We start from the raw sequence: 57200 nt of genomic DNA on the forward strand, positions 1-57200 counted from the left end.
TGCAGCGCGCTGCGTTGTCTTTATGTGCAGGAGGACATCGCGCAGACCGTGACCGAAATGCTCTTCGGCGCGATGGAGGAGCTGAGCCTTGGCGATCCCTGGGCCTTGGCGACCGACATCGGCCCGGTGATCGATGCCGAGGCGCAGGCTGGCATCCGCGCCTATGTTGATGCCGCCCGCGCCGAGGGTCGGGTCCTGAAAGAGCTGCAGGCGCCGGGGCAGGGGACCTTCGTCGCCCCCACGGTCCTGTCCGTCAGGGGCATTCAGGACATGCCGCGGGAAATCTTCGGGCCGGTCCTGCACATCGCGACCTTCAAGGCGACCGAGATCGACCGGGTGATCGCGGCGATCAACGCCACGGGTTACGGGCTGACCTTCGGGCTGCACAGCCGGATCGACGACCGGGTGCAGCACATCGTCGAGGGCATCCGCGTCGGCAACACCTATGTCAACCGCAACCAGATCGGCGCGGTCGTAGGCTCGCAGCCCTTCGGCGGCGAGGGGCTGTCGGGCACCGGACCCAAGGCGGGCGGGCCGCATTACCTGGCGCGTTTCACCAGGGCCCCGACGCCGGACGCCGTGCCGGACGCCACAACCGTCTCGGCCTCACAGGTGCGTCAGGCCCTTTCCGCCCCCTGGCCCGCCACCGCGCCGCTGACCATGGACATGCCCGGTCCCACGGGCGAATCGAACCGCCTGACGCTTGCCCCCCGTGCGCCGCTATTGTGCCTCGGCCCCGGCCGGGCGGCGGCGCTGGCCGAGGCCGAGGCCGTCCGCAAGCTGGGCGGCCATGCGGTCGAGGCCCCGGGCCTTGCCCCGGAGGCCCTTGCCCGATTGCAAGGATTCTCCGGGGCAATCTGGTGGGGCGAGGCCGAGGCGGGCCGCCCCTTTGCCCAGGCACTGGCCGCGCGACCGGGCCCGATCCTGCCGCTGATCGCCGCACCCGATGCCGCCCATGTGCTTGTGGAACGGCATCTGTGCATCGACACCACGGCCTCGGGCGGCAACGCCCAGCTTCTGGCTGCGGTGGCCGACTCTTGACCAATGACGGCGGATCGGGAAGGGTCAGGCCATGTTTCCGATCCGCGACCACAACCCCTCTGGGCGGACGCCCTATGTCACCTACGCGCTGATCGTGATCAACGTGCTGGTTTTCCTCAGCTATGTCTCGATGTCCGACTGGGATTTGCAGCGGTTCTTCATGACCTGGGGTCTGGTCCCGGCGCGGTTTTCCACCGGCGCGGGGCTGGAGACGCTGTTCACCTCGATGTTCCTGCACGGCGGCTGCATGCATCTGGCGGGCAACATGCTGTTTCTCTGGATCTACGGCGACAACCTTGAAGAAGAGATGGGCCATCTGGGCTATCTGGTCTTCTACCTTGCCTGCGGCGCGGCGGCAGGCCTGGCCCAGGCGCTGCCCGATCCGGGCTCGCCGATCCCCATGGTCGGTGCCTCGGGCGCGATTGCGGGGGTGATGGGGGGCTATCTTCTGCTGTTCCCCAAGGCCAAGGTGGATGTGCTGTTCATCTTCATCATCTTCTTCCGCATCTTCGCCATCCCCGCATGGATCGTGCTGGGCCTGTGGTTGGGCATCCAGATCTTCTCGGGCGTCTCGACCCCTTCGGATGCAGGCGGGGTGGCCTATTGGGCCCATGTCGGCGGCTTTGTCGCGGGGCTGGTCCTGACCCTTCCGGTCTGGCTTCGGCGCGGCGGGCAGGACTACTGGCGCAAGACCCAGGGCCATCCGCCCCATCCCGAGACCCGGTTCGAGGCCGCGCGGTCGAACGTCCCCCTGATCCGCCGCCGGCGCTGATCTTCCGGACCAGACCGCGAAACCGGCCGGCCACAGGCGCCGACTGCCGAAGCCCATGGACCCAAAGCCGCCACAATCCCGCGATTCCGGACCGGATTTTTGCCGATTTTTCATTGACTGATGTGCAGGAGCGGGAATGCTGCCCGTGATTGGTGAAGGTATTCGGAGGTTTCCATGCGCCGCCATTTTGCCGCGCTTGCCCTGGTTCTGGCGCTCGTGCCGGGACAAGCCCTTGCAGAGCGGGTTCTTGCCCGTGTCTCGATTTCTTCGCAGACCATGAAAGTCTACCACGAGGGGCGGCACTTGTTCACCTGGCCGGTCTCGACGGCGAAGCCGGGCAAGATCACCCCCACCGGCACCTATGCGCCCGAATTCCTGTCGAAGAACCACCGCTCGCGGCGCTACAACAACGCGCCGATGCCCTTTGCGATCTTCTATGACGGCCATTACGCGATCCACGGCACCGATCAGATCAGGCATCTGGGCGCGCCGGCCAGCCGCGGCTGCGTCCGGCTGCATCCAGACAACGCGAAAATCCTGTTCAACATGGTGAAGGCCGAGGGGATGGAAAACATGCGCGTGGTGATCGTCCCGTAACGGCTCGCCCCCTTCCTTTCCCGCCCCCGACCCGCTATAGCGCCGGGCCTGGAACGACGTGGAGCGGACGCATGCAGGGCTCGGCCAACCTCAACCTGATGATCAAGGCCGCGCGCAAGGCGGGGCGCAGCCTCGTCAAGGATTTCCGCGAGGTGGAAAACCTCCAGGTCTCGACCAAGGGGCCGGGAGATTTCGTGTCCAGGGCCGACCGCGAGGCGGAGCGGCTGATCAAGGAAGAGCTTCTGGGTGGGCGGCCGACCTATGGCTGGCTGGGCGAGGAAACCGGGGGCGCGGCAGGGGCCGACCCGACCCGGCGCTGGATCGTCGATCCGCTGGACGGGACGACGAACTTCCTGCACGGGATGCCGCACTGGGCGGTGTCGATCGCGCTGGAGCACAAGGGCGAGATCGTGTCCGCCGTGGTCTATGACCCCGCGAAGGACGAGATGTTCTGGGCCGAGAAGGGCGCGGGATGCTGGCTGAACGACAACCGCCGGCTGCGCGTCTCGGCCCGCCGCGCAATGCATGAGGCGGTGTTCGCGACCGGCGTGCCCTTCGGGGCCAAGTCCACGCTGCCGGCGATGCTGAAGGATCTTGGCCGGCTGATGCCTGCCTGTGCCGGGGTGCGGCGCTGGGGTGCGGCGGCGCTGGACCTGGCCTATGTCGCGGCAGGCCGGTTCGACGGTTACTGGGAGCGGGAACTGTCCGCCTGGGACGTGGCCGCCGGGGTGCTGCTGGTCAGGGAGGCCGGCGGCCTGGTCGAGGGCCTGCGCGCCGGCACCGACCCTCTGGATGGTGCCCTGATCGCGGCGAATGACGCGCTGTTCAAGCCGCTGGCGGACACGCTGCGCGCCTGACGCCTCCTCGTGCGACTGCGTCTTCTCGTCGGCACGCCCCGGCGACGGGCGGCGGTGCATCATCGGATCCAGAGCCCCTCGCGCTTGAGCCGGTTGCGGATCATCTGTTCGCGGCGCGGCAGGTCGGCGCGGTCGAACAGGGCCCGCGCCCGGGCTCCTTCGCCCTGGATCACCATGCGCTTGAACGCGCCCCAGTGGCGCAGGACAGGGCGAAGCTCGGGGTCCGAACCCAGCCGTTCCAGCACCTGCACCACCCGGTCGTCTTCGCGGGCGTAGAGAAGCGGCAGGGTCCGGTAGTGGCAGGTGGCCGCGCCGTCCAGCGCCGCAAGCTCCGGCCCCGGCCGGCCGCCGCCGAAGGAGTGGATCACCAGCGGCAGGGCGATCTGGTCGAGCCAGGGGTAGAGTTCCTGGCAGACCAGTTCCTCGGGCGGGGCATCGCGGATTTCCCGGGCGAAGTCGAGGAAACGGTTGCCGAAGGCGCGCGGGCTTTCATGGAAGAACCAGCCCGCGTTGAAGTAGAGAAAGCGCTGCCAGTAGTCCTCGGGCTGGGTGGTGTCCCAGGAGCTTGCGAAATCCAGCCCGAAGCGGTCGTAAAGCGCCTGCCAGGTCTGGGTGGCGGTGGGGCCGTAGAGTTCGACCTTCGGCCAGGTGTTCTCGCGCCGCATCGAGGCGGAGGGGCGGGAGAAATCGAACGGGATGGCGCTGAGCGGCCCGGTGACCAGGGTGTCGGTATCGAGGAAGAGGAAGGGCGCCTCGGGCAGGGCGGCCAGCGCCTCGATCTTGTTGCCGTGCGGGTAGTCCGAGCCGAAGGCGCGGGTCTCGAAGGGCAGGATCTGCGCGCCAAGCCCGGTCAGCACCTTGCGCGTCCGGTCCGAGATGCGCGGATCGCCCTGCCATTTCGGGCCGGGCTGGGGTTCGGCAAGGAAGAGCGTGCCCGGGAAGCCCGGGTCCGACAGGCGCAGCGAGGCAGCCAGCAGGATGGCCTCGTGTTCCAACCGACCGGCCTGGACGACGGCGATGAGATTGAAGCTCATGACGGCGAAAGGCGCAGCGACAGGCAGGACATGCCGCCGTCAAGTTTCGCGCATTCGGAATTGCCGATTTCCTGCACCGTGATACCGGTGGCGAGGATGGCATCGCGGGTGCGGGGAAAGCCCGCGGGCACAAGCACCAGATCGTTGAAGCGGATCGTGTTGGCGGCGGCCTCCTCGCCTTCGGGGACGTCGATCACCCGGTAGCCGGCAAGGCAGCCCGAGGCCGACAGACGCCTTGTCGACAGCACCGTGTCGGCGTCGAGAAGCGAGCAGTCGGTCTTGAAGTGCAGGACACCGGTGGGTGTCTGCACCTCGCGGACGGAGTGGCCCCAGGGCGCGACAAGGCGGGTCAGTTCGGCGATCCCGGCCGCGTTGCTGCGGGCCGAGCGGCCGACCAGGATCTCGCGGCCGGTCACCAGGATATCGCCCCCTTCGATGAAGCTGTCAGGCTGGGTGATGGCGACGACCTCGGAATAGAGCGCGCGCAGATGCGGGGCCATTTCGTCCGCCTCGCCCAGGCGCGAGGGGGTTCCGGGCCGCATCACGACCGCGCCTTGCGGCAGGCAAAGCGCGGTGTCCTCGACAAACACGCTGTCGGGATAGGTTTCCAGCGGCGACAGTTCCACGACGGTCGCCCCGGTGCCTTTCAGCGCCGCAACATAGGCGTCGTGGTGGGACTGCATCCGCGCGAGGTCCGGGTTGCCGGTATCCACCGCGCGCAGGCCGCAGACGATCGAGCCCGAGGGGCGGCGGGTGATGGCATGGGTGAAATGGGTGGCGAAGGACATGGTGACCCCGGTCTTGGCAAAGGATGTCGCATCCCGCGGGGGCCTTCGCAAGGGGGATGGGACAGGCGGCGCTGATGGGCGCGCGCAACGCACAACGGCCGGGCGGTGCCTGCGTGCAGTCAAGCTGTAGCGACGGATGGTCCCGCGCAGGTGGTGGCGGTGCTTGCCTGGCCGATCCCGGCTGCGGGCCGGCCCCGGACAGTTGCGTTTCACCATTTCCCGGGAATGGTGGGCGACCCTGGAATCGAACCAGGCATGGGTCTCCCCGGGGGAGTTACAGTCCCCTGCCGCACCTTGCAGCTCGTCGCCCGCCGGGGGTCCGTCTACTCAAGGGGGCAGGGGGCGTCAAGGGAGAAGGGACAAGATTTCGGCTTGCATAAGGGGTCGGCGGCGCGCAATGGTCCGGGCTGGTTTGCGATGGGTTCGGACATGGCGGCAGGCAGCAGGAAACCGGCCTGGGTGGTGGAAAAGGAGCGGGGAGAGCGGCGCGAGGCGCGCGAGACCGTCTGGCTGTTCGGCCTGCATGCTGTGCGCGACGCGCTGATGAACCCCCGGCGCGAAAAGCTGCGGCTGGTCGTCACCAAGAATGCGCTGGACAAGCTGGAGGCGGCGGTTGCGGCCTCGGGGATGGTGCCGGAGGTTGTGGAGCCGCGGCGGTTCCGGGTGCCGATCGACGAAGGCTCGGTTCACCAGGGGGCGGCGATCGAAGTGCGGCCCCTGAACTGGGGAAGGTTCGGCGATATCTGCGCGGCGGGCGAGGGGCTGCCGCTGGTCGTCCTGCTGGACCGGGTGACCGACCCGCACAATGTGGGCGCCATCCTGCGCTCGGCCGAGGTCTTCGGGGCGCGGGCGGTCATCGCGCCCAGGCATCATTCGGCGCCCGAGACCGGGGCCCTGGCCAAGACGGCCAGCGGTGCGTTGGAGCGGCAGCCCTATCTGCGGGTGACGAACCTGGCCGAGGCGATGACGGCGCTGAAAGACATGGGGTTCATCCTGATCGGGCTGGACGGGGCGGCAGAACTCACGCTGGCCGAGGCGGTGGCCGGGGCGAACGGTCGGCCCGTCGGGCTGGTCCTGGGGGCAGAGGGTCCGGGCCTGCGCGAAAAGACACGCGAGACCTGCGACCACCTTGCGCGCATCCCCTTTGCGGGGTCGTTCGGCAGCCTGAATGTGTCGAATGCGGCGGCTGTGGCGCTCTATGCGGCGACGCGCGGATGATCACGTCTTTGAGACAGGCCTACAAACCCGGACGCCGGTTCCTACATCCTATAACAGAGGCACGGGACCGGAACCCCGTACTTCTCTTCACTGTCCCTCGTTCCGCGACTTGGCGCCCGGGGTTCTCCTTGGGCGCCATTTTCTTGCCGCAGCAGGTCGTTTTCATGCCGTCAAGGAGATCTCATGCCCAGCGACGCCGATATCCGTGACATCCTGACATCCGTGAAGACCATCGCGGTGGTAGGCTGGTCGCCCAAGCCGGACCGGCCAAGCCACCGTGTCGCCGCCTATCTGAAGGGCAAGGGCTATCGGGTGATCCCGGTCAACCCGGGCCATGCCGGCCAGAAGGCGCTGGGCGAGACGGTGGTGGCGACGCTGGCCGAGGCGGGGCCGGTGGATATGGTGGACATCTTCCGCCGCAGCGAGGAAGCGGGCGCTGTGGCGGACGAGGCGGTGCGGATCGGAGCGAAGGTCGTCTGGATGCAGATCGGCGTGGTGGACGAAGCGGCGGCGTCGCGCGCGCGCAATGCGGGGCTGCGGGTGGTGATGAACCGCTGCCCGGCGATCGAGATCCCGCATCTGGGTTTGTAAGCCGCGACAAAATCCTTCGAAGGATTTTGCAAATCTTTTCGAAAAGATTTGCCCCCGGCGGCTAGCGTTGCGCCTTCTCGTCCAGGCCGGATGTGCCCTCACGTCGGTCAAGCTCGGCCAGCACGTCGTCGAGCGACACGTCGCGCGCGGCAAGCATGACGAGCAGGTGGTAGAGCACATCCGCCGCTTCCGAGGCCAGCCTTGCGCGGTCGCCCTTCACCGCCTCGATGATGGCCTCGACCGCCTCTTCCCCGAACTTCTCGGCGCATTTCTCCGGTCCCTTGGACAGGAGCTTGGCGGTCCAGGAGGTTTCGGGGTCCGCGCCCTTGCGGGCGGCGATGGTGGCGGCGAGGCGTTCGAGGGTCATGTGAGCCTCACGGGGATGCCGGCGGCGGCCATGTGGGCCTTGGCCTGACCGATGGTGAAGGTGCCGAAGTGGAAGATCGAGGCGGCGAGGACGGCGCTGGCGTGGCCTTCCGTGATGCCCTCGACGAGGTGGTCGAGCGTGCCGACGCCGCCGGAGGCGATGACGGGGATGTCCACGGCATCGGCGATGGCACGGGTGAGGGGCAGGTTGAAGCCCTGCCGGGTGCCGTCGCGGTCCATCGAGGTCAGAAGGATCTCTCCCGCGCCCTTCGCTGCGACGGTGCGGGCGAAGTCCACCGCATCGATGCCGGTCGCGCGGCGGCCGCCGTGGGTGAAGATCTCCCATTTGCCGGGGCTTGTGGTCTTGGCGTCGATGGCGACGACGATGCACTGGCTGCCGAAGCGGTCGGCGGCCCGGGCCACCACATCCGGGTCGGCGACGGCGGCGGAGTTGAAGCTGACCTTGTCGGCGCCTGCGAGGAGCAGCTTGCGCACGTCCTCGGCTGTGCGCACCCCGCCACCCACCGTGAGCGGCATGAAGCACTGTTCCGCCGTCCGGGTCACGAGATCATACATCGTGGCCCGGTTGTCCTCGGTCGCCATGATGTCGAGAAAGCAGAGTTCGTCCGCGCCTGCGGCGTCATAGGCTTTCGCAGCCTCGACCGGGTCGCCGGCATCCACCAGATCGACGAAGTTCACGCCCTTGACCACGCGGCCGTCGGCCACGTCGAGGCAGGGAATGATGCGGGTCTTGAGCATGGCGGAGGAATGGCCCGGACGGGGGCGAAAGGCAAGGGGGCCCCGTGGAGGGCCGACGGAGCATTTCCGCTTGCGGGATCGCAGCCATTTGCGTTTCTGATGCAATGACGAAGTTGGTTCTCCTGCACCGGGCGGATTCGATCTACCAGGACGAGCCGGACCGCGTTTACGACTTTCCGGTCCAGTACCTGAGAGCCGTGAGCGAAGCGGTTGGCGACCGGGTGATCTATTACGAGCCGGTCAAGGCGGGACCGCGCGGGTATTTCGCGGTGGCGAAGATCGCGCAGGTGATCCCGAAACCGGGCGCAGAGGGCCGGTATCTGGCCCTGATCGAGCCGGGCAGCTATCTGCCGTTCGACCGCGACGTGCCGAGGCTACACCAGGGCCGCCCCTGGGAGGCATCGCTTGCCGATTCGGAGGGACGCCCCCTGACCGGTGGCCTGGCCCAGTCCGCCGTCCGGCGGCTGACCGAGGCAGAGTTCGCCGCGATCGTGCGCGAGGGCCTGCCGGTCGATCTGCCTGAGATCGAGGCCCGGCGCTATGATCCGACGCCGCATGCCGCCGAGCCTCCGCCGCCCTTCGAACGTCCTGTGATCGAGCGGCTGATCAGCCGCCCCTACCGCGATGTCGCCTTCCGTCGCAAGGTGCGGGAGGCCTACGACTACCGATGCGCCATGTCCGGCCTGCGTCTTCGCAACGGCGGGGGCCGGCCTGAGGTGAACGCCGCCCACATCCGTCCGGTCGCCCATCAGGGCAGCGACGCGGTCAGGAACGGGCTGGCGCTGTCGGGCACGCTGCACTGGATGTTCGATCGGGGGCTGGTATCGGTCGCGGATGACGGCACGATTCTCGTGTCGCGCAACAAGGTGCCGCGCGAGGTCGAGGATCGTCTGCTGGTCGCCGACCGCCGGCTGTGTCTGCCGAAGGATGCGCGCGATCATCCCCATCCCGCCAACCTGAGATGGCACCGCGAGAACGTGTTCGGTCAGGTGCCGCTGGAAGGTGGCCAGCCCTGGGGCTGACGCGGTTTCCTTCCCCGACCGGGCCGTCCGGCATACGCCTCAGGAGCCGAGCGCCCTCAGCGCCGCCGCGAGGTCGATCGCCCCGTCATAGAGCGCGCGGCCCGAGATCGCGCCCGCTATGACGCCGGTGTCGCGGAGCGCGATCAGGTCCTCCATCCGGGAGACGCCGCCGCTGGCGATGACCGGGATCGTGACGGCGCGGGCCAGAGCCTCGGTCGCCTCGATGTTGGGGCCGCCCATCGCGCCGTCGCGGTCGATGTCGGTGTAGATGAGCGCGGCGACGCCGGCATCCTCGAAGGACCGGGCGAGGTCGGTGGCCATGACGTCGGTCTCTTCGGCCCAGCCCCGGGTGGCGACGCGGCCCCTGCGGGCGTCGATGCCGACGGCGATCCGGCCGGGGAAGGCGCGGGCGGCCTCGCGCACCAACGCGGGGTTTTCCACGGCGACCGTGCCGAGGATGACGCGGGCGAGGCCCTTTTCCAGCCACATCGCGATGGTGGCCATGTCGCGGATGCCGCCGCCGAGCTGGGCGGGGACCTGCACGGCCGCAAGGATCGCCTCGACCGCAGCAGCGTTCACCGGCTGGCCGGCGAAGGCGCCGTTCAGATCGACGAGGTGGAGCCACTCGCAGCCGGCGGCCTGGAAGGTCAGCGCCTGGGCGGCGGGGTCGTCGCCGAAGACGGTGGCGGCCTCCATCTCGCCGCGCAGGAGGCGGACGCACTTGCCGTCCTTCAGGTCGATGGCAGGGAAAAGGATCATGGCGCACCCCCGGGTCCGGTCGCGGCGGTCTTTGGCACGGGGTGGCGGAAATGAAAAGACCGGTGACGCGACCCGACGTCACGCTTGATCGGTCGGGCGGCTGGCGCAAAGCATCGGGTATCTCTGGGAGGAGGAGGACAGAAATGAAGACGATGCTGATGGCAGCCGCGTTGGCGATCTTCGGGACGGGGGCGTTCGCGGACCCGGTGGCGGGCGTGTGGCAGACCAGGAAGGACGACAACGGCAACTATGGCCATGTCGAGATCAAGCCCTGCGGCAAGGCCTTCTGCGGCGTGCTGATCAAGGCCTTCGACAAGGACGGGAAGCCTCGGCCAAGCGACAATATCGGGCGCAGGATCGTCTGGGACATGGTGCCCTATCCCAACGGGCTTTATGACGACGGCAAGATCTATTCGCCCGACCGCGACAAGACCTACAACGGCGACATGCAGCTTTCGGGCGACAGTCTGAAGGTGCGCGGCTGCGTGCTGGGCATCTGCCGCGACGGCGGCACCTGGAAGCGGGTGAAATAGGCTGCGGCAATCAGGTCGTCCCTGCCCGGCGGATCGGGCAGGACTGCACCATGCGCCCGATCGACTGGATTCTGTTTTGGACCCTCTCCCATCTGCGGGGAGGGTCTTCTGCGTTCAACGAGTCTGCGTTCAACGGGCCGGTGCGGAGCCGTCAGGGCGTCCAGCGCAGGAAGTTGCCGATCAGGCGCAGACCTGCGGCCTGGGATTTTTCCGGGTGGAACTGGGTGCCGAGGATGTTGTCGCGGCCGACGATGGCGGTGATCGGGCCGCCGTAGTCGCAGAAGGCCAGCCGATGCGCGGGATCGGCGACGCGGAAGTGGTAGGAGTGGACGAAATAGGCGTGATCCCCGGTGGCAATGCCGTCGAGGACGGGGTGGGGGCGGTCCAGGATCAGGTCGTTCCAGCCCATGTGCGGGACTTTCAGCGCGCGGTCTGCGGGTTCGATCCTGACCACGTCGCCGGGGATCCAGCCGAAGCCGGGGGTTTCCCGGTATTCGTGACCGCGCGAGGCAAGCATCTGCATCCCCACGCAGATGCCGAGGAAGGGGCGGGCGCGGGCGATGACGGCCTCTTCGATGGCCTCGAAGAGCCCGCCGTAGCTGCCGAGGGCCTCGCGGCAGGCCGGGAAGGCGCCGTCGCCGGGCAGAACGATCCGGTCGGCGCTGGCCACGTCCTCGGGTCGGGAGGTGACGAGGATGTCACCGCCGCCGACCTCCAATGCCATGCGCTGGAAGGCTTTCTCGGCGGAGTGGAGGTTGCCGGAATCGTAGTCGACGAGGACGGTCAGGGGCATCGGTCGGATCTCTGGGGCGGGCAAGAGTTTTCGAAAACTCTTGCAAATCTTTTCGAAAAGATTTGCGGCGCCCTGCGGTTACAGGGCGCCCTTGGTCGAAGGGAGTGCGTCGCCGAGGCGGGGGTCCTGTTCCACCGCCTGCCGCAAGGCGCGGGCGACGGATTTGAACGTGGCCTCGGCGATGTGGTGGCTGTTGAAGCCGTGCAGCTTGTCCACATGCAGGGTGATCCCGCCATGGGTGGACAGCGCCTGGAAGAATTCGCGCACCAGCTCGGTATCGAAGCTGCCGATCTTGGGGGTGGGGAAATCGACGGTCCAGATGAGGTAGGACCGCGCGGAGAGGTCCAGCGCGGTGGCGATCTGCGCGTCGTCCATCGCCAGCCGGAAGTGGCCGTAGCGGCGGATGCCGCGCTTGTCGCCGAGCGCCTTCGTCAGGGCCTGGCCAAGCGCGATGCCCACATCCTCGACCGTGTGGTGGTCGTCGATGTGCAGATCGCCCTTGGCGCGGACGGTGAGGTCGATCAGGCTGTGGCGGGCCAGCTGGTCCAGCATGTGGTCGAAGAAGCCGACGCCGGTCTGGCAGTCGCTTTTCCCGGTGCCGTCGAGGGCGACGGTGACCGAAATCTCGGTCTCGGCGGTGGTACGGGTGACGGTGGCTTCGCGCATCGGCGGCTCTCCTGACAACGGGGGGGTTATAGGGCGCGGGGCGCGCGAGGGGAAGGCGGTTCCGGGGGGCGGGTGCAGCAGCGGCGTGGTGGCTGGGCGAGCGTGGCCTGGCGGAGAGGCTGTCAGGGCCTTGCCGTATCGGGCGGAGTGCGCCGGGGCGTGTCCAACTTGGGGGCGAAGCGACATCTGCCACTTCGCGTCTTGATCGCAATCCGCGCGCGGTTGGGGCAGACTGGTTGCGTTCCGGGTGCGAATGCGATCCCTTTGGCCCGATTCTGGGCTTAATATGGCCCAGACTTGCAGCAAGACATTCACCACGGTTTCGGGACGAGACCGGACGTCAGTTTGGAGTTGGTTCAGGTCATGCCTGAGATTTTTCCGGTTCTTCTTTGTGGCGGGTCGGGGACCCGTCTTTGGCCCGTGTCGCGCAAGAGCTTTCCCAAGCAGTTCGTGCCGCTCGCCGGGCAGGGCACGCTGTTCCAGGCGGCAGCGGGGCGGATGCAGGGGGCGGAGGGGGTCAAGTGCCCCCTGGTGCTGACCAATTCCGACTTCCGCTTCATCGTGGCCGAACAGCTGGCGGCGGAGGGCATCCGACCCTCGGCGATCCTGATCGAGCCTGCGGCGAAGAATACCGGCCCGGCGATCCTGGCGGCGGCGCTGCAACTGGTTGCAGAGCATCCCGAGGCACTGATGCTGGTGATGCCGACGGATCACAGCATTCCCGACGCCGAGGCGTTTCGCGCGACGGTGGCGGCTGGCGTGCCGCGGGCCGAGGCGGGGCAGATCGTGACCTTCGGCATCCGGCCCGACCGGCCCGAGACCGGCTATGGCTGGATCGAACTGGGCGCCGCCCCGGTGGACGGCCAGGCGCAGAAGGTGGCGCGGTTTGTCGAGAAACCGGCGCTGGAGGCGGCGCAGGCGATGCTGGCCGAGGGGCGCTATCTGTGGAACGCGGGCATCTTCCTGATGCAGGCCAAGGCGCTGATCGCGGCCTTCGAGGCGCATGCGGCGGATCTGGTGGCCCCGGTCGCGCAGGCGGTCGGCGAGGCGCGGAAGGATCTGGACTTCCTTCGGCTGGCCGAAGCCCCGTGGGAGGGCGTGCGCGACATCTCGGTCGACTATGCGGTGATGGAGAAGGCCGCGAATATCGAGGTGGTGCCGCTGGGCGCGGCCTGGTCGGACCTGGGCGACTGGAATGCGGTCTGGCGCGAGAATGGCGGGGCGGCTGGGGGTGCGGTCACGCAAGGGCCGGTGACGGCGATCGATTGCGAGGGGACGCTTCTGCGCTCCGAGGTCGAGGGGCAGCATGTGGTGGGGATCGGGTTGACCGACCTGGTCGTGGTGGCGATGCCGGATGCGGTGCTGGTGGCGGACCGGTCGCGGAGCCAGGACGTGAAGACGGCGGTGGCGCAGTTGAAGGCGCGGTCGGTGCGGCAGGCGGAGGTCTTTCCACGCGACCACCGGCCCTGGGGCTGGTTCGAGACGCTGGCCCTGGCGGACCGTTTCCAGGTCAAGCGGATCGTGGTGAAACCGGGTGCGGCGCTGTCCCTGCAAAGCCATGTCCACCGCGCCGAGCATTGGATCGTGGTCAGCGGGACGGCCCAGGTCACGGTGGGCGAGGAGGTGCGGCTGCTGAGCGAAAACCAGTCGGTTTATGTGCCCCTGGGCGCGATCCACCGGCTGGCGAACCCGGGCAAGGTGCCGGTGGTGCTGATCGAGGTGCAGACCGGCGCCTATCTGGGAGAGGATGACATCATCCGTTATGAGGACATCTACGCCCGGGGCGACGAGAAAGGCCCGGCGCGGTGAGTTCGGCCGGGGCGGACATTCTGGACCGGCTGGCCATTGTGATGGCGCATCCGGATGACGAGGTGCTGTGGGCCTGTTCGGCACTGCGCGCGGCCGAAAGGATCGTGCTCGTCTATGGTGAATGGCCGGGCGCGCCGAGGATCACCGAAGGGCGCCGTGTGGCGATGGCGGAGTTCCCGCTGCCGACGCTCGACTGGCTGGCGATGCCGGAAAGCGGCGTCTTCGACAGCGCCTCCTGGCCTGCGGTGCGCGAGACCGAGTATGGGCTCTATCCGCATCCGGCGCTGCGGCTGTTGCAAAACTTCAACCCCCAGCAATACCGCGCCCAGTTCGGCAAGCTGCGTGCGATTCTGCGCCCGCGGCTGGAGGGGTTCCGGAACGTGATCGCGCACGGGCCCTGGGGTGAATATGGCCACGAGGAACATGTGCAGCTGTTCCGCGTCGTGGCCAGCCTTGCGGCGGAGATGGGGTTCCAGCTTTGGGTGCCGGCCTATGTCGCGCCGAAGTCCGAGGCGCTGATGCGACGCAACCTGCGCTTCTTCGGCATGCCGACGCCACCGATGCCGATCGACGCGGCCTTTGCGGACGAGATTGCCCAGATCTACAAGCGGACGCAGACTTGGACCTGGCCAGACAGCTATGTCTGGCCGGAGACCGAGCGATTCCTGCCGTGGGTGGCCGAGGGTCTTGCAGACGGACAATGGGCCACGCCCGCCGATGTGCAGCGCATCGTCTTTCCTGCGGATTATGATGCTTGGCGCAGGCATCTTCCCTGGCGGCGCGAAATTGCGCGCAAGGTTCTGAGCTGGATGAACGGGCGGAAGGTCGGCTAGCGCATGACGCGGATCGGGGCGGTCTCATGTCGACTACCCTGACCTGCGCCTTTGCGCAGTGGAGGCCGGGTCTGGGCGACAACACCCCGATGGGTTGGGTGACCGTCCTTGTCTATCTGCTTGCGGCCCTTGCGGCAGGGGACCTCGCCCGGCAGCTGACGGGGCCGGATCAGCTGGTGCGGCGCGAGCGGCGATTCTGGATCGTCGTGACCGGGCTGATGCTGGCGCTTGCGCTGAACAAGCAGCTGGATCTCCAGTCCCTGCTGACCATGATCGCTCGGTGCCATGCCCAGCTGTCCGGCTGGTACGACAAACGGCGCCTGGTGCAGGAAGGCTTCATCGTCGGCGTGGCGCTGGGGGGGCTGGTGGCGCTGGGAGGCCTGACCTTTCTGTTGCGCGGCATCCTCGGGCGGGTGTGGGTGGCGCTGGCGGGCCTGTGCTTCGTCTGTGTCTTCGTCGTGGTGCGCGCGGCCAGCTTTCACCATGTGGACGTCCTTCTGGGTGTCGCGGTCGGTGGCATCAGGCTGAACTGGTTGTTCGAACTGCCGGGACCGATCCTGGTCGGCCTGATCGCCCTGCGCCGCCGGGTCAGCCAGGGCGGCTGATGGGACTGACGCTCGAATCAAATCCCATTGGAACCCGCCCCTGATTGCCCATTTCGCAGGCACTCCGACACCTGGTAGTGGTTGCCGGATCACTTTAACGGAAAATTCACCGTTTCGGAAAACCGCATAATGGCTGGGGTGGAATGCCCGTCATGACCCGACATGTGGCGTCAGTCCGAAAGGGGCGGAAGCCGACAGGTTCATGCTGTCACAAAAGCCTTAATTAAAAGGCGAGCGAAAACATGGCGGTGGTGTGGCAGCCAGCACGGAAACTTGCCCCGATAGTCCTGATGACGGTCCGAGAGGCTGTTTCGAACCTCATCGCACAGTACACGCGAGATACAACCTTAGCGTGTAACTTTATGAGATCAAACCACTTTTCGGGCAGAGGGGTCAGGATGACCGCATTGCGGCAACGGGTTCCGAGTGGTAAAACGTGACCCGTGAGTGGATCGGAGTATCGAGTGCGAGAGTTCATTTTGGGTCCGCGGGACACCCCCCGGACTTCGGAAATTGGCTTAGCGATTGGCACCCTTGCGGAGGCGTTGCAGATGGACGTTCGTTCGGGACTGGCAGGGCAGGATTTCGAACGGCCCGCACCCACCGTCGCGGACGGTTGGGTAAAGGCGCGGCGCGAGCCGCTGTATCGCCGGACGCTCAAGCGTTGGATGGACGTGGCCTTTGTCATCATGGCCGCGCCGGTGGTTCTTCCGGTCATCCTCGTGCTGGCCGCGATCCTGAAGCTTGGCGGAGGCCCGTCCTTCTTCACGCAGGAGCGGGTGGGTCTGGGTGGCAGAACGTTCAAGCTCTGGAAACTGCGGACCATGGTTCCGGACGCGGAAGAGCGACTTCAGGCCTATCTGGCGAAGGATGAAGCCGCGCGGCGCGAATGGGACGCCTACCAGAAACTGTCGCGGGATCCTCGCATCACCGAGTTCGGCCAGTTCCTGCGCAAGAGCTCGCTGGATGAACTTCCGCAGCTCTGGAACGTGCTGATCGGCGACATGAGCCTTGTCGGCCCGCGTCCGATGATGCTGGACCAGCAGGAACTGTATCCCGGCAAGGCTTATTATGCGCTGCGCCCCGGCCTGACCGGCACCTGGCAGATCTCGGAGCGCAACCAGTCCACCTTCGCCCAACGCGCCGAATTCGACGCCGAGTACGAGCGCAACCTGTCCTTTATCAGGGATTTGAAGATCCTGCTGGCGACTGTGGGTGTGGTCCTGCGGGCGACTGGGAAGTAAGCGACCGGGCATCCGGCCGGTGTTGCCGGATCCAGCCCACAAGCGCGACCCCCGGCAACAACATGGCAAATCCCGCAGCGGGATAGGCAAGCAGGACGATCCACAGCGGAAAATCGTAGGCGAACAGGATCACAGACACGCTGGCTGCGCCGAACATTGCGATGAGAAGCAGCCCCAGAACCATCCCCGTCTCCTTGACCGGAGAAGCATGAACGCCGTAAACGCCCAGCCAGAATCACAGATTAGGCTTATCCGGGCACATGTCGAGATAGCAAAAGTGATTCAATTTTACCGATATGCCAATTCGCCACGGACTTGGCGAGACTTGGCCGACATCGTGCCGGGTCCCGTCGGCAATTCCGCCGATGACCGCAGGAGATCACCGAACCAGCGTCGGGCAGGCCGGTCAGCCCTGCGTCGCCTGGCTTTGCAGTCCGTCCGGTCGGTCCGCGAAGTCTGCACGCCCGCCCCGCACCGCAGCGCAGAGCAGAAGGGCAAGGCCACCGATCACGGGATAGGACAGAAGGGCGATCCAGGTCGGCAAGGCCAGGGCGAAGGTCGCACCCATCGCGATGATCCCTACTGCGGTCGACAAGAGCACGATCCCTGCAAGCATGTCCTGCAACTCCTACGCGAAGCTTACAGGAAGGATGCTCGCCATGCGTGGCAGGAATATGGCCAAGCCTTGGTCAAACTGCGTCGCTGGATCTGAGCATTGGCGCTGAACCCTGCGATCCGACAATGCAGTATTCCACATCATCAGCATGTTCGGGGACGGCGCGACGGAGTGGTATGGCCAGGTCTGGAAGGCCGGCCGGGGCCCGTTTGTCCGGGCAAGGCATCGTATTGAAAAGCACGACGAACATGGCTTTCCGCGTCACCCGGCGCCAGCAGGAGGTGCGCCAGGGGGCCCGGAAAGGCCGCTTGCCGCGCCGTGTCAGGATCTGCGCGGCGGTTCCGGATGCCGAATTGCGGCAGGGATCCGGGACCTGCTTCACGATTGCCTTTCTTTTGTCACGCGCCCGCAGCAAGGTGTCGCGGTCGCAGGCCCAGGGGACTTGAATTGATCGCCACCTTTCGCAAGCTGTTCTTGCTGTTCGATCGCACCGAGCGGCGCCGGTTCTGGATTTTGACCGGGGTGATGCTCCTGGTCGCCGCGGCCGAGATCGCCGGCATCTCGGCGGTTCTGATGCTGTTGAATGTGCTGGCCAATCCAGAGAGCCTCCAGTCGAACCGGCTCCTCGCCGAACTGTCCCGGCTGTCGGGACTTGAATCAGCCTTCAGCTTGCAGATCGGGCTTTCGGTCCTGGTCCTTTGCGTGGTCATGGCGGGCCTGGCGGTCAAGGCGCTGGGCACCTATGCCACGATCCGGTTCTCGACGATGCGGGGCTACACGATTTCGTCGCGCCTTCTGGCGGCCTATCTCAGCCAGCCCTATCCCTGGTTCCTGCGGCGCAACAGCGCCGAGCTGGAGAAGAATGTCCTGAACGAGGTCGACGGGCTGGTGAACCGGGTGATCCTGCCCTGTCTTCGCCTGGTGTCGAACGGACTTCTGGTGCTGGCGATCCTGGGCTTTCTGCTGATGGTGGATCCGGTGGTGACGCTGTTCTCCGGCGGTGTGCTGAGCCTGGGTTACGGGTTGATCTACCTGCGGTTCCGCGGGCGGCTGCACCGTCTGGGCCAGATCATGATGGATGCCTTCGAGAACCGCTTCCTCGTCGCGCAGGAAGCCACCGGCGGGATCAAGGATGTCAAGCTCATGGGCCTGGAGGCGACCTATGTTAACAGCTATTCGGCCGCCGCCCGCACGGCCGCGCAGAGCGGGGCGACCATGGGCATCATGTCGGAGCTGCCGCGCTTCCTGCTGGAGGCGATCACCTTCGGCACCATGCTGGCGCTGATCCTGCTTCTGCTGCTGAAAAGCGAAGGCAATATCGTCGAGGTCGTACCGACGCTGGGTGTCATCGCCTTCTCGACCATGCGGCTCTTGCCGTCGTTGCAGCAGATCTACCACGCGCTGGTCTCCGTCCGCGGGGCAACGGCGGTGCTTGACGCGATCGTGGCCGATTTCACGTCCACGCCTGCACTGCCGCTGGCCGATGCACTGCGCACAAAGCCCCTGCGACTGGAGCGCGAGCTGGAACTGGCCAAGGTCAGCTTCGCCTATGCCGAGGCCGAAAAGCCGACGCTGCGCGGGGTGGATCTGGTGATCCCGGCGCGGACCACGGTGGGGATCGTCGGCGGCACCGGGGCGGGCAAGACCACGCTGGTTGACCTGATCCTCGGGCTTCTGACGCCTGACGAGGGCGAGATCCGGGTGGACGGTGTGCCGATCACGCCCGAGAATCTGCGCGCCTGGCAGGGGACGCTGGGCTATGTGCCCCAGGCGATCTTCCTGACCGACGAGACCATCGCCTCGAACATCGCCTTCGGGGTGCCGAAGGACGAGATCGACATGGCCGCGGTCGAGAGGGCGGCGCGCATCGCGGCCCTGCACGATTTCGTCGTTTCCGACCTGCCGCACGGCTATGACACCTATGTGGGAGAGCGTGGCGTGCGGCTGTCGGGCGGTCAGCGCCAGCGGATCGGGATCGCCCGGGCCCTGTATCGCGATCCGACGCTTCTGATCATGGACGAAGCGACCTCGGCCCTGGACAATATCACCGAACGGGTGGTGATGGAGGCGGTCAACCGCATCCGGGCCGACCGGACCATCATCCTGATCGCCCACCGGCTGACAACGGTGAAGACCTGCGACACGATCTTCCTGATGGACCGGGGCCGGCTTTTGGCCCAGGGCAGCTATGACGAGCTTCTGGCCGGAAACGCGACCTTCCGGCGCATGGTTGCTGGCGATGCCGAGGAGGTAAGTGCTGCGCTATGAACGTTGAGAAATCGACCCCTTGCCAGGCCGCGTGCCGATCCGGGTCTGAAGATGCAAAGTCCTTTGAGACGAAGACTGAGAGGTTGTGATGTCCATCAATACTCTGCCGATCGATCCCGAGACGCTTCTGATCGATGCCGATGACGCCCGCGAATTCGGCAAGGCCGCCGCCGAGGCTTACCGCTCGAAGAAGCCCTATCCCTACGGCTGTTTCGACAATTTCATGCCGGCCGAGATCCTTGACCGCGTGCGCGAGGAGTTGCGGGTGCTGCCCGCGGCGGAAAGCTTTTTCAACCGTCCGCAGGAAAAGCTGAAGGCGGCCTACATGCCGGAACGCCTTGGGCCCTATACCCGGGCGCTGTTCCATTCGCTGAACTCCAAGGGCTTTCTGGCTTTCCTGGAAGAGCTGACCGGCATCGACGGGCTGATCCCGGACCCCTATTACGCGGGCGGCGGCATCCATGTCGTGTCGAACGGCGGGCATCTGGACATCCACGCCGACTTCAACCGGCAGGGCAAGCTGAACCTCGAACGGCGGCTGAACGTGCTGATCTACCTGAACAAGGACTGGAAGGAAGAATACGGCGGGTCCTTCGAGGTCTGGAACGACGACATGACCGCCAAGGTGGCGAGCTTCGTGCCGCTGTTCAACCGGATGTGCTGCTTCAACACCGGGTCGAACACCTGGCATGGCAACCCCGAGCCGGTGAACCATCCGGACAAGGAGCCCCGGATGTCGATCGCGCTGTACTACTACACCGCGACCTGGGATTCGACGAAGGTGGCACATTCCACGCTGTTCAAGCCGCGTCCCGGGACGAAGGACCAGAAGGACCGGCTGGAAGCCCGACACCGGATCATGGAGAACCTGCTGCCGCCGGTGATCTACCGCCGGCTGGACCAACGTCTGCGCAAGCTGGGGATCTGACGGCACTACTGCCGCCGGACCGAGGCCAGGAAGTCCGCCATCCGCCGGGCGATGACGTCCGGCGCATAGTTGGCCTTCACGTGGTTGCGCGCGGCAGCACCCAGACGGCGTGCCAGGGCCGGGTCGCGCATCAGCCGAAGGCAGGCCCGGGCCATCGCTTCTGCATCCTCGGGTGGGACCATGAGGGCGGTCTCCTCATGCGTGGCGATCTCTTTCTGGCCACCGACGCTGGTTGACACGACGGCTGACCCGACGGCCATCGCTTCGATCAGCGTGCCTCCGAAGTTCTCATAGCGTGACGCGACCAGCGTGACCCCGTGCCGGGCGCGCAGGGCGGCCACTTCCGCGCGCGATTGCCTTCCCACCGCCCTGATCCGTGAGCGGACGGGTTCGGGCAGACGGGCAAGCCGGTCGGAAAGCCTGTCGATGCCGCCCCCGGCCCGCGGCAGCCCCTCGTCCGGGCCGACGAAGGTGAACTGCGCGGCAGGGTGCGCAGCGGCAATCGAGGCAAAGGCGTCCACCACGATGTCGCCGCCCTTGATGTGGTCGAACCGGCCGACGAACAGGACGTGGTTCAGAAGCTCATCGGTCAGATCGATGCCCTGCGCCGGTGCCGGAAACGGATTCGGGATCACGGCCGCAGGAACCTTCGGCAGGCCCCACCGCGCCTCTGTCTGCCGCAGCACCTCGTTCGATGGCGAAGTGATGCCATCCACCCGGCGCAGGCCCCTTGCCTCGCGCGCCTCTCGCCGGGCGCTGGCGGCATCGTCCGGCGCACTTCCTGCCATGCGATGCAGCCACCAGGGGCCATGCAGGGTTGCCACCACAGGTACGGACACCTTTGCCCGGATCTCTCCGACCCAGCCCTGCGTCTCTTCCATCACGACGACTTCGACCCCGTATAGGGCCACGGCGCGCCGGATCGCCTCGACGTGCTGATCCGCCACGAAGCGGACCTGCCAGCCCTCCGGGTCCAGCTTTCGCCGCAGACGATCCACCAGCCGCAGCCGGGCATCGGGCAACGCGATGACGCGCGGGTGGTCATGCGGTGCATCCAGCCAATGCGCTATGATGGTGACTTCATGCCCCGCGTCTTGCAGACCGGAGGCCAGGTGGCTGACAGCCGTGGCAATGCCGTTCGGCGTCTGCACCCCGGGCCAGGCCGGCGTGACGAAGGCGACCCGAAGAGGCCGCAGCTCACTGCCTCTGGTCATTGCAGGCCTCTCTGCCGCGCAGAACGGCCCTTGCGCCGGGTTTGCCAAGGTCGCGATGTCTCGGGGAAGGGGCGATCGAATTCGTGGCCAAGATCAAAAGCGTGCCAGAGGTGATCAGCATTTCGCCAAGCCGTTTTCGCGTCCGAAGCGTGACCAGAACCGGCAGGTGCTGTCAAGGGAACTTGGGGCGCGGTAGGCAGCTGGACGGCCCCTCCGCGGCCGGTGGCCTGGACTTGCCCGTGGCTCGCACGGAAAGGGGCCGTCATCCGGCCGCTTGCGATTGGCGCAGCAACGCCGCCAGCCCGTCCTCCAGCGTCACCTCTGCCGTCACGCCCAGCACCGCACGGGCGCGGTTCGGGTCGCCCAGAGAATCCCGGATATCGCCCACCCGGGGGTCGCCATGCTGCACCACCGGCACCCGCCCATGCAGCCGCGCCAGCGTGTCGATCAGCGCCAGAAGCGTCGTTGTCCGGCCGGTGCAGATGTTGAACACCTCTCCGGCGGCCTGCGGCGCGTGCGCCATCGCCGCCATGAGGAACCGCACGACATCGGCGACATAGACGAAATCCCGCGTCTGCAAGCCGTCCCCGAACACCGTCACCGGCAGGCCCTGCGCCAGGCGGCTGTTGAAGATCGAGATCACCCCCGAATAGGCCGAAGAGGGATCCTGTCGCGGGCCATAGATGTTGAACGGCCGCAGGCCTACCGTCGGCAGGCCATGCACCCCCATCGCGATGCGACCGTGCAGTTCCGATCCCAGCTTGTCCACGCCATAGGGTGTTCGCGGGCGCGGCACGCGCGCCTCGTCCACCGCCCCCGGACCCGCATCGCCATAGACTGCGGCGGAGGAGGTATAGACCACCGGCACGCGCCCCGCCCGCGCCGCTGCCTCGAACACCGTCACGGTTCCGGTCTGATTGGTCACATGCCCTTCGCGCCAGTGTTCGTTGCAATAGGCGACCGAGGCGATCCCGGCCAGGTGGAACACCCCCGCACAGCCCGCAATGGCCCGCGCCACGGCATCGGGGTCCGCCACATCCCCCTCGATCACCCGTGCCTCGGGGGCCAGATTGGCCCGCTTGCCGGTGGACAGGTTGTCCAGCACGACCACCTCATCGCCCCGCGCCAGCAGCGCATCGGCCAGATGCGACCCGACAAAACCGCAGCCCCCGGTGATAAGATACCTTGCCATCTCGATACCGTCCCCAAATCCCGATCATCCGCCGGCGCTGCCGCGCTGCATCCTCATGTCGCCATGCGCCCGGCTGTGGGAAGGCGAACAGGTCTTTCCCGCCGCCCGGGCAAGAAACTTCATCTTGGCGCACCGCGCTGCTCGGATCGCTTCTGCCGCCTCTGCACAGGGCCGGGCTCCTCCGGCATCAGCCAGCTTGCACGCATGCTGCGCGCCTCGGGAACGACTGTGCCCTCGGTCCCGGCGATCTCGCTTGCGGGTCGGAACACCGTGATGCCCGCGATCGCCCCTGCGGTCAGCCATACGTAATTGACCAGGCCCGAGTTCGGCAGAAGGTCAACCAGCGCGGCGCTGAGCAGGACGGCCATCCCCGGCATGAGATAGGACGGACCAAGGGTCTTGCGGCGCAGGGCATAAAGCAGGATCGGAACCGTCAGCATGCCGAAGCGGCCGATATACCCAAGCCAGCCAAAGACGCCAATGAAGGCGAGCCAGATGCCATCGGTGATGCTGGTCATCTCTCCGGTCTGCGGATCGAAGATCGAGTTGCGTCCCCAGCTGCCCCAACCCGCCAGCGGCTTGAGGTTTGCCTTGGTCAACAGCTCATCCTCGTTGTCCAGCCGGAATTTCAGCGAGGCGGCACGCTCCTCGTCGACCGAAAGCGCCAGCTCGTAGGCGGCCTCGACCGGGATCCAGCCGGCCCCGCGCAGCATCGGGTAAAGCATGACGATGACGGCAATGCCGACCGACAGCGCCGTCTGAAGCCGCTTGCCGAGCAGCAGAACGATCAGCATCGAAGGCACGGCGATCACCAGGGCACCAAGGCTCTTCGACAGATAGAGTACCAGAAGCAGCCACAGAGTGGCGGCCAGCCAGGGAAAGGCAAGTCGCCCCTCCCGCCGGGCTTCCCGGAACAGGACCGCGGACGCAATGATCGCGAGGCAGAAATAGATGCCCACCATCAGACCGTGGTTCAGGAAGACCACCGGACGGAAGCCGCCGGCCCGGATGTGCTGGACGAAATCGGACGGAAAGAAGCCGTAGACCCAAGTGTGCAGTTGCGGCGACAGCCGCACTTCGACCAGCGCGGGGACAGTATAGATCAGACCGCCGATGGCAAAGGCTTCCAGCAGTGCGCGATGACCGGCCTGCGTGTTAAGGTAGCGCAGGCCAAGCCAGAACGGCAGCAGCGCCACTACGATCTGAGAGATCAGCCCCCAGGCGTCATATAGCCTCAGTCCCGGCAGAAAGGTGCGGCCGTCGATGATCGGCTCGGTGTTGGTCATCACCGTCAGGATCGGGGTCACGAGCACCATAAGCAGAAGTCCTAGCAGGATCTGCCGGCCGATCCGGGCCGAGACCTCCATGGTGGGGGTCTGCCTTGGCGCCAGGATCAGGCAAAGCAACAGCGCCGAAACCGCAGGCACCAGGCTGCGGTCGATGGGCGGAAGCATGGGGAACTTGATGACCGTCGCCGAGGGAAGAAAGAGATGACCGCCGATGATCGTCCAGGCCAGGGCCCGTTCAAGGGACAGCATGCGGAACAGCACCACGGCGGCAAGCGGCGCGGCAAACAGAACGAGATAGGCAAAGACGTTCGGCATCACGTCCCGTCCACAGGCACTGACTGTCCCCCTTCTAGCCGGTCCGTCGCCCAAGGAAAATGGCTGCCTGTCGTCCCTGTGCCGGCGCAAGAGGGTTCCCGTGGCGCCCGCCCTTGGAAGGCTGCGGGATTTGTGGTTTCTGGCGCCATGACCGACCAAGGCTGCCAGCGTTCACCGTGACCCATCCTTCGCCCCCTTCCGGCGGCCTCGGGGCCGTGATCATCGGGCGCAACGAGGGTGCGCGGCTGGTGGCCTGCCTTGCCTCGTTTCCCGCCTGGGTGCGGCCGCTTGTCTATGTCGATTCCGGGTCCACCGACGGCAGCCCGGCAGCGGCGCGTGCGGCCGGGGCAGAGGTCGTGGCGCTGGACATGGCGATCCCCTTTACAGCGGCCCGGGCCCGCAATGCGGGCCTGGCGCGGTTGCTGGAGGTCGGCGGACCCGAATTCGTTCAGTTCGTCGATGGCGACTGCCGGCTGCAACCCGGCTGGCTGCCGGTCGCGCGCGCCTTCCTTGAAGCGCATCCCGAGGCGGCTGTTGTCTGCGGCCGGCGGCGCGAGATGCGGCCCGAGGTCTCGATCTGGAACCGGCTTTGCGATGCGGAATGGGACACGCCGGTCGGGCTGGCAAAGGCCTGCGGCGGGGATGCGCTGATGCGGGTGCGCGCGGTGCAGGCCGTGGAGGGCTATGATCCGCGCCTGATCGCGGGCGAGGAGCCGGAGTTGTGTGTGCGACTGCGGGCCGCGGGCTGGCAGGTCTGGCGGATCGACGAGGAGATGACGCTGCATGACGCCGCGATGACGCGGATAGGCCAGTGGTGGAAGCGGACCCGGCGCGGCGGCCATGCCTTCGCCGAGGGCGCCGCTCTGCACGGCGCTCCGCCGGAACGGCACTGGGTGGCTGAGACGCGCCGGGCGCTGCTCTGGGGGGCGGTCCTTCCCGTCGCGGCCTTGGCTGGCGCGCTAGTGACGCCCTGGGCGCTGCTTCTGCTGGCGCTCTATCCGGTGCAGGTTCTGCGACTGGCGCGTCGGTATGGCTGGGAGCGCGCGCTGTTCATGACGCTGGCGAAGTTCCCCGAGGCGCAGGGCGTACTGGAATACTGGCTGAACCGCCTGCGGCGACGGCGGTCGGGATTGATCGAGTACAAGTAGGCGCGGCTCCTTGTGCGCCTGTGGCTTCTCGCCGCGGTGGCAGCGACGAGCGGTCGGCGGCCGACGAGGAGCCCCGGTCACGGCCGCAGGCGGCCATCCGGGCCGCCCTTGCGGAAAAGTTCGGCCAGCCAGGCGCCTTCGCGGGCGATGTCGTGCTCCTGCTCGACCGCCCGGCGCCCGGCCTCGCCCAGCCGCGCCGAAAGCTCTGGGTCGGCCATCAGCTGCATCATCCGCTCGGCAAGGGTGCTCACATCGCCGGGCGGCACGGTGAAGCCGGTCACGCCGTCCTGCACCAGTTCCGGCACGCCCGCCACGCGGCTGGCGACGACGGGGATCTGGCTGGCCAGCGCCTCCATATAGACCACAGGTAGGCCTTCGGCGAAGGAGGGCAGGACCAGCATGTCGGAAGTGGACAGCAGCTCGGCCACCTGCGGCTGGGTCATGAAACCGGCAAAGCGGACCGAACCCGCGATGCCGAGCTCGGCCGCCCGCGCCTCGGCCGGGGCGCGGGCCGGGCCGTCGCCGGCAAGCGTCAACGTGGCATCGGGATGGACTTTCAGCACCTCGGCCATCGCCTCGATCAGCAGAAGCGCGCCCTTCACCGGGTCAAGCCGGCCTACGAAGGCCACGCGCTTGCCGAAGCCGGGCGCGGCGCGGCGGTAGAGCGCCGGATCGACGCCGCAATGGACGATGGCGATCTTGCCCCAATGCGCAGGGTCCGAGAACAGCATCAACTGCGCGCGGCAGAAATGGGTGATGGCGACCACGAACTGCGCCCGCGCGATCTTTTCCGGCAGGGCCCAGCGGTCCACCTCGAAGAAGATCGCGGGGCCGTGTTCGGTGAAGCTGTAGGGGATACCGGCCAGTTTCGCGGCCAGGACGGCGACCGAGCAGCTGGAATTGCCGAAATGGTTGTGCAGGTGGCGGGCCTTCACCTTGCGCAGATGGTCGGCCAGGACGGCGGCTTCCACAAAGTAGAAGATCTGCCACAGCAACGCCTTCAGCCCCGGCGCGCGCATCCGGATGGCCAGTGCCAGCGTGGAGAGCCAGGTTCCGGGGGATCGCAGCAGGGCGCCCAGATGCGCCTGCATCAGGCGCAGCGGGTTCTTCGCGGCGGCGATCACGTAGAAGGTTTCGGCGCGGGCCTGTTGTTCCTCGGCCCCCTTGAACTCTGACGCGGGCGGGCGGCGGATCGAGCAGGTGACAACGGGGACACCGGCCGCGCGCACCGCCTGCACCTCGCGCAGGATGAAGGTGTGCGAGACCTTGGGGTAATCGCCGGTGAGATAGGCGACGGGGCCGGGCGCGACGGTGCCTGCGGCATCCGTCGCCTGGACTGTTGCCGCTCCGGGGGGATCTGCCATCATCGCCCGCGCGCCCATCCGCTTTCCCTGGGCCGCAGCCGGACCGCAAAATGCACCAGAAGATAGACGAGGAAGCTGACCGGCATCCGAGTTGCAATCGCATGCAAGGCTCCGATTGTCACAGGGGGCTTGCCCTCGTTCCGCATCAACTCGGGGTAGCGCTGTCGTAACTCCTCAACCCCGGCATCCTGACGTTGACGCACGCGCACGAGGTTGGCCAGTCCTTCGATCATCGGCCAGTGATAGCGCGCTGGAACTTCGATCCGTTCCGAAGGAGTGAAATGCAGGCGGACAAAGGTATCGTCCGAGATGATGGCCGGAAACGCGCCCCAGCGGGCGCGTCCGGCCGGGTTCACCGCGAAGAGACCGGCGCCGACCGCGCCGCCCTGTACGAAGGGGAGCCGCGTCCAGACGCGGGCGTAATGGCGGGTGATCCAGGATCGCGCGGGCGCCACGGCAAGCGCTCCGGTGGCATAGCGCGGCTCTTCGGTGGCAAGGGCTGCGATCAATTGACCCAGAAGATCCGGGTCGCAGGTGACATCGGCATCAAGGTATAGCCGCGCCCGTCCGGTAGCGGCACGATCACCGGCGTTAAGCGCGTTGAGCTTGCCCGCCTCGGCCAGGTCGAGAACCTGCGTCCCCCAGCCGCGCGCGGCGATCTGTGGAACGAAGCCCCGTGCAATGGCGACCGTGCTGTCGGTGCAGGCGTTCGCAACAACGATGATCTCGACCGACCGTGCTGAGGAATCCTGCGCGAGCAGTGCCCCAATGCACCGCGCGAGCCAGTCGGCCTCGTTATGCGCGGGAATGATGACACTGATGTCGTAAACGTGCATGGTATCGCGGATGAAATCGGCAGGCCGGCTTGACCGTGGCGGATTAGCCGGGCGGGATCAAGCACACAACGGAATGCTACGGCAATGTGCAAAGACTTTTGCCGCAACGGAAACAGTCGAATTTCATGAGAACGATTACGACCATGTGCCGTTCCGGTTCTGATGCTCTGGCGGAAAGGGCTTGTGCGGCGGGCAACTATCCCCTTCTGTCCCGACCGTGTTGATGTAACAAACGACGGTGACGAGGGGTTTACAGGGCGGAAATGGACTCGGGTAGAGGCAGGCACGATCAGAAGGGGCAGGCGGAGGTGTCGCGGCCCCTGTCCTTGGTCAACGTTCCAACCGAAGCGGCTCTTCTGTCCGACATCGAGACCTTGCTGGCTCGCGGAGAGGGATTTTCTGTCGCCACGATCAACCTCGATCATGTAGTCAAGTTGCGCCGCTCCCCGGCGTTCCAGGCGGCCTATCTTGCGCAGACCCATGTGGTGGCGGACGGCAATCCGATCGTGTGGCTGTCGCATCTGGCCGGACGGCGCGAGGTGGCGCTGGTCCCGGGGTCGGAACTGATCGCGCCGGTCGCGGCGATGGCGGCAAGGCTTGGGGTGCCCCTGGCCTTTCTGGGGTCCACCGAACCCGTGCTGCGCGCTGCGGCCGACAGGCTGGTGGCCGATCATCCAGGGCTGAAGGTCGTGGCCTGCCTGGCGCCACCCTACGGTTTCGACCCGGAAAGCTCGGCGGCGGATGATCTCATCGACCGCGTGGCGGCATCCGGGGCGCGGATCTGCCTTCTGGCTCTGGGCGCTCCGAAGCAGGAGATGCTGGCGGCCCGTGGCCTGGCGCGGCAGCCGGGGCTTGGCTTCCTGTCGATCGGCGCCGGGCTTGACTTTATCGCCGGCCACCAGACGCGGGCGCCGGTCTGGGTGCGCAGGATCGCGATGGAATGGCTGTGGCGGATGCTGTCGAACCCGCGCAGGCTGGCGCGGCGCTATCTGGACTGCGCGCTGGTGCTGCCATCGCTGACCATCGCGGCCCTGCGGGCACGCGGAGAGGGACAGGGGCAATGACCCGCGCGCAGCCAGAAGGCCCGACCGTCCTGACCGTGCTGTTGAACTGGCGCACGGCCGACATGACCCTGCGGGCCGCCGACAGCGCCGAAAGGGCGATGCAGGGCATCGCGGGCGGCATCGTGGTGGTGGACAACGATTCCGGCGACGGCTCGTTCGAGAAGATGAGCGCGGCTCTGAAGGATCGCCCCCGGTTCCGCGTGGTGCAATCGGGCCGCAACGGCGGCTTCGGCGCGGGCAACAATGTCGGCATCCGGCTGGGCCTGCCGGGCGGGGAGCGGCCGGATTTTGTCTATATCCTGAACTCGGACGCCTTCCCGGCCCCGGACGCGATCCGGCGGCTGCTGGATTACCTGGAAGCCCATCCGAAGGTCGGCATCGCCGGCAGCTACATCCACGGGCCGGACGGCGAAGCGCATGTAACTTGTTTCCGGTTCCCCTCGGTCGCCTCGGAATTCGAGGGCGCGGCGCGGACCGGGCCGATCTCGCGGCTGTTGCGCCACAGGTCGGTGGCCATTGGCGTGCCCGAGGTGACGGGGCCGGTCGATTGGCTGGCCGGCGCCAGCATGATGCTGCGCGAAGCGGTGATCCGCGAGGTCGGGATCTTCGACGAGACCTTCTTCCTGTATTTCGAGGAAACCGACCTCTGCCGCCGCGCGGCCGAGGCCGGCTGGCCGACGCATTTCGTCAGGGAAAGCCGGGTGGAACATATCGGATCGGTCTCGACCGGGATGAAGGGCTGGAAGCGGGTGCCGGGCTACTGGTTCGACAGCCGCTGGCACTATTTTCGCAAATCGGGGGGCACGGCGCGGGCGGTGGCGGCGACGGCTGCCCATGTTGCGGGCGGATTGATCCTGCGGATGCGGCGGGTGGTGCAGCCGTCGATCCCGCCCGGACCGCCGCATTTCCTGCGCGATCTTGTCGGCCATGCCTTCCGTCGGCTGGTCGGGAAACAGGGTGTTGACGCGAAGTAGCTTGGTTCTGCGTGGGAAGTGCCGCACTATGCCTTGGGACTTCCTTTGCAAAGGACGCCAATGAACGCGCCCTCGCACGAACCCCGTTGCCCAAGCTGCGGCACGCGGGCGTCTGATCTGGCACTCTGGCTGGACATCCCCTTGGACGTCAAGACCGCCCGGCCGATCAACTCGGGGCGGCTGGTCTGGTGTCCGGCCTGCGACCTGGGACTGATGCGCCGGGCGCTGACGCCTGAGGAGTTGCGCGAAAGCTACGACATCTCGGCCTATTACACCCACGGCCAGTCGCATTTCCCGGAAGTGCGCGCCAGCCTGGCCGAGCGGGTGCTGGTCAAGTTGGCCTGGCTGACCGACCGCGGGCGCATGATGGATGCGGATCGGCTGCTGACCCTGCAACCGCAGCCTGGCCGGGTGCTGGACATCGGCTGCGGCGGTGGCGACTTTGTCGCCGGGCTGGCCGCGCCGGGGCGGGCGCTGTTCGGTGTGGAGCCCGACCCCCAGGCGCGCGAGGTGGCTGCGGGAAGGGGCGTGGTGGTCTAAGCGGGCACCGCCGAAGCCATTCCACCGGCCCTTGCAGGACAGACATTCGATCTGGTGCTGATGACCCATGTGCTGGAACATTGCGCCGATCCGGCGCTGGCCTTGCGCAACGTGCGCGCTCTGCTGGCGCCTGGCGGCGGGTTCTACTGCGAGGTGCCGAACTGCGCGGCGCTGCATTTCCAGACCTATGCCGAGATTTCCGAGATGCTGGACGTGCCGCGCCATGTGCATTTCTTCACCGGCCGGTCCTTGCGCCGGTTGATGGAGCAGGCCGGTTTCGCAATTGTGGAAGAAGTGCACCACGGTCATACCCGGCATTTCACGCCGGGCTGGCGGGCCTGGGAGAACCTCGCCCATCGGCGGCTGCAAGAACGCGGCGGTGCGCGCCACACCCCGCGCCGCAGTCTGGCCCGCGACCTGGCACTTCTCGCCCGTTCGGCCTTTGCCGCGCCGGATCGGAAATACGACTGCGTGGGCCTGTTCGTCCGGGCGTCGGTCAGGGCCGGAACTGAAAGTCCCGGCTGAGCGCGAGGAACAGGCGCGGCGATTCGGCGCGCCCGCCTTCATGCCGCACAGTGTAGCCGACACCACCCGACAGGCCCCAGTCCCGGGTCAGCTGGTGCCTGAAGCCCGCATCCAGGTCCACCTGCTCGATGCGTTCCGAGGGCGAGTCCCTCAACGCGTAGGACGCGTCGAAAAGAAGCGTCGTCGTCTCGTTCAGGTTCCGGGTCAGGTTCAGGCTGAAGATCGAATCTGCAACCCTTTCGTCATCATCGGCGTCATAGCCGACGCGCCGTTCCAGGCTGACGCCCAGGCTGCCGTCCGGCAGGGCACGGGTCCATTCCAGCGCGCCGATCACATCGGTCCCGGTCTCGTCCCCGTGGGTCACGCCCAGCCGGACGGCCAGCGTGTCGCGTCCGGTTTCCAGGGCGCGGCCGATCTCGAAGGTCTGGCGCTGGCCTTCATCCGCATCGGTGGTCACGCTGAGCAGGGCATAGGCCGTGCCGACGGGCATGTCATAGGACAGCCGGACGCTGGCATCGGGGCCACGTTCGCGCGCGATAACGCCGCCGTCTTCGGTTTCGGTCTCGGTATAGCCGAGTTCGACCGACAGGTCGGCCCGTTCGCTGATCGCATAATCAAGGCCGGCAAAGACGGTGGTCGCATCGGTGGTGGTGGTGCCGAGGTCCTCTTCCTCGCGGTGGCGATAGCGCAGGCCGATGCGGCCGGTTGCGATTTCCGAAAAGCGCAGGATCGCCGCGACGTCACCGCGCCATTCCTCACTGTCCACCAGGTCGGGATCCGTGGTGTCCTGGTAGTCGGTCCGGTCATAGGCGAGCCCGAAGGCCAGACCCACACCGGAGGTTCGGCCCGTTTCCAGCCGCGCCGAAAGCGACAGGTCGCTGCGCGTCCCGTCCGCACCGATGTCGCCCAGGTCGTCGCCGAAGGAATCCGCGTCATCCGAACGGAACTCGGCCGCAAGGGCCAGCGCCGCCGAGGGCACTTCGCGACTGTAGGCAAAGGTCAGGGCCGACCGGCCGAAATCGAACTCGCTGCCCTCATCCCCGGTCCGAGCGACAAGCCCGCCGGTCACGCCGAAGGTCAGCCGGTCCAGCGGAGTTTCGCTGACAAGGCCAAAGGACAGCAGCGTGACATTGGCGACCTCTGTCCCTTCGCCTGGGACCGAGAGGCCGGCATTGCGGCTGATCTCAAGCCGGTTCTCGATACCGAAGGTCAGAAGGACGCCGCCTTCCTGGGCGCTGGCCGCGCCGGTCAGGCAGGCCGCGCCCACGGCGCATAGCCCCGCGACGATATGGCCAGCGCGGCGCATGCGGGCTTACTCGAACAGCTTGCGCTGCGGGATCACGATGACGTCGCCGTTCACCAGCCGGGTGCTGCCGCCGGATGCGCCGTTCTCGATCGCGTCAAGGTCAAGGCGATAGACCCGCTCCACCCCCGACTTGTCGACGCGACGCAGCTGGATGCGCTTCTTCGCGGCAAAGGGCGACGCGCCGCCGGCCTGCGCCAGGGCTTGCAGGAAGGTGGCGCCGGGCGCGACTTCGACCTTGCCGGGGCTGTTGGCGGCCCCCAGCACATAGACCGCGATGGTGCGCGGAGCCGAGGGCGCCGGGCGTTCGGCCAGCGCGCTGAGCGTGACATAGACGGTCGGCGTGGTGGCAAAGCCGGGGGACAGGCGCTGGGCGATGTCGGCCTGAACCTGGGCAAGGCTGCGGCCTGACACACGAACCGTTCCCGCAACAGGCAGGGTGATCTGCCCATCTGGCAGCACGATGGCGCTGCGGTTCAGCGTCGCGTCCTCGAGGACCTCGATCTGCAACACGTCTCCGGGACGGATGCGGTAATCCTGGGCCGTGGCCATCAGCGCCACGACGGGCAAAAGGAACAGGGCGGCGACAATTCGGCGAAGGATCGGCATCACAAGACTCTCCATGGCGCCCCAAAAGGACGGGCGCTGACACTGACACCCAAGGTTATTGACCCGCGCGCGGATCGGAAAGGGGAAATGTGCCCGAACTCTGCGCCGCCCGCCCCGAGCTGGGCTTCGGCGCCTCTATTGCGGGCCGAGGTGGCCGATATGCCACATCATGCGGAAAGACCGGACAAGCCAAGGTTGCGCACCACCGAATCGGTCGTCTCCTGCATCAGCCGCGCCACGTCGGAGTCCGGCGCCACCGCCACGCTGCCGTCGGCCCGCAACAGCGCATGGGGCAGACCAAGCGGGCTTTGCTGATAAAGCGCGGTGTAGTGGACCAGGGCGACCAGATAGTTGCCCAGATCGTTCAGGTGGATCACGTCCAGCGTTCCGTCCTCGGCCCGGGAGAACAGGTCGGTGCGGTCCCGGACATTGCCAAGCCCGCCCCGCGCCTCGACCGCGCGGACGAAGGCGGCCAGCACCTGCCCGGCGGGGATCAGGTGGATGCGGCTGCCCGCCGGCAGCCGCTCCAGCGCCGGGCCAAGGACGCGCGACAACCAGTAGCGGTCGTGGTCGCGGTCAAGCCGTTCCAGCCAGCCCTCGGGATCGTCCAGCTGGTGCCAGGTCTCGTAGAGGTAAAGCCGCACGTCGGGCCGCGCCTTCAGCGCCTCTCCGGCCCAGCGGGCCAGATAGACCGGGCTGTCATAATAGCGGATCGAGGCACGGATCTCGACCATCTCGGTCAGGACGATGGCATCGTAGTCGCCGCTGCGCACGGCCTCCAGCGCGGGGCGAAAGCGGGGATGGGCATTCTCGGCCTCGAAGCCGTTGATCGGGGCGTGGCCCCAATGGGCCTGCAAGGTGGTGCCCCAGCCAAGCTGACTGTCATAGCGATGCCCGCCGGGGGCCATCTGTGCCAGCATCGCGGGCATGTCGCGGTTCACCAGGCTGTGGCCCAGGTGAAAGACGGCCAGCGGCGCGGCGGGTTTCGGCACCGAAGACCTGGTCAGCCGGGTCCGTACCGAAGCCGCCGAGGGCGCGCGGGTCAGGTGCCAGTAAAGCCCGCCCGCGCCGATTGCCGACAGGAGGCTGGCCAGGATCGCCTTGCGTCGCGTCATCATCGTCACCGTGTCACCCCTGCCAGGACCAGACCTTCGACCAGGGCCAGGCGACCCCGCACCACGTCACCGGCGCGGAAGGCTCCGGCATCCTGCTGAAACTGGGCGTCGAAGCCGGCCTCGGCAAGGGTCACATGCGCGGCATCAAAGCCGAACATCGCCCGCGCACCCTGCGCCTGCGCCTTGAAAAGCGCCTCCTTTGCGGCAAAGAGCCGCCGGAGCCACAGCCCTGTCTCGCCCGCCGGAAGGGCCGCGCGCTCGGCCGCCGAGGCGATCTCGGGCCAGAGGTCGGGGGGCAGCGGCTGGTCCTCTTCCACATCGACGCCAAGCGGGGCGCCGCGCCGGACGACAGCCACGGCAAGACCCGCAGCATGCGAGATCGACCCCGCGATGCCTTCTGGCCACAGCGGCGCGCGGTCGGGCAGCACGGGCAGCGCGCGCGGGGCGACGCCAAGCGCCGACAGCGCCTGCCGCGCGGCCTGCCTTCCGGCGGCGAATTCCATCACCCGGCGCGGTACAGCCGCGCCGAGGGTTTTACGCTCTTCGGGCCAGAGTGCAGCCGGCTCGGCGGCGGCAAGATTGCAGAGCGCGACCGACACTTCGGCCGGGAACAGCGCAGCCAGCGCCTGGCCGATCCGGCCGAGCCGCACGGCGGCGGTCATCCCAGCGCCTTCTCCCGCGCCTCGCGCATGGCCCGGCGGCGGGCCATCGCGTCCATCCGGCTGTCGGCGGCCTCGGTCGCGCCGGCCTGCGGTGCCGCGGCGGCCGGGGCCGGGATCGCGGCCGCGGCCGGCGCAGCCTGCGGCACCAGCCGCGCGATATGGTCTGCCAGTGCCGAGACGACCGGGAAGCGGAAGATGTCGGTGATCGCGATCCGGTCGGAACTCAGCGCCACCTTCAGCTCGCGATGCGCCTGCACCGCCAAGAGCGAATGGCCGCCGAGGGTGAAGAAGTTGTCCGACCGACCCACCTGCGGCACGCCGAGCACACGGGCAAAGACGGCCGCAATGGCCGCCTCCAGATTGCCGCCTGTTCCGGCTGCGGGTCGCGCCGCTGCCTCCGGGGCCTCGGCTTGGGCCGGGGCAGCGGGAACAACCTGGGCCGGGATGACCGAGGCGAAGGGCGCCGGCAGTGCCTTGCGGTCCACCTTGCCGTTCGGGGTCAACGGGAAGGCGTCAAGCCGCAGGATATGGGCTGGAATCATGACATCGGGCAGATGCGCGGACAGACCGGCCTTCAGCGCCGCGGCGTCGATCTCGCCGGAGGCGGTGACATAGGCCACCAGCCGCAGGTCGCCCGGCTGGTCCTCGCGCGCGATGACCACGGCCTGGCGGATGCCGGGCGCGGCCTCAAGCGCGGTCTCGATCTCGCCCAGCTCGATCCGGTGGCCCCGGATCTTGACCTGGAAATCGGCCCGCCCGAGGTAGTCGAGCTTGCCATCGGGTCGCTTGCGCACCAGATCGCCGGTCCGGTACATCCGTCCCCCGCCCGCGAAGGGGTCGGGGCGGAAGCGGTCGGCGGTCAGGTCGGGGCGCCGGAAATAGCCCTGCGCGACGCCCTCGCCGCCGATCCATAGCTCTCCCTCCTGGCCATCGGCCACCGGGGCCTGGGCCTCGTCCAGCACATAAAGCGCGGTGTTCGCAATGGGTTGGCCGATGTTGACCACGCCGTCCGCGCCTGTCGTCGCCTCGACCGAGGACCAGATCGTCGTCTCGGTCGGGCCATACATGTTCAGAACCGGCGCCCCGATCAGACCCGAAAGGTCCGCCGCCAGACGACCGGTCAGCGCCTCGCCGCCGACCAGCATCCGCTGCAACCGCTTCAGCGCGGCACGGGCGCCGTCGTCCTCGGCCAGCATCCGCGCCATCGAGGGCGTGCATTGCAGATGGGTCACGCCATGGCGGAGGATCAGGCCGGCCAAGGAGTCATCCGCGCCGGCCCCGGCATTGGTGATGCGCAGCACCTCGGCCACATGTTTCAGCCCTTCCAGAACCACGGGCGTTGCGATGCCGTAGTCGATCAGGCAGGCCACCTCGTCGATGTCGATGGCCTTCAGCTCCTCCACCCGCTTCACCGCGTCCTCGACCGTGCCGAACAGGCCGGAGTCCTCGAAATAGCGCTGGAAGGCGAAATCGAGGATCGCCTCCAGTTCATCGGGCGCAAGCGAGCCCAGGTCGATGTCCATCGGATTGGCCACACCCTGCGGCTTCTTGAAGGCCGGGAAGGCCCATGCGTACTGCTTGATGAGGGCAGCAGCCGAGCGCAGGTAGCTTTTCATCGGCTCGCGCGCCACCTCGCGCGCCGTCTCGCGGTCGGCGGCAAGGAAGGTGTGCAGCATCAGCGTGACCTTGAACCTTGACGGGTCATGCCCGGCCTCGGCCAGCGCGGCGCGGTAAAGCCTGACCTTGTCGGCCACTTCCGGGATCGACTGGCCAAGAAGATGGGTCAGCACATGGGCACCCGCCTTGCCGGCCTCGCGCCAGGTGTCCGGGTTCCCGGCGGTGGTGACCCAGGCCTCGACTTCCGGCGACACCGGGCGCGGCTGGGTCCGGACGGCAAAGGGCGTGCCGTCCTTGCGCGGAAACTCCACCGCCTCGCCGCGCCACAGCCGGCGGACCTGGTCCAGCGCGTCGAACAGTGCCTGACGGTTCGCGGGGGGCGTGTTTTCCGGCCGCAGGACAAAGTCGTCGGGCTGCCAACCCGAGGCAAAGGCCAGGCCCGCGCGGCCATTGGTCAGGTTGTCGATGACCGCCCATTCCTCGGCGATGCGGGCGGGGTGATGCAGGGGCGCGACGATGGACCCGGCGCGGACGCCGATGTTTCTGGTGATCGCCGCCGCCGCCGCCCCGGTCACCGAAGGGTTCGGATAGGGGCCGCCGAAGGCGTGGAAATGGCGTTCCGGGGTCCAGACCGCGACAAATCCGTTCTGGTCGGCAAACTTCGCGCCTTCGAGCAGAAGCTCGTATTTCGAGGGGCCTGGCAGGTCGTCGTTGCCCCAGTAATAGATGCTGAACTCCATCTTCCGGGGGCTGATCCCGCTGCCGCCCGCCGCCCCGCCCGAGGGCCGGACCCGCGCGCTGTCGTCGGCCAGGACCACGGTGAAGCCGCGGCTCAGGGTCCAGAACAGTTCCAGCACCGAGATGTCGAAGGACAGCGAGGTGACGGCCAGCCAGCATCCGGGATCGGTGCCCAGCACGTCATCCATGCCCGCGAAGAAGTTCATCACGTTGCGATGGCCGACGACGACACCCTTCGGGCGGCCGGTCGAGCCGGAGGTGTAGATCACATAGGCCGGGTCGTCGGCGGTCGGGCCGTCGGCGGGCGTGGTCGTGGGCGCAGAGGAAAGGCGAGGATCGCTGTCCAGGATCAGAAGCGTCGGGCCCTGCGGCAAGGTGTCGGCCACGGCGCTTTCGGTGACGATGACCGGACAGCCCGAATCCTCGGCATAAAGCGCCAGGCGGTCGGCCGGGTAGGCCGGGTCCATCGGGACATAGGCCGCGCCGGCAAGCTGGATGCCAAGGGCGCCGGCCACCATGTCGGGCGTCCGGCGGCAGGCAAGGCCGACAAGCGCGCCGCGCGCGACGCCCATCGTTCGCAGGGTGTTCGCGATCCGGCCCGCCCGGTCGGCAAGCTGCGCATAGCTGAGCCGCGCCTCACCCGCGATGACGGCGGTCGCATCGGGTGTCCGCGCGGCCTGCGCAAGGATCGCACCGGGCAGCGTGGCCTGCCGGTCATAGTCGCGTCTGGTCGCGTCCAGCGCCCCGGCATAAACGTCGGTTTCCGCGGCGGACAGATGGCTCAGCCCGGAAAGATCGGCCCCGGGCGTGCCGGCCATCGCTGCGACGAGGCGGGCGATGCGTTCGGCGATGCGGGCGGCTTCGGCGGCAGGCAGGCGGGCCGCGTCGTGCCAGAGGGTCGGGGTTGTGCCGGTGGTGATCGTCACCGTGCTGCCGGAAAGCGGTCCGCTCCCCCCGCCAATCGCGAGGCCCGAGGGCAGAAGCGCGCTCAGGCCCGGCTCGCGCAGGGCAAGGTCGGCGGCCAGGCCGCCAGCGGCGCGGGCGGCATCCAGCGCCCGGCTGGCGCGGGCTTCGGCCTCGGCCACGGGGCCGGTGGCGTCAAGCCGAACCGGGACCCATGGCAGAAGATAGCCCGGTGCGGGGTCGGCGCCGGATGCAAAGGCAATGTCGCCTCCGGTCCGGCCAAGCGCACGAAGCGTCGCAAGGGCAAGGCGCGCGGGTGTAACGCCCGGCAGATCCAGCTGGATCTGCCGCCAGTCCTGCACTGCGGTCGTCGCGCCCGGCAGCACCGGATCGGGGTGCAGCAGCAGGCCACGCAGCCGCGCCTCGGCTTCGGCCGCAGGCGCAAGGGCTGCGTCCAGACCTGCGGCCAGCGCGGCATCGGGCGAGGGCAGGTTGGCTTCGGCCCGGGCGGTGTCGACGGGCAGGCCCTTCAGGCAGGTCAGACGGGACAGGCGCACCGCACCCGAGCCACAGGCCACCGTCAGGCTGTCGGGATCGCGCGCAAGCACCGTGCCCGGGCTGGCCTGGCCCGGAACGACCTCGGCCAGCCCCACGGCCCAGACCTGACCCGCCGCCTCGATCTTCGGGACGGCCAGCGGGTTGCGATATCCGCCATGATCCAGCGCGCGCACATGGCGGGCGACCGTCTCGGCGGGTTGCGTGAAGTCCAGCCGGCCGGCCGCCGCGGGCCGATCCGCCCGCATCCAGACCTTGCGCGCCCCCGCCGCCTGAGGCTGGCGCGGCTGTCCCCCCGCCTCCAGCGCCGCCATCACCTCGGGGAAACTGTCCAGCGCTGCCCCGAAGCAGCGCGCATTCAGGGTGAAGGCGGTATCGTCCGGCTCGATGTCGAAGGCGCGGCTGGCCAGGATATCGCCTTCGTCGATGCCGTCGGTCATCAGATGCCAGGTGACGGCGTGGCTAGTCTCGCCGTTCCGCAGCGCCCAGACCGGCGCGTTGAGACCGGCGTAGCCGGGCAGCGGTCCGTCGTGGAAATTGACCCCGCCCTGCCGCGCCAGCCCCAGAACCGTGGCGGGGACGAGCGAGAGGTTGGCAACCGACAACAACCAGTCGAAGGTCAGACCCGCCGTCCGCTCGGCCAGCCCGGCGCCGGGGGCGATGATCCGCAGCCCCGCGTCGGCGGCCCAGCTGGCCACCCTGGCCTCGCGCGTGACCACTGCCGCAAGCCGGTGCCCCCGCTCCAGCCAGCGCTTGCCGCATTCCACCGTCAGACTTTCATTGCCGATCAGAAGGGCGGTCAGGGTCATGTCAGTCTCCGGTCATTCGGCGGCAAGTCTGTGGTCGGGGTGGCGGGATGTGCCCGCCTCGGCGGCCTGGATCGCGGCCTTCATCCGTGCCGCAAGAACGCGCACGTTCGGTTCCAGCACCATCGAATCGTGGTCGCCCGGCACCTCGACCACGGTCAGACGGGGCGCATAGGGCGTCCAGAGGTTGTCGTGGAAGACATATTCCCGGGCCTCCGACACCCAGTTGCCTCCCGTGACCTTGAAGCGGCGGTCCAGGGGCGGGCGGTAGAGGACGACATTGCCGTCCTCCCAGGCCTTCAGATCATAGACGCCGATCGCATGGCGGAAGGCGGCCTCGATGGCGGCGTTGTTGTAGGAAGGCACGGTCGGGTCGGGTTCGTTCGCGGCCCTTGCCCGGCGCGAGCGTTCCCATTCCCAGCGGCGGCGCGCCCACTGCGCAAGGAACTTCGGGCCACCGGCGCGAAGTTCGGCCAGCTTTATCAGCACCTTGTCGGGCTTTGTCAGGACCGGACGCACCGGCAGCGGCGTGTCGAGAAGGACCATGAGGGCCACCTCCTCGCCCTCGGCGCGCAGCTGGCGGCCGATCTCCCAGGCGGTCAGCCCGCCGCCGGAGAAGCCGCCGAGGAGGTAGGGGCCCTTCGGCTGCACCTGCCGGATTTCGGCAAGACAGGAGGCAGCGGCTTCCTCGATGGTCATGTGCGGCTTGTCGTCTCCGAACAGGCCCTTGGCCTGAAGCCCGTAGAACGGGCGATCGGTGCCCAGAAGGCTGGCAAGGTGGCGCAGGTTGAGGACGTTGCCGAACATGCCGGCGACGAGGAAGAACGGCGTCTTCGGCCCGCCCTCGCCCCGGTGCATGGCGACGAGATGGGTGAACTTCGGCCCGGCCGGATCGGCGAGTTGCGTCGGCGCGGGGGCGTTGTCGTCCTGCGGGCCGATGCGGTCGATGATGAGCGCGGCGCAGCGGGCGATGGTCGGGGCCTCGAACAGGACCGAGATCGGGAAATCCACCTTCCACTGCCGCCGGATCATCGCGAACAGGCGCACGGCGATCAGGGAATGGCCGCCGAGGGCGAAGAAGTCGTCCTCGACCCCCACTTCGGACACGCCCAGAAGCTCGGCCCAGAAGCCTGCGAGGGTGCGTTCGACCGAGTTGCGGGGTGCCACATAGGCGCTTTCCAGCTCGGGGCGGGCGAAACCGGGGCCTTCGCTTTCCGCAGCGACGGGGGCGTTGGCCTGTTTGACGAGGGCTTCGAGGTCGAGAGACGAGACCAGAACCTGCGCCCCCTCGGCGGCAAGTGCGCGCAGGAAGGCCTCGGCGCCCTCGGCGGGGCGGATGCCGCCGGCAAGCGCCTCGGCAAGGCGCTGTTCGGCGGGGGACTGGCCGCGGCCTTCTTCGTCGCGGATCACCTCGCGCGGGTTCGGGGCGGCGGGTTTGGCAAGGGCTTCCTCGAAGGCGACCTTGCGGAAGGTGATGCCTTCGACCTCGACCAGCACGCGGCCCGTGGGGTCGGTCAGGGAGACGTCGAAGCTGGCGGTGTCGTCGGAGGGCGTGCCTGACAGGCGGACCCAGCTGCGGATTTCGGCGGGAAGCGCCCCGTGGACGCGGACAGAGGTCGTGGTGACGGGGGCCCAGACGAAGCCCTCCTCCACCTTCGGCAGCAGCGCGATGCCCCAGCCGGTGCCGATGTCGTAAAGGGCCGGGTGCAGCGCGGCGGTGGCGGTGTCCACCACGGCCTGCGGGGGGAGGGAGAGGGTCGCAAGGCCCTCGCGGTTGCCGAGGGCGGTGGCCTTCAGGACCTGCCAGCGCGGGCCGAAGGCGATTCGGTCCTCCTGCGCGGAAGGCAGGTTCTCGCCCCCTGCCGCCGTGGTCTTGTCAGGGCAGCGGGCGGCGATGGCGGCAAGGTCGATGATGCCTGCGGGGGCCTCCAGTGGGGTGACGCCCATCTCGGCGGTAAGTGCCCAGCCTTGCGGCTCCAGCGCGCGGGCCTGGAGGCGCTGCTTGCCGTCGCGGCTGCGGGTCAGGCTGACGCGGAAATCGCGGGGCAGGTCGGCCTCAAGCCTCAGGGGGCGGAAGACAGTGAGGTCGGTCAGCTGGAAGCCGGGTCTGGCGCCCGCAGCCGCAAGGGCTTCTCCTGCGATTTCGGGGTAGGCGGAACCGGGCAGGACGGCGGTGCCGTCAAGAAGCCGGTGGTCGTCCATGACCCAGTGGTTCTTTGTCAGGGTCGCGTGAAAACGGGTTTCATCCTCGGTCTTCTGCATCTGTTCCAGGACCAGTTGCCCGGGCAGCGGGGTGCCCGCGTCCTTGCCCTGGCGGCGGGCGTCGGCGTCGGCGGCCATGCCGATGCCGGACCAGATGCCCCAGTTGATCGCGGTGACGCGGGTGCGGCCACCGGAGCGATGCCGTGCGAAGGCGTTCAGGTATTCGTTCGCCGCAACATAGTCGGCCTGTCCGGCGGGGGTCAGGACGGTGGAGGTCGAGGAGAACAGCACGATCCGGTCCACCGCGCCATCGGGGAGCAGCGTGTCGAGAAGCTTCGTCCCGTGCACCTTCGGCGACAGGACGGCGTCGGCAGAGCCGGGGTCCTTGCCGAGAAGCGGCGCGTCATCGACGGTGCCTGCGGCGTGGACGACGCCGTAGATCGGGCCGAACTCGGCACGCACCCGGTCGAAGGCGGCGCGCATTTCCTCGGGGTTGCAGACATCGGCGGCGACGGCCATCACGCGGCCAAGCCGTTCGAGGCGGCTCAGGACCCCGGCGCGGACGGACCCCGGTTCGGGGAGGTTGCGGCCGATCAGGGCGACCTTTGCATGGCGGTCGCGCATCAGGCGCTCGGCCACGGTGACGCCGATCCCGCCGAAACCGCCGGTGATGACCCAGACGGAGCCTTCGGGAACCTCGGCCGGTTCGGGAAGTTTCGCAGGGACGAGGCGGGTTTCAAGCCTGCGGCTGCCACGAAGGGCGGCAACGGTGTTGGCCGGGGTGGCGAGCATTTCCTCCAGCACCGCCGAGACCGTTTCCGCCGTGATCTTCTTGTCGAGCGTCACGTCGAGGAGGCTGGCCGTGATCCCCGGCAGTTCGCGCGGCATCACGCGGACGGGGCCCGCGACGGTGGCTTTCTCGGGGTAGGGCAGGGCTTCCGTGCGGACCTGCGCCGCGCCGGAGGTGACGACGGTCAGGTGGGGCAGGGGCTTCAGGCCGATCTCGGCGATGGCCTGGCCGAGGAAGAAGAGGCTCCAGAAGCCTTGCTCAAGGTTCCGCTGGAAGAAGGAGGAGCCGGGGCGGAAGGCTTCCTTCTCGGTCACCAGCCAGAAGTGGGCGATCCGGGCCGGGGACAGGTCGCGCTGGGCGAGGTCGGCGAGAAGCGCGTCATAGCCCTCGCGCCCATGTTCGGGGGCAAGGGTGTAGGTGTCGTCCGAGGTGCGGGCGAAGGCGTCGCCGGCGTGGACGGTGATGACGCGGTGGCCCCCGGCGCGCAGGCGCTGGACGGCGGCGCGGGCGAGGCCCGCCTCATCGGCGAAGACGAGCCAGGTGAGGGCAGGCCCGAGTTCGGTTTCCACATCGACCGGGCAGTCGGCGGGCATCACGCGCCAGCCGATGCGGTAGCCGAAGTCGGTCACGCTGTCGTGGCGTTTCGCGGTCAGGTCAGCCTCGGTCGTGACCGCGGGTTGGCCGCGTTCGACGAAATATCGGCTGCGCTGGAAGGGGTAGGTCGGTAGCGGCACGCGGCGGCGTTTCGCCTCGCCCCAGAGCTGGGTGAGGTCGGGTTCAGCCCCGCAGGCCCAGAGGCGGCCGAGGGTGGCGATGAAGTGGCGGTCGTCGCTGACCGTGTCGTCGGGGTGACGGAGGCTCGCCGGGACCGGCTGGCCGCCCATCGCGCCGTTGGCCTGCGCCAGCGAGGCCATCGCGCGGCCGGGGCCGACCTCCAGATACACGCGGTCGGCTTTCTGGCGCAGCGTCGCCATGCCGTCGGCGAAGCGGACGGTGTTGCGCAGGTGGGCGACCCAGTAGTCGGGGCTGGTCGCCTCGGCATCCGTCAGGACCTGGCCGGAGCGGTTGGAGATGATCGGGATTTGCGGCGGCGACAGTTGCATGCCCGCAAGATGGGCGCGGAAGGCGGGCAGGATGCCTTCCAGCATCTTCGAATGCGCCGCGATGTCGATGGCGATGCGGGTCGTGTCGATGCCGTCGGCCTTCAGGCGCTCGGCCAGGTCCTTCAACCCCGCGTCGGGGCCGGAGACCACGGTCAGTTCCGGCGCATTGACCGAGGCGATGTCGAGATCGCCGAGGTAGGGCTTCAGCGCGGCCTCGGACAGGGGGACGGAAAGCATCCCGCCCGCAGGCACGGTGTCGAACAGCTGCCCGCGCAGGCGGACAAGGCCCACGGCGGCCTCCAGCGTCATCACGCCCGCCACGCATGCGGCGGCGTTTTCGCCCATGCTGTGGCCGATCAGGACGGCGGGCTTCACGCCCCAGCTTTCCCACAGCTTCGCCAGCGCGACCTCGACGATCAGGATCAGCGGGAGTTGTTTGGACGGCTGGCGCAGCGCTTCGGCAGCGGCCTGTTCCTGGCCTTTCGCGGGCAGCCAGAGCGCGCGGGTTTCGGCCTCGGCATCGCCCAGGGCGGCGAGGCCCCGGTCCATCCATTCGGCAAAGACGGGTTCGGTCTCGTAAAGGTCGCGCGCCATGTTGGGGTATTGTGCGCCGCCGCCGGGGAACATGAACACGACATCGGGGGCATCGCCCAGACGGCGCTGGGTGAAGACGCGGCGGGGATCGCCGGCCTCGAGCATCTGCGCCGCTTCCTCGTGGCTGCCCGCCACCAGCACACGGCGATGTTCAAAGGCACGGCGGCCTTCCTTCAGCGTCCAGGCCACATCGGCCAGCGGCTGTTCGGGATGCGCGCGGAGGTGGGCGGCCAGGCGGGATGAGGCCTCACCCAGGGCCGTCTGGCTGCGTGCGGACAGGGTGAAAAGCTGGAAGGGCCAGTCCGAGGGGTCCGAGGCGGGCAGCGCCGGCGGTTCCTGCACCACGACAAAGGCATTGGTGCCGCCCACGCCCAGCGAGTTCACGCCGGCCCGGCGCGGTCCCTTGCGGCGGGGCCAGTCGGTGAGGCGGTCGTTGACCCGGAAAGGGCTGTTCTCGAAGTCGATGACGGGGTTCGGCGATTCAAAGTTGAGGCTGGGCGGCATCTGGCCATGGTAGAGACCAAGCGTCGTCTTGATCAGGCTCGCGACCCCGGCGGCCGTGTCGAGGTGGCCGATGTTGGTCTTGACGCTGCCGATCCTGGCGAAGCCTTTCGCGTCGGTGGTGCGGCGGAAGGCCTCGGTCAGGGCGGCGACTTCGATGGGGTCGCCAAGATAGGTGCCGGTGCCGTGGCATTCGACATAGTCGATGGTGTCGGCGGGCGTCCCGGCCACGGCGAGGGCGGTTGCGACGCAGGCGGATTGACCCTCGACGGAAGGCGCCAGATAGCCCGCCTTCGCCGCCCCGTCGTTGTTCACGGCCGATCCCTTGATGACGCCCCAGATGTGGTCGCCATCGGCCAGCGCATCCTCCAGCCGGCGCAGAAGGACCGTGCCCGCGCCCGAGCCGAAAACGGTGCCCTGCGCGCGGTGGTCGAAGGCGTGGCAGACGCCATCGGGCGACAGGACCTCGCCCTCCTTGTAAAGGTAGCCGCGCCCCTGGGGCATGTCGATGGTGACCCCCCCGGCCAGCGCCATGTCGCATTCGCCGTTCAAGAGAGCCTGGATCGCGTAATGCGTGGCGACCAGCGAGGTGGAGCAGGCGGTCTGCAAGCCAAGGCTGGGGCCTTTGAGGTCAAAGACATGGCTGACGCGGGTGGACAGGAAGTCCTTGTCGTTGCCGGTATGCCGCAGCAGGAACATGCCGGTGCTTTCCACCAGCGCCGGGTTCGAGCAGAGGTTGAAGTAGAAATAGCTGCCCATCCCGCAGCCCGCGAAGACGCCGATGCGGCCCTTGAACCCTTCCGGCGTGTGGCCGGCGTTCTCCAGCGCCTCCCAGGCGACCTCCAGGAACTGGCGGTGCTGCGGGTCAAGGATCGCGGCCTCTTTCGGGGAAAAGCCGAAGAATTCGGCGTCGAACCGGTCGTAGCCTTCCAGAAGCGCTGCGGCGGGCACATAGTTCGGGTTGCGCAGCAGGGCCGGGTTCTCGCCCGAGGCCAGGATTTCCTCCTCGGTCAGGCGGCGCACGGCGCTGCGACCCTCGCGCAGGTTTTCCCAATAGGCGGCGATGTCGGCAGCACCGGGCAGATGCGCGGCCATGCCGATGATGGCAATATCCGTCTCTGCCGGAAGGTCCTGCATCGTATCCTTCATGCCATTACCCTCTCGACTTGCTTTCCAAGGCCGCGGCCACCGGGGCCGTGAATTGCCCTGCCACCGGCCTGCCGCACACCGTCCGGCGCCGCACGCCGGACCCGGGACCAATCCGCACCATCAAACCTACTCTCCACCTTCCCGAAAACCGGGGACTGACCGGGACCATCAACGATTCGCGCGCCGTGAAAATTTCCTTGAGCTTTCCTACATGAGTCCGTCTAGATACGCACGGACATTGGGTAACAAAATGACCATTTCAGGGGGATTCCGGACCCTACACCGATGATTTCCCTACTTTGTTGCCGCAATGGCATCAGTAGTCTGGAGGCCGTCGCAATGCCGTTGAAGTATGATTATGACAGGGGTGCAAGGACCCGGAGACCCCGGGAAATTGCTTAAGGGTGAGTGAATGACGCGCAGTAGGTCCCGGAAGTTGTTATCCCGCATCCTGTGGCTGGACCCGGATGCCGGAAATGCGCCGGAGTCTGCCCCGATCGCGGCCGATTCGGCCGTGGACCCGGTCCCGGACATTCCGACCTACCGGGATCGGAGCCTGCAACCGACGCCGCCGCGCGAGTTTCGCGAATCATCCCTTCCGGCCTCGACCAGGGTCCGCTCCCGGCTCTTGCCGAACGAGCCGCCCGTCGTGCGCACGCCTGACCTTTACACCGAGCATTTCGGCCTCAAGGTCCGGCCCTTCGCCCTGACCCCTGACCCCGAATTCCTGTACTGGCCGCCGTCGCACCAGCGCGCCTACACGATGCTGGAATATGGCGTGCGCGCACATTCCCCGATCACGCTGATCACCGGCGAGGTCGGTGCGGGCAAGACCACCCTGCTGCTGCACCTGGTGCGGTCGCTCGGATCCGAGCTTCGGGTCGGGCTGGTGTCAAACCCGCACGGATCGCGGGCCGAGCTGCTGCGCTGGGTGCTGCACGCGCTGGAACAGCCGGCCGAGATCGAGGAAAGCTATGTCGATCTCTTCTCGCGGTTCCAGAACTTCCTGCTGTCGGAATATGCGGCAGGCCGCAGCGTCGTGCTGATCTTCGACGAGGCGCAGAACCTGTCGGCCGAGGCGCTGGAAGAGTTGCGGATGTTCATCAACATCAATTCGGGCAAGGACGAGGTGCTGCAACTGGTGCTGATCGGTCAGCCCGAACTGCGCGATCTGGTGTCGCGGCCCGAGATGCGGCAGTTCGCGCAGCGGGTGGCGGCAAGCTATCACCTCGGCGCAATGGATCTGAAGACGCTGCGCGGGTACATCCCGCACCGGCTGCGGGTGGCGGGCTGCGAGCGGCGCATCTTCACCGCGCCCGCCATCACGATGATCTACGAGCAGACCAAGGGTGTGCCGCGGCTGGTGAACCAGCTGTGCGACCTGGCAATGGTCTATGCCTTTACCAGGGGTCGGCAACTGGTTACGCCCGCCATATTGCAGCAGGTGCTGGACGACGGCGTGTTCTTCCCGGCATCCGCCCCACGCCAGACAAGTGAGACGACCTGAATGTCGCTGGATTTGAGGTTCTATCTGGCGCTGATCCTGCGACGCCTGCCGATCATCGCCGCGATCATCTTCACGGCGACCACAGCGGGCATCCTCTACGCCGTGTCGCTGCCGCCGGTCTTCCGCGCCGAGGCGCGCCTGCTGATCGAGAATGCCCAGATCCCGGACGAGCTTGCCGCCTCGACCGTGCGGTCAACGGCGGACGAGATCCTGCTGGCGATCCAGCAGCGGATCATGACCCGCGAGAACCTTCTGGCCATCGCCGACCGGCACGACCTCTTTGCCGACGCTCCGACAATGACCTCCGAGCAGAAGCTGGACAGCATGGCCAGCCGGCTGGCGATCTACATGCAGAACAACCAGGGCAATACCGGGGTCGTGACGGTGTCTTTCGGGGCCTCCGAACCCGAAGTGTCGGCCAATGTCACCAACGAGATCGCCGAGCAGATCGTGCAGTGGAGCGCCGAACTGCGCACCGGGGCTTCGGCCAGCACGCTGGATTTCTTCACCCAGGAGGTCGAACGGCTGACCGAGGAGCTGAGCCAGCAGAACGCGAAGATCCTGGAGTTCGAGCAGGCCAACCGCGACGCGCTGCCCGAAAGCCTGGAATTCCGTCGCACGCGGCAGGCAACCCAGCAGGAGCGTCTCTTGCAGCTTGACCGCGAACTGGCCGCACTGCGCGACCGGCGCCAGCGGCTGGCCGAGCTTTACGACCGCACCGGACGGGTGGTGACCAGCGGCGATGCCCGCACGCCCGAGGAAGAGCGGCTGGATCGCGCCCGGCAGGAGCTGGCCTCGGCGCTGGTCGTGCTGTCGCCCACGAACCCGCGCGTCCGGGCCTTGCAGAACGAGGTCAACGCGCTGGAAGAGGCGGTGAAGGAACAGCGCGATGCCGCGGGCGGCGGGCGGCTGACGCCCTTCCAGGTGCAGATGCTGGACATCGACGGCCAGATACAGTTCCTGGCCGAACAGAAGAGCCTGGTCGAAAAGGACCTCGTCGCTCTGGAAGCGAGCATCGAGGCAACACCCAGGAATTCGATCAAGCTGGCCGAACTGCGCAGCAACTACGAGACGCTTCGTGTCCAGTACGAACAGGCTGTCGCCAGCCTGTCCGAGGCCCGCATGGGCAACCGGATCGAGGCGACGGATCGCGGCCAGCGCATCACCGTGGTCGAGCGGGCCATTCCCCCCGCCTTCCGGGCCGAGCCGAACCGCAAGCGGATCGCCGTGGCCTCCTTCGGGGCTGGCGTGATCCTCTCGGCCGCCCTTCTGTTCCTGCTGGAGATGACGAACCAGACGATCCGACGGCCGTCCGAACTGGCACGGGTGATCGGGGCGCCGGCCTTCGGGACCGTCGGCCTGCTGGACGGCGCGCGTTCGCACCGGCGGGCCTTTGCCGGCAACCTTGCGCTCCTGGCCGTCTTGCTGATCAACATTCCCATCCTGATGCTGGTCGTTCACATCTACATCACGCCGATCAATACCGTCTTCGGGACGGCGACCCAGGCACCAGATCTCAACGGAGCGGCTGAACAATCCGCCCCGGTCACGACCGAGTAGGACGACATGGAACGCATTCAATCCGCACTCGCCAAGGCCCGAGCCGCCCGGGAACGCAAGATGCAGGGGGCCAAGCCCGGCGCGCAGCACGTGATCGAACGCGGGCCCTGGCACGACCTGGGGGAGGTGTCGCTTGATTTCAAGCGGCTGGAACGGAACCGCATCGTCGCGATGCATCCCGGCCAGTCCGCCGCCAGTTTCGACCTGATGCGCACCAACATGAGCCGCACCCTGCGCTCGAACGGCTGGACCCGCGTGGCGATCACCTCGCCCACGCCGGGCTGCGGCAAATCGACGATCGCGTTGAACCTGGCGTTCAGCCTAGCGCGGATGGCCGATACCCGGGTCCTGCTGATCGAGCTCGACCTGCGGCACCCGTCGCTCCTGAAAATCATGGGTCTGGAACCGGGCCAGGATTTCGGCGGGATGCTGGCAAGCGGGACGCTGGACCTGCGCCAGATCCGTCGCTGCGGGCCGAATCTGGCCTTTGCGGCAAGCAGCCAGCCCATTGCCAGCCCGGCCGAGCTTCTGTCCGCACCCCGGACGGCGGACATGATCGACGAGATCGAGACCCGGCTCCGCCCCGATGTCATCCTGTTCGACATGTCGCCGATGCTGGTCAATGACGACGCGATCTCGTTCCTCGACCAGGTCGATTGTGCGCTGATGATCGCGGCGGCGGACGAGACCACCGTCACCGAAGTGGACCGCTGCGGCAAGGACCTGGCCAAGCGGACGCAGGTGCTGGGCGTCGTGCTGAACAAGTGCCGCTATCCCGAGAGGGAAGGCGCGATGGCCTATCCCGAATAGGCCGCCCTCGGGATCGGTCAGCCGGCCCGCCCCGGAAACGACAAAGGGCCCCGCGAAGGGGCCCTCTGGCAGGTCCGGATGGAGCGGGCGATGAGATTCGAACTCACGACCCTAACCTTGGCAAGGTTATGCTCTACCCCTGAGCTACGCCCGCGCCGTCTGGACGAGCGAGCATTTATAAAGAGGCGCGGGGGGCCGCAAGGGGAAAAAAGCATGCGGGCGAAAAAATCTCGCCTCCGCCCGGCGGCGCCGCGCGCTGGCCGAAGCCCACGATGCGGCAGCGGTGTCAAGGCCCTTTGCGGCTGCGGTAAAATCGGCGCGAGGCGGCGGTCATCCCGGCGCGAAACATCTTGGAATCACGTTTATTTTGAATCGGTTGCGCCCCGAAGTCCCGTGGGGCTTCCGACCCGGCAATGGATGCCGCGTCGCAGAATACCGGAGTAAGCAGAATGACCAAACTCGCTCTCGTTCTGGCCGTTTCGGCCCTGACCGCTACCGCTGCCCTTGCCGAAGACGCGGCCAAGGAAGTGGCCGACACCGACGGCAACGGCACCTTCTCGCTGGCCGAGGTGCAGGCTGTCTATGCGAACGTGACCGAAGAGGCCTTCAAGGCCGCCGACACCGACGCTTCGGGCGAACTGTCGGCCGACGAGCTGAAGGCCGCCATCGAGTCGGGCGCCTTCGCCGCCTGATCGCGCTTGCCTGCCGGCACGGGGGCCGTCCTTCGGGGCGGCCCTCTTCGTTTGCGGCTCTGCCGGGTCTGCGCAGGGGCCCCCGGCGCATTTCCGCCGATGCCCGGCCAGGGCAGGGAACCCTTCCCGATCCCCTGCGTCATCTCGCTGTGAAGGCCGCGCCTCCCGTGCGGCCATACAGACGGAGCGACCAGATGAACAACGACCAGATCGCCGGCAAATGGAAGCAGCTGAAAGGCGAGGCCAAGATCCTTTGGGGCAAGCTCACCGATGACGAGCTCGATGTCGCCGAGGGCAACCGGGACAAGCTCGCCGGGCTGATTCAGGAGCGTTACGGCAAGACCAAGGAACAGGCCGAGGAAGAAGTGAAGAAGTTCTTCGACAAGGTCTGACCGGAAGACGGGGTGGGCGATTTCGCCCACCCTGCACCTTCATTCCAGTTCGATCAGCAGGTCCTTCGCCTCGATCTGGCTCCCGGGATGGACGTGGATCGCCTTGACCACCGCCTCGCGGTCGGCGTGCAGCCCCGTCTCCATCTTCATCGCCTCGATGTTCAGAAGCAGGTCGCCCGCGCGCACCTTCTGGCCCACCGTCACCGCGATCGAGGCCACCGCGCCCGGCATCGGCGCGCCGACATGGGCGGGGTTGCCGTCCTGCGCCTTGGGCTTGGCCGCCGTCTTCGCCTTGATCGCACGGTTCGGCACCCGGATCACGCGGGGCTGGCCGTTCAGTTCGAAGAAGACCTTGACCTCGCCGTCCTCGGTCGTCTCGCCCACCGCCTGGAGGCGGATTTCCAGCGTCTTGCCGGGGTCGATCTCGACGCTGATCTCGTCGCCCGGCTGCATGCCGTAGAAGAACACCGGCGTCGGCAGCGTGCGCACCGGGCCATACTGCTTGTGCCGGCCCATGTAGTCGAGGAAGACCTTGGGATACATCAGGTAGCCGTTCAGGTCCTCGTCATCGACGGTGATCCCGTTCATCTCGGCCGAGATCTTTTTGCGCACGGCTTCCAGATCGACCGGAGGCAGGGTCTTGCCGGGCCGCTCGGTCAAGGGCTTCTCGCCCTTCAGCACCTTCTTCAGGATGCCCTCGGGCCAGCCGCCGTGGGGCTGGCCGAGGTTGCCCTTCAGCATGTCCACCACGCTGTCGGGGAAGGCCACATCGACGTTCGGATCCTCGACCTGCGCGCGGGTCAGCCCCTGCGCCACCATCATCAGCGCCATGTCGCCGACGACCTTCGAGGAGGGCGTGACCTTCACGATATCGCCGAACATCTGGTTTGCATCGGCATAGGCCTGCGCCACTTCGTGCCAGCGTTCCTCCAGCCCAAGGCTGCGCGCCTGCGCCTTGAGGTTGGTGAACTGCCCGCCGGGCATCTCGTGCAGATAGACTTCCGATGCGGGGGCCTGAAGCCCGCTTTCGAAGGCCGCATATTGCTTGCGCACCGCCTCCCAATAGTCGGAAATCTGCCGGATCGCCGCGATGTCCAGACCCGTATCGCGCTCGGTGTTCCGCAGCGCCTCGACGATCGAGCCAAGGCAGGGCTGCGAGGTTCCGCCCGAGAAGGCATCCATCGCCGCATCGACCGCGTCCACCCCGGCATCGCAGGCGGCAAGCACCGTCGCCGCCGCCGCGCCCGAGGTGTCGTGGGTGTGGAAGTGGATCGGCAGCCCGATCTCCTGCTTCAGCGCCTTGATGAGGATCTTGGCCGAAGCGGGTTTCAGCAGCCCCGCCATGTCCTTCAGCCCCAGAACATGCGCGCCCGCAGCCTTCAGTTCTTTCGCGCGGTCCAGGTAGTATTTCAGGTCATACTTCGACCGGGCCGGGTCCAGAAGATCGCCGGTATAGCAGATCGTGCCCTCGCAGACCTTGTTCGCCTCGATCACCGCGTCCATGGCGACGCGCATGTTCTCGACCCAGTTGAGGGAATCGAACACCCGGAACACGTCCACGCCGGTTTTTGCCGCCTGCAATACGAAGGATCGAACAACATTGTCCGGGTAGTTCGTATAGCCCACCCCGTTCGAGGCGCGCAGCAGCATCTGCGTCATCAGGTTCGGCATCGCCGCGCGCAGGTCGCGCAGGCGCTGCCAGGGGCATTCCTGAAGGAAGCGGTAGGCCACGTCGAAGGTCGCACCGCCCCAGCATTCCACGCTGAACAGCTGCGGCAGGTTCGCGGCATAGGCAGGCGCGACCTTGATCATGTCGATCGACCGCATCCGGGTGGCCAGCAGGGACTGGTGCCCGTCGCGCATCGTCGTATCGGTGATCAGCACCCGGGTCTGCGCCTTCATCCAGTCCGCGACGGCCTGCGGGCCCTTCTGTTCCAGAAGATTGCGCGTCCCCATCGCCGGGTCGGCCTTCAAGGCGGGCGGTTTCGGCGGCTTCGCCTCGGCCGGCGGCCGCGGACGGCCCGAGGTCTCGGGGTGCCCGTTCACGGTGATGTCGGCGATGTAGGTAAGGATCTTCGTCGCCCGGTCGCGGCGTTTCTTGAACTGGAACAGCTCGGGCGTCGTGTCGATGAACTTGGTCGTGTAGGTGTTGTCCAGGAAGGTCGGATGCTTCAGCAGGTTGATGACGAACTCGATGTTCGTCGCCACCCCCCGGATGCGGAATTCGCGCAGGGCGCGGTCCATCCGGGCAATCGCCTTTTCCGGCGTCTGGGCATGGGCCGTGACCTTCACCAGAAGCGAATCATAATACCGCGTGATGACCGACCCGGCATAGGCAGTGCCGCCGTCCAGACGGATGCCGTTGCCCGTAGCGCTACGGTAGGCCGTGAGCCGCCCATAGTCCGGGATGAAATTGTTCAGCGGGTCTTCCGTCGTCACCCGGCACTGCAGCGCGTGGCCGTTCAGCTTCACATCGGCCTGGCTGGCAACGCCGGTCGCTTCGGGCAGCGACTTGCCTTCCTCGATCAGGATCTGGGCCTGGACGATGTCGATCCCGGTGACTTCCTCGGTCACCGTGTGTTCGACCTGCACCCGGGGGTTCACCTCGATGAAGTAGAACTTCTCGGTATCCATATCCATCAGGAACTCGACGGTGCCCGCGCATTCGTAGTTCACATGGGAACAGATGCGCTTGGCCATCTCGCAGACTTCCTCGCGCTGAGCCTGCGAAAGGTAGGGGGCAGGCGCGCGCTCGACGACCTTCTGGTTCCGGCGCTGCACGGTGCAGTCGCGCTCCCAGAGGTGCCAGACGTTGCCCTGCTTGTCGCCCAGGATCTGCACCTCGACATGCCGGGCGCGCTGGATCATCTTCTCCAGATAGCCCTCGCCATTGCCGAAAGCCGCTTCCGCCTCGCGCCGGCCCTCGCGGACCTTGGCCTCAAGCTCGTCCTCGGACAGGATCGGCCGCATCCCCCGCCCGCCGCCGCCCCAGCTGGCCTTGAGCATCAAGGGATAGCCGATCTCTTTCGCCTGGCGCTTGATCTCGGCCATGTCCTCGCCCAGCACCTCGGTCGCCGGGATGACGGGCACGCCCGCCTCCATCGCCACCCGCCGCGCGCTGGCCTTGTCGCCTAGCGCCCGCATGGTTTCGGCGCGGGGCCCGATGAAGGTGATCCCGGCCTGATCGCAGGCATCGACGAAATCCGGGTTCTCGGACAGAAGCCCATAGCCCGGATGGATCGCATCCGCCCCGGCCATGCGCGCGACGCGGATGATCTCGGGGATCGACAGGTAAGCCCCCACCGGCGACAGGCCTTCACCGATCCGATAGGCCTCGTCCGCCTTGAAGCGATGGAGGCTGAGCTTGTCCTCCTCAGCATAGACCGCGACGGTCTTCTTGCCCAGCTCGTTGGCCGCCCGCATCACGCGGATCGCGATCTCGCCCCGGTTGGCAACCAGGATCTTCTTGAATTCGGGCATCGGCGGCACTCCCCCAGGCAGCGTGACCAAGGCACATTAGGGGTGCTGCATTGCAGCGCAAGAGGGAATGCCGCCGTTTCCCGACAGAAATGCGACAGTATACCCGGGTGCACCGAAGCGGGCGGTTGCATCCCGAACAATCCGGGAACTCAGGGCCTTTCCCCCTGCGCGGTTCCGGCTATACTGGCGCGATGAACGGATGGGATGAAGACGAGGCCTTTGCCGCCGCCGCAAATGTCGTGCCGCTGTCGCAGCGCGCGATGGCGACGCGCGGGACGCCCTATCTGGACGAGCTGAACCCCGCCCAACGCGCCGCCGTTCTGGCGCTGGACGGGCCGGTCCTGATGCTGGCCGGCGCGGGGACGGGCAAGACAAAGGCGCTGACGGCGCGGATCGTGCATCTTCTGAACCAGCACAAGGCCCGCCCGAACGAGATTCTGGCCGTGACCTTCACCAACAAGGCCGCGCGCGAGATGAAGGATCGCGTGGGCCGCCTTTTGGGCGAGGTGGCCGAGGGGATGCCCTGGATGGGCACCTTCCACTCGCTGTCGGTCAAGATCCTGCGCCGGCATGCGGAACTGGTGGGGTTGAAGCCGAATTTCACGATACTGGATACCGACGACCAGTTGCGGCTGTTGAAGCAGCTGATCCTGGCCGCGAACATCGACGAAAAGCGCTGGCCCGCGCGGCTGCTGGCCTCCCTGATCGACGGCTGGAAAAACCGCGCCTGGACGCCCGAAAAGGTGCCCTCGTCCGAAGCGGGGGCCTACAACAATCGGGGCACGGAACTTTACGCCGCCTATCAGGACCGCCTCAAGACGCTGAACGCCACGGATTTCGGCGACCTTCTGTTGCACTGCGTGACGATCTTCCAGACGCACCCGGATGTGCTGGAACAATACCAGCGCTGGTTCCGCTATATCCTTGTGGACGAATATCAGGACACCAACGTCTGCCAGTATCTCTGGCTGCGGCTTCTGGCGCAGTCGCACCGGAACATCTGCTGCGTGGGCGACGACGACCAGTCGATCTACGGCTGGAGGGGCGCCGAGGTCGGCAACATCCTGCGGTTCGAGAAGGATTTCCCCGGCGCGCAGGTGATCCGGCTGGAGCAGAACTATCGCTCCACCGGCCATATCCTGGCGGCGGCGTCCGGCATCATCGCCAGGAACGCAGGCCGCCTGGGCAAGACCCTGTGGACGGCGGGGGCCTTGGGCGAGAAGGTGCGGCTGATCGGCCATTGGGACGGCGAGGAAGAGGCCCGCTGGATCGGCGAAGAGATCGAGGCGATCCAGCGCGGGACGCGGGGCATGGACCCGGTGGACCTGAACCATCAGGCGATCCTGGTGCGGGCCAGCCACCAGATGCGCGCCTTCGAGGACCGGTTCCTGACCATCGGCCTGCCCTACCGGGTGATCGGCGGGCCGAGGTTCTACGAACGCCAGGAAATCCGCGATGCGATGGCCTATTTCCGGCTGGCGGTGTCCCCCGACGACGATCTGGCCTTCGAACGCGTGGTGAACCTGCCCAAGCGCGGCCTCGGCGACACGGCGCAGGCGAAGATCAACGTGCTGGCGCGGGCGGCGGGGGTGTCGCTCCTCGACGGCGCGCGGGAGGCTTTGGCGAAGGGGGTGATCCCCGGCAAGGGGGCGGCGCAGCTGCGGGCCTTTGTCGAGGGGGTGGACCGCTGGCATGCGGTCACGCTGCACCCGGAATACGACCACATCCGGCTGGCCGAGACGATCCTGGAGGAGTCGGGCTACACCGAGATGTGGCTGAACGACAAGACGCCCGAGGCTCCGGGAAGGCTCGACAACCTCAAGGAACTGGTGAAGGCGCTGGAGCAGTTCGACAACCTTCAGGGGTTCCTCGAACACGTCAGCCTCATCATGGACAACGAGACGGAAGGGGCGGAGGAGAAGGTCACCATCATGACCCTTCATGCCGCCAAGGGGCTGGAGTTTCCGGTGGTCTTTCTGCCGGGGTGGGAGGACGGGCTGTTTCCCAGCCAGCGCAGCATGGACGAAAGCGGGCTGAAGGGGCTGGAGGAGGAGCGGCGGCTGGCCTATGTCGGCATCACTCGGGCCGAGCGGCTGGCGACGATCAGCTTTGCCAGTAATCGCCGGGTCTATGGGCAGTGGCAGTCGCAGCTGCCCTCCCGCTTCATTGATGAGCTGCCCGCCGAGCATGTCGAGGTCCTGACCGCGCCCGGCCTGTATGGCGGCGGGTTCGGCGCGGCGGCTTCGGTCGGGTTCGGGTCGGGTCTGGAGGAACGGGTCTCGAAGGCGGACGTCTACAACTCTCCCGGCTGGCGGCGGTTGCAGGAGAACTCGGGCACCCGCCCCATGCGGCAGCCGCAGGAGACGCGGCATGTGGTGATCGATATGGAGGCCTCGTCCCCCTATGTGATCGGCGACCGGGTCTTCCACCAGAAGTTCGGCTATGGCGAGATCATGGGGATCGAGGGGGACAAGCTGGACGTGGAGTTCGACCATGCCGGGTCGAAGAAGGTCGTCGCGCGCTGGGTGATCCCGGCGGATCGGGTGGATGACGTGCCGTTCTGAGGACGCGCCGCGCGCGGCGCGGTTTTCTGTGACAACGAAATCAACGGGTTGGCTGTGGGCGTTCAGGTTTGATTAAGACCTGTCCTGAGGGGCGCAGAGGCTTTGCCGGGTCTTGCACCCGGGTCGGAAGCCGGGGCAGGATCGCGCAAATCCGGGGAGGGACCGCATGGGCAACTTGGCCGACCTGACGCAGATCGCAGACCGTCTGGAGGCCCGCGCGGCAGAGGGCGGGCGGGTGATCGCGGCGCTGGCCGGGGCTCCGGGGTCGGGAAAATCGACGCTGGCCGACAAGCTGGTGGGCAAGCTGAACGGCCGGAAGCCGGGGCAGGCGGCGGTGCTGCCGATGGACGGGTATCATTACGACGACCTGTATCTTGTCCCGGCGGGGCTGCGGCCACGCAAGGGCGCGCCGATGACCTTCGACGTGGGCGGGCTTTACCACACGCTGAAGCGGCTGCGGGCACGGGACGAGGACGAGGTCGCCGTACCGGTCTTCGACCGCAGGATCGAGATTGCCCGCGCCGGGGCGCGGCTGATCCCGAAGGACGTGCCGATCATCGTGGTCGAAGGCAACTGGCTGTTGCTGAACGAAGCGCCCTGGGACCGGCTGCACCCGATGTTCGATCTGACGGTGATGGTCGATGTGCCCGAGCATGTCCTGCGCGCGCGCCTGCGCGGGCGTTGGGAACGGCTGGGGCTGAGCGAGGCCGAGATTGTTGAAAAGCTGGAAGAAAACGATCTGCCGAATGGGCGCCGGGTGCGCGAATGCTCGATCTCGGCGGATCATGTGATCCGCAACGGCTAGCCCCGGAGGCAGTGCGGGAGGCCGGAAAACCCGGCTCGCGCGGGCCCCGTATTCCCGCTGGCCATGCGACGGATTTGAAGCTAGTCTGGCGCGCAGGACCCGGGGGATACACCTGGGCCTGAAGGCAGAGCAGACGGACAGGCGGTTTTCCATGACTGAAATGGTCTATGGCTCCAATCCCGT

45 protein-coding genes, 2 tRNA genes and 1 pseudogene (2 of these 48 running past the window's edge) are annotated in these 57200 nt (G+C 67.3%); 26 read left to right on the plus strand and 22 right to left on the minus strand.

Annotation, left to right across the window (positions count from 1 at the left end):
* The 4 genes from putA to G8O29_RS09805 form a co-directional block, all read left to right on the plus strand.
* Positions 1-1041 carry the end of a bifunctional proline dehydrogenase/L-glutamate gamma-semialdehyde dehydrogenase PutA gene (putA, locus tag G8O29_RS09790; protein WP_166403054.1) on the plus strand. 2409 nt of this gene lie to the left of the window's left edge, so only the last 1041 of its 3450 coding nucleotides appear in the window; the start codon falls outside the window, past its left edge; it ends in the stop codon at positions 1039-1041.
* Between the two features lie 31 nt (positions 1042-1072).
* A complete protein-coding gene (locus G8O29_RS09795) occupies positions 1073-1813 on the plus strand; it encodes a rhomboid family intramembrane serine protease (protein WP_166403055.1) in 741 nt (246 codons plus the stop codon).
* A gap of 174 nt (positions 1814-1987) precedes the next feature.
* The gene (locus G8O29_RS09800; protein ID WP_166403056.1) at positions 1988-2410 is read left to right on the plus strand and encodes a L,D-transpeptidase; all 423 of its coding nucleotides are present in this window, start codon (positions 1988-1990) and stop codon (positions 2408-2410) included.
* Positions 2411-2481: 71 nt separating this feature from the next.
* Complete coding sequence (locus tag G8O29_RS09805) at positions 2482-3267, plus strand: inositol monophosphatase family protein (RefSeq protein WP_166403057.1); 786 nt, start codon at positions 2482-2484, stop codon at positions 3265-3267.
* Positions 3268-3326: 59 nt separating this feature from the next.
* On the opposite strand, the gene G8O29_RS09810 is transcribed toward G8O29_RS09805, so the two are convergent.
* The 3 genes from G8O29_RS09810 to G8O29_RS09820 form a co-directional block, all read right to left on the minus strand.
* The gene (locus G8O29_RS09810; RefSeq protein WP_166403058.1) at positions 3327-4301 is read right to left on the minus strand and encodes a GT-B fold glycosyltransferase domain-containing protein; all 975 of its coding nucleotides are present in this window, start codon (positions 4299-4301) and stop codon (positions 3327-3329) included.
* On the minus strand, positions 4298-5089 hold the full coding sequence (locus G8O29_RS09815; protein ID WP_166403059.1) for a dimethylarginine dimethylaminohydrolase family protein: 792 nt from the start codon (positions 5087-5089) through the stop codon (positions 4298-4300). Before G8O29_RS09815 ends, G8O29_RS09810 begins: the two co-directional genes overlap by 4 nt.
* Positions 5090-5315: 226 nt before the next feature.
* A tRNA-Tyr gene (locus G8O29_RS09820) sits at positions 5316-5399 on the minus strand.
* Positions 5400-5518: 119 nt separating this feature from the next.
* Here G8O29_RS09820 and rlmB point away from each other — a divergent pair.
* Together rlmB and G8O29_RS09830 are read left to right on the plus strand one after the other, a co-directional pair.
* A complete protein-coding gene (gene rlmB / locus G8O29_RS09825) occupies positions 5519-6307 on the plus strand; it encodes a 23S rRNA (guanosine(2251)-2'-O)-methyltransferase RlmB (protein WP_166403060.1) in 789 nt (262 codons plus the stop codon).
* Positions 6308-6490: 183 nt separating this feature from the next.
* Positions 6491-6898, plus strand: a complete 408-nt coding sequence (locus G8O29_RS09830; RefSeq protein ID WP_166403061.1) for a CoA-binding protein — start codon at positions 6491-6493, stop codon at positions 6896-6898.
* Between the two features lie 61 nt (positions 6899-6959).
* Here G8O29_RS09830 and G8O29_RS09835 read toward each other — a convergent pair whose 3' ends face one another.
* On the minus strand, positions 6960-7265 hold the full coding sequence (locus G8O29_RS09835) for a phosphoribosyl-ATP diphosphatase (RefSeq protein ID WP_166403062.1): 306 nt from the start codon (positions 7263-7265) through the stop codon (positions 6960-6962).
* The gene (gene hisF, locus G8O29_RS09840; RefSeq protein ID WP_166403063.1) at positions 7262-8023 is read right to left on the minus strand and encodes an imidazole glycerol phosphate synthase subunit HisF; all 762 of its coding nucleotides are present in this window, start codon (positions 8021-8023) and stop codon (positions 7262-7264) included. The genes G8O29_RS09835 and hisF overlap by 4 nt, the downstream gene beginning before the upstream one ends.
* Before the next feature lie 104 nt (positions 8024-8127).
* Here hisF and G8O29_RS09845 point away from each other — a divergent pair, with 104 nt between their 5' ends.
* Positions 8128-9045 carry an HNH endonuclease gene (locus G8O29_RS09845; RefSeq protein ID WP_166403064.1) on the plus strand — a complete coding sequence of 306 codons (918 nt, stop codon included), beginning with the start codon at positions 8128-8130 and terminating at the stop codon, positions 9043-9045.
* A gap of 39 nt (positions 9046-9084) precedes the next feature.
* Here the strand turns inward: G8O29_RS09845 and hisA are convergent, their stop codons facing one another.
* Positions 9085-9804, minus strand: coding sequence for a 1-(5-phosphoribosyl)-5-[(5-phosphoribosylamino)methylideneamino]imidazole-4-carboxamide isomerase (hisA, locus tag G8O29_RS09850; protein WP_166403065.1), 720 nt, complete (start codon positions 9802-9804; stop codon positions 9085-9087).
* A gap of 143 nt (positions 9805-9947) precedes the next feature.
* Between hisA and G8O29_RS09855 the strand changes: the two genes are divergently transcribed.
* A complete protein-coding gene (locus tag G8O29_RS09855) occupies positions 9948-10337 on the plus strand; it encodes a DUF2147 domain-containing protein (protein WP_166403066.1) in 390 nt (129 codons plus the stop codon).
* A 151-nt stretch (positions 10338-10488) separates the two neighbouring features.
* Here the strand turns inward: G8O29_RS09855 and hisH are convergent, their stop codons facing one another.
* Together hisH and hisB are read right to left on the minus strand one after the other, a co-directional pair.
* Entirely contained in the window at positions 10489-11130 is a 642-nt protein-coding gene (hisH, locus tag G8O29_RS09860; RefSeq protein ID WP_166403067.1) for an imidazole glycerol phosphate synthase subunit HisH, read from the minus strand.
* A 78-nt stretch (positions 11131-11208) separates the two neighbouring features.
* Entirely contained in the window at positions 11209-11796 is a 588-nt protein-coding gene (hisB, locus tag G8O29_RS09865) for an imidazoleglycerol-phosphate dehydratase HisB (protein ID WP_166403068.1), read from the minus strand.
* Positions 11797-12159: 363 nt separating this feature from the next.
* Between hisB and G8O29_RS09870 the strand changes: the two genes are divergently transcribed.
* The 4 genes from G8O29_RS09870 to G8O29_RS09885 all read left to right on the plus strand — a co-directional run bounded on the left by G8O29_RS09870 (position 12160) and on the right by G8O29_RS09885 (position 16287).
* Positions 12160-13605, plus strand: coding sequence for a mannose-1-phosphate guanylyltransferase/mannose-6-phosphate isomerase (locus G8O29_RS09870; protein WP_166403069.1), 1446 nt, complete (start codon positions 12160-12162; stop codon positions 13603-13605).
* Between the two features lie 41 nt (positions 13606-13646).
* Positions 13647-14438, plus strand: coding sequence for a hypothetical protein (locus tag G8O29_RS09875; protein ID WP_166403070.1), 792 nt, complete (start codon positions 13647-13649; stop codon positions 14436-14438).
* Positions 14439-14464: 26 nt separating this feature from the next.
* Positions 14465-15043 carry a hypothetical protein gene (locus tag G8O29_RS09880; protein ID WP_166403071.1) on the plus strand — a complete coding sequence of 193 codons (579 nt, stop codon included), beginning with the start codon at positions 14465-14467 and terminating at the stop codon, positions 15041-15043.
* A gap of 551 nt (positions 15044-15594) precedes the next feature.
* The gene (locus G8O29_RS09885; protein ID WP_166403072.1) at positions 15595-16287 is read left to right on the plus strand and encodes a sugar transferase; all 693 of its coding nucleotides are present in this window, start codon (positions 15595-15597) and stop codon (positions 16285-16287) included.
* Positions 16288-16693: 406 nt separating this feature from the next.
* On the opposite strand, the gene G8O29_RS09890 is transcribed toward G8O29_RS09885, so the two are convergent.
* A complete protein-coding gene (locus tag G8O29_RS09890; RefSeq protein ID WP_166403073.1) occupies positions 16694-16903 on the minus strand; it encodes a hypothetical protein in 210 nt (69 codons plus the stop codon).
* Positions 16904-17428: 525 nt separating this feature from the next.
* On the opposite strand from G8O29_RS09890, the gene G8O29_RS09895 reads away from it, so the two are divergent.
* Positions 17429-19171, plus strand: a complete 1743-nt coding sequence (locus G8O29_RS09895; RefSeq protein ID WP_166403074.1) for an ABC transporter ATP-binding protein — start codon at positions 17429-17431, stop codon at positions 19169-19171.
* Positions 19172-19259: 88 nt separating this feature from the next.
* The gene (locus G8O29_RS09900; RefSeq protein ID WP_166403075.1) at positions 19260-20099 is read left to right on the plus strand and encodes a 2OG-Fe(II) oxygenase; all 840 of its coding nucleotides are present in this window, start codon (positions 19260-19262) and stop codon (positions 20097-20099) included.
* Positions 20100-20104: 5 nt separating this feature from the next.
* On the opposite strand, the gene G8O29_RS09905 is transcribed toward G8O29_RS09900, so the two are convergent.
* The 3 genes from G8O29_RS09905 to G8O29_RS09915 form a co-directional block, all read right to left on the minus strand.
* Positions 20105-21313 (minus strand): glycosyltransferase family 4 protein, encoded by a 1209-nt coding sequence (locus G8O29_RS09905; RefSeq protein ID WP_166403076.1) that lies wholly within the window; start codon positions 21311-21313, stop codon positions 20105-20107.
* Positions 21314-21575: 262 nt separating this feature from the next.
* Positions 21576-22505 carry an NAD-dependent epimerase/dehydratase family protein gene (locus G8O29_RS09910; RefSeq protein ID WP_166403077.1) on the minus strand — a complete coding sequence of 310 codons (930 nt, stop codon included), beginning with the start codon at positions 22503-22505 and terminating at the stop codon, positions 21576-21578.
* Positions 22506-22624: 119 nt separating this feature from the next.
* Positions 22625-24109 carry a hypothetical protein gene (locus tag G8O29_RS09915; protein ID WP_166403078.1) on the minus strand — a complete coding sequence of 495 codons (1485 nt, stop codon included), beginning with the start codon at positions 24107-24109 and terminating at the stop codon, positions 22625-22627.
* A gap of 176 nt (positions 24110-24285) precedes the next feature.
* On the opposite strand from G8O29_RS09915, the gene G8O29_RS09920 reads away from it, so the two are divergent.
* On the plus strand, positions 24286-25257 hold the full coding sequence (locus tag G8O29_RS09920; protein WP_367890156.1) for a glycosyltransferase: 972 nt from the start codon (positions 24286-24288) through the stop codon (positions 25255-25257).
* Positions 25258-25334: 77 nt separating this feature from the next.
* Here G8O29_RS09920 and G8O29_RS09925 read toward each other — a convergent pair whose 3' ends face one another.
* Positions 25335-26621 (minus strand): glycosyltransferase, encoded by a 1287-nt coding sequence (locus G8O29_RS09925; RefSeq protein WP_166403080.1) that lies wholly within the window; start codon positions 26619-26621, stop codon positions 25335-25337.
* Positions 26621-27457, minus strand: a complete 837-nt coding sequence (locus G8O29_RS09930) for a glycosyltransferase family 2 protein (protein WP_166403081.1) — start codon at positions 27455-27457, stop codon at positions 26621-26623. The genes G8O29_RS09925 and G8O29_RS09930 overlap by 1 nt, the downstream gene beginning before the upstream one ends.
* Before the next feature lie 263 nt (positions 27458-27720).
* Here G8O29_RS09930 and G8O29_RS09935 point away from each other — a divergent pair, with 263 nt between their 5' ends.
* From G8O29_RS09935 to G8O29_RS09950, 3 genes and pseudogenes are all read left to right on the plus strand, one after another.
* A complete protein-coding gene (locus G8O29_RS09935) occupies positions 27721-28521 on the plus strand; it encodes a WecB/TagA/CpsF family glycosyltransferase (RefSeq protein ID WP_166403082.1) in 801 nt (266 codons plus the stop codon).
* Positions 28518-29495 (plus strand): glycosyltransferase family 2 protein, encoded by a 978-nt coding sequence (locus tag G8O29_RS09940; RefSeq protein ID WP_166403083.1) that lies wholly within the window; start codon positions 28518-28520, stop codon positions 29493-29495. Before G8O29_RS09935 ends, G8O29_RS09940 begins: the two co-directional genes overlap by 4 nt.
* A 366-nt stretch (positions 29496-29861) precedes the next feature.
* Positions 29862-30560 (plus strand): annotated as a pseudogene (locus G8O29_RS09950) (class I SAM-dependent methyltransferase).
* Here G8O29_RS09950 and G8O29_RS09955 read toward each other — a convergent pair.
* From G8O29_RS09955 to G8O29_RS09980, 6 genes are all read right to left on the minus strand, one after another.
* On the minus strand, positions 30532-31866 hold the full coding sequence (locus G8O29_RS09955) for a hypothetical protein (protein WP_166403086.1): 1335 nt from the start codon (positions 31864-31866) through the stop codon (positions 30532-30534). The pseudogene G8O29_RS09950 and the gene G8O29_RS09955 sit on opposite strands and share 29 nt — an antisense overlap.
* 6 nt (positions 31867-31872) lie before the next feature.
* Positions 31873-32472, minus strand: a complete 600-nt coding sequence (locus G8O29_RS09960) for a polysaccharide biosynthesis/export family protein (RefSeq protein WP_166403087.1) — start codon at positions 32470-32472, stop codon at positions 31873-31875.
* Between the two features lie 167 nt (positions 32473-32639).
* Positions 32640-33587 carry a hypothetical protein gene (locus G8O29_RS09965; protein WP_166403088.1) on the minus strand — a complete coding sequence of 316 codons (948 nt, stop codon included), beginning with the start codon at positions 33585-33587 and terminating at the stop codon, positions 32640-32642.
* Positions 33588-33592: 5 nt separating this feature from the next.
* Positions 33593-34249 carry a 4'-phosphopantetheinyl transferase family protein gene (locus G8O29_RS09970; protein WP_166403089.1) on the minus strand — a complete coding sequence of 219 codons (657 nt, stop codon included), beginning with the start codon at positions 34247-34249 and terminating at the stop codon, positions 33593-33595.
* Positions 34246-38871 carry a MupA/Atu3671 family FMN-dependent luciferase-like monooxygenase gene (locus tag G8O29_RS09975; RefSeq protein ID WP_166403090.1) on the minus strand — a complete coding sequence of 1542 codons (4626 nt, stop codon included), beginning with the start codon at positions 38869-38871 and terminating at the stop codon, positions 34246-34248. Before G8O29_RS09975 ends, G8O29_RS09970 begins: the two co-directional genes overlap by 4 nt.
* Positions 38872-38883: 12 nt before the next feature.
* Positions 38884-45207, minus strand: a complete 6324-nt coding sequence (locus G8O29_RS09980; protein WP_166403091.1) for a type I polyketide synthase — start codon at positions 45205-45207, stop codon at positions 38884-38886.
* Positions 45208-45619: 412 nt separating this feature from the next.
* On the opposite strand from G8O29_RS09980, the gene G8O29_RS09985 reads away from it, so the two are divergent.
* The 3 genes from G8O29_RS09985 to G8O29_RS09995 are packed head-to-tail and all read left to right on the plus strand — an operon-like array spanning position 45620 to position 49084.
* The gene (locus G8O29_RS09985) at positions 45620-46714 is read left to right on the plus strand and encodes an ExeA family protein (protein ID WP_166403092.1); all 1095 of its coding nucleotides are present in this window, start codon (positions 45620-45622) and stop codon (positions 46712-46714) included.
* Positions 46715-48274 carry a GumC family protein gene (locus G8O29_RS09990; protein ID WP_166403093.1) on the plus strand — a complete coding sequence of 520 codons (1560 nt, stop codon included), beginning with the start codon at positions 46715-46717 and terminating at the stop codon, positions 48272-48274.
* A gap of 60 nt (positions 48275-48334) precedes the next feature.
* Complete coding sequence (locus G8O29_RS09995; protein WP_207623755.1) at positions 48335-49084, plus strand: CpsD/CapB family tyrosine-protein kinase; 750 nt, start codon at positions 48335-48337, stop codon at positions 49082-49084.
* Positions 49085-49163: 79 nt separating this feature from the next.
* Here G8O29_RS09995 and G8O29_RS10000 read toward each other — a convergent pair.
* Positions 49164-49238: transfer RNA gene (locus G8O29_RS10000), tRNA-Gly, on the minus strand.
* 295 nt (positions 49239-49533) lie between these two features.
* On the opposite strand from G8O29_RS10000, the gene G8O29_RS10005 reads away from it, so the two are divergent.
* Entirely contained in the window at positions 49534-49776 is a 243-nt protein-coding gene (locus G8O29_RS10005; RefSeq protein WP_166403095.1) for an EF-hand domain-containing protein, read from the plus strand.
* Between the two features lie 194 nt (positions 49777-49970).
* On the plus strand, positions 49971-50168 hold the full coding sequence (locus tag G8O29_RS10010) for a CsbD family protein (RefSeq protein ID WP_166403096.1): 198 nt from the start codon (positions 49971-49973) through the stop codon (positions 50166-50168).
* A 39-nt stretch (positions 50169-50207) separates the two neighbouring features.
* Here G8O29_RS10010 and pyc read toward each other — a convergent pair whose 3' ends face one another.
* Positions 50208-53648, minus strand: coding sequence for a pyruvate carboxylase (gene pyc, locus G8O29_RS10015; protein ID WP_166403097.1), 3441 nt, complete (start codon positions 53646-53648; stop codon positions 50208-50210).
* A gap of 191 nt (positions 53649-53839) precedes the next feature.
* Between pyc and G8O29_RS10020 the strand changes: the two genes are divergently transcribed.
* The 3 genes from G8O29_RS10020 to G8O29_RS10030 form a co-directional block, all read left to right on the plus strand.
* Positions 53840-56212 (plus strand): ATP-dependent helicase, encoded by a 2373-nt coding sequence (locus G8O29_RS10020; RefSeq protein ID WP_166403098.1) that lies wholly within the window; start codon positions 53840-53842, stop codon positions 56210-56212.
* Positions 56213-56378: 166 nt separating this feature from the next.
* The gene (locus G8O29_RS10025) at positions 56379-57017 is read left to right on the plus strand and encodes a nucleoside/nucleotide kinase family protein (RefSeq protein ID WP_166403099.1); all 639 of its coding nucleotides are present in this window, start codon (positions 56379-56381) and stop codon (positions 57015-57017) included.
* A 151-nt stretch (positions 57018-57168) separates the two neighbouring features.
* Positions 57169-57200, plus strand: the beginning of a protein-coding gene (locus G8O29_RS10030) for a peptidoglycan glycosyltransferase FtsW (RefSeq protein WP_166403100.1). 1132 nt of this gene lie beyond the right edge of the window; only the first 32 of its 1164 coding nucleotides appear in the window; it begins with the start codon at positions 57169-57171; the stop codon falls past the right edge of the window.

This window comes from Rhodobacter calidifons (assembly GCF_011174775.1).
In the GTDB taxonomy this organism is placed as follows: Bacteria; Pseudomonadota; Alphaproteobacteria; order Rhodobacterales; family Rhodobacteraceae; genus Tabrizicola; species Tabrizicola calidifons.

Coding starts and splice junctions, on each gene's coding strand:
- G8O29_RS09885 (WP_166403072.1), top strand. CDS start 15,595: ATGGACGTTCGTTCGGGACTGGCAGGGCAGGATTTCGAACGGCCCGCA.
- G8O29_RS09955 (WP_166403086.1), bottom strand. CDS start 31,866: ATGCGCCGCGCTGGCCATATCGTCGCGGGGCTATGCGCCGTGGGCGCG.
- G8O29_RS09940 (WP_166403083.1), top strand. CDS start 28,518: ATGACCCGCGCGCAGCCAGAAGGCCCGACCGTCCTGACCGTGCTGTTG.
- G8O29_RS09880 (WP_166403071.1), top strand. CDS start 14,465: ATGTCGACTACCCTGACCTGCGCCTTTGCGCAGTGGAGGCCGGGTCTG.
- G8O29_RS09990 (WP_166403093.1), top strand. CDS start 46,715: ATGTCGCTGGATTTGAGGTTCTATCTGGCGCTGATCCTGCGACGCCTG.
- G8O29_RS09810 (WP_166403058.1), bottom strand. CDS start 4,301: ATGAGCTTCAATCTCATCGCCGTCGTCCAGGCCGGTCGGTTGGAACAC.
- G8O29_RS09965 (WP_166403088.1), bottom strand. CDS start 33,587: ATGACGCGACGCAAGGCGATCCTGGCCAGCCTCCTGTCGGCAATCGGC.
- pyc (WP_166403097.1), bottom strand. CDS start 53,648: ATGCCCGAATTCAAGAAGATCCTGGTTGCCAACCGGGGCGAGATCGCG.
- G8O29_RS09930 (WP_166403081.1), bottom strand. CDS start 27,457: ATGCACGTTTACGACATCAGTGTCATCATTCCCGCGCATAACGAGGCC.
- G8O29_RS09980 (WP_166403091.1), bottom strand. CDS start 45,207: ATGAAGGATACGATGCAGGACCTTCCGGCAGAGACGGATATTGCCATC.
- G8O29_RS09935 (WP_166403082.1), top strand. CDS start 27,721: ATGGACTCGGGTAGAGGCAGGCACGATCAGAAGGGGCAGGCGGAGGTG.
- G8O29_RS09830 (WP_166403061.1), top strand. CDS start 6,491: ATGCCCAGCGACGCCGATATCCGTGACATCCTGACATCCGTGAAGACC.
- G8O29_RS09975 (WP_166403090.1), bottom strand. CDS start 38,871: ATGACCCTGACCGCCCTTCTGATCGGCAATGAAAGTCTGACGGTGGAA.
- G8O29_RS09960 (WP_166403087.1), bottom strand. CDS start 32,472: ATGCCGATCCTTCGCCGAATTGTCGCCGCCCTGTTCCTTTTGCCCGTC.
- G8O29_RS09845 (WP_166403064.1), top strand. CDS start 8,128: ATGACGAAGTTGGTTCTCCTGCACCGGGCGGATTCGATCTACCAGGAC.
- rlmB (WP_166403060.1), top strand. CDS start 5,519: ATGGCGGCAGGCAGCAGGAAACCGGCCTGGGTGGTGGAAAAGGAGCGG.
- hisA (WP_166403065.1), bottom strand. CDS start 9,804: ATGATCCTTTTCCCTGCCATCGACCTGAAGGACGGCAAGTGCGTCCGC.
- G8O29_RS09905 (WP_166403076.1), bottom strand. CDS start 21,313: ATGACCAGAGGCAGTGAGCTGCGGCCTCTTCGGGTCGCCTTCGTCACG.
- G8O29_RS09995 (WP_207623755.1), top strand. CDS start 48,335: ATGCAGGGGGCCAAGCCCGGCGCGCAGCACGTGATCGAACGCGGGCCC.
- G8O29_RS10025 (WP_166403099.1), top strand. CDS start 56,379: ATGGGCAACTTGGCCGACCTGACGCAGATCGCAGACCGTCTGGAGGCC.
- G8O29_RS09815 (WP_166403059.1), bottom strand. CDS start 5,089: ATGTCCTTCGCCACCCATTTCACCCATGCCATCACCCGCCGCCCCTCG.
- G8O29_RS09800 (WP_166403056.1), top strand. CDS start 1,988: ATGCGCCGCCATTTTGCCGCGCTTGCCCTGGTTCTGGCGCTCGTGCCG.
- G8O29_RS09875 (WP_166403070.1), top strand. CDS start 13,647: ATGGCGCATCCGGATGACGAGGTGCTGTGGGCCTGTTCGGCACTGCGC.
- G8O29_RS09835 (WP_166403062.1), bottom strand. CDS start 7,265: ATGACCCTCGAACGCCTCGCCGCCACCATCGCCGCCCGCAAGGGCGCG.
- G8O29_RS10010 (WP_166403096.1), top strand. CDS start 49,971: ATGAACAACGACCAGATCGCCGGCAAATGGAAGCAGCTGAAAGGCGAG.
- G8O29_RS10020 (WP_166403098.1), top strand. CDS start 53,840: ATGAACGGATGGGATGAAGACGAGGCCTTTGCCGCCGCCGCAAATGTC.
- G8O29_RS09900 (WP_166403075.1), top strand. CDS start 19,260: ATGTCCATCAATACTCTGCCGATCGATCCCGAGACGCTTCTGATCGAT.
- G8O29_RS09855 (WP_166403066.1), top strand. CDS start 9,948: ATGAAGACGATGCTGATGGCAGCCGCGTTGGCGATCTTCGGGACGGGG.
- G8O29_RS09805 (WP_166403057.1), top strand. CDS start 2,482: ATGCAGGGCTCGGCCAACCTCAACCTGATGATCAAGGCCGCGCGCAAG.
- G8O29_RS09890 (WP_166403073.1), bottom strand. CDS start 16,903: ATGCTTGCAGGGATCGTGCTCTTGTCGACCGCAGTAGGGATCATCGCG.
- G8O29_RS09895 (WP_166403074.1), top strand. CDS start 17,429: ATGCTCCTGGTCGCCGCGGCCGAGATCGCCGGCATCTCGGCGGTTCTG.
- G8O29_RS09910 (WP_166403077.1), bottom strand. CDS start 22,505: ATGGCAAGGTATCTTATCACCGGGGGCTGCGGTTTTGTCGGGTCGCAT.
- G8O29_RS09870 (WP_166403069.1), top strand. CDS start 12,160: ATGCCTGAGATTTTTCCGGTTCTTCTTTGTGGCGGGTCGGGGACCCGT.
- hisH (WP_166403067.1), bottom strand. CDS start 11,130: ATGCCCCTGACCGTCCTCGTCGACTACGATTCCGGCAACCTCCACTCC.
- hisB (WP_166403068.1), bottom strand. CDS start 11,796: ATGCGCGAAGCCACCGTCACCCGTACCACCGCCGAGACCGAGATTTCG.
- G8O29_RS10005 (WP_166403095.1), top strand. CDS start 49,534: ATGACCAAACTCGCTCTCGTTCTGGCCGTTTCGGCCCTGACCGCTACC.
- G8O29_RS09925 (WP_166403080.1), bottom strand. CDS start 26,621: ATGGCAGATCCCCCCGGAGCGGCAACAGTCCAGGCGACGGATGCCGCA.
- G8O29_RS09985 (WP_166403092.1), top strand. CDS start 45,620: ATGACGCGCAGTAGGTCCCGGAAGTTGTTATCCCGCATCCTGTGGCTG.
- G8O29_RS09795 (WP_166403055.1), top strand. CDS start 1,073: ATGTTTCCGATCCGCGACCACAACCCCTCTGGGCGGACGCCCTATGTC.
- G8O29_RS09970 (WP_166403089.1), bottom strand. CDS start 34,249: ATGACCGCCGCCGTGCGGCTCGGCCGGATCGGCCAGGCGCTGGCTGCG.
- G8O29_RS09915 (WP_166403078.1), bottom strand. CDS start 24,109: ATGCCGAACGTCTTTGCCTATCTCGTTCTGTTTGCCGCGCCGCTTGCC.
- hisF (WP_166403063.1), bottom strand. CDS start 8,023: ATGCTCAAGACCCGCATCATTCCCTGCCTCGACGTGGCCGACGGCCGC.